Raw genomic sequence first — 57046 nt, forward strand, 5'->3', positions numbered from 1 at the left:
GGCTGCGCCGGCTCTGTAGTATTAGCCGCTTCAGAGCCTGTAATCAAGCAAAAGCATACGAATATTATACTACTGCACAGCTACTTATGTGCCACTCAGCCAGCCCGCGCAGCGGGCGTATCCGTTAAATCCTAAAAATCCGTTTCAATCTGCGGTCTATCTTTGCCCCTATGCCGCCGCGCCGCAAAAAGAAACTTGGCTCCTACCCTACCCCGCTGGTAGTGTTCAGCATCACGCTCGCGCTGGTGGTTATTGGCTTGTTTGGGCTGCTGCTGCTGCACGCGCACAAGCTGAGCGAGCGGGTGCGCGAAAACCTGGAAGTGCAGGTGTACCTCGACCGCGACCTGCCCGAAACCGAACTGCTACGCCTCCAGCAAGACCTGGAGCACCAGCCCTACGTGGCCGAAAAGAATGGCCTGCGCTTCGTGAGCAAAGAAGAAGGCGCCCGGCAACTGCTGGAAAATACCGGAGAGGACTTCCGCACCTTCTTGGACGACAATCCCTTGCGCGACGCCTACACCGTCCGTATCCGGCCCGAATACACCGATACTATGCACCTGCGGCAGCTGAGCCGCAGCCTGAGCAGCCAGCGCGGCGTGTTTGAGGTGCAGTACCCCAAGAGCCTGTTCGACAGCATCAACCAGAACCTGACCAAAGTAAGCCTGCTGCTACTGAGCTTCGCGGCAGTGCTGGTGGTAGTGGTCGTCATTCTGATTAACAATACCATCAAGCTGGCTTTGTTTTCGCAGCGGTTTTTGATTCGCTCGATGCAACTGGTGGGCGCGACGCGGTTCTTTATCCAGCAACCGTTTTTGCGGCGCGCTACCTGGCAGGGTTTTGCCAGCGGCGGGCTGGCGGCGCTGGTGCTGACGGCCCTGCTCCAATACGCCTACCTCGAAGTGGAGCAGCTCAAGCTGCTGCGCGACGACCGCCTCACGGCGCTGCTGCTGCTGGCCGTGGTGGGGCTGGGCACCGTTATTGGCTTTTTGAGCTCGTACCGCGCTGTCAATAAATACATTGGCGTTTCGCTTGATGAACTGTATTAATTAGTGCATAGTGCTCAGTTGTTAGTACATAGGCTTAAAAGCAAAACACCAATAACTAAGCACTAAGCACCAACAACTAAGCACTAAAAACATGCAACCAACTACTCCGGCTCCGCGCTTCGCATTTGGGCCTCGCAATTTCCGGCTGATGTGGCTGGGCCTGGCTGTACTGGCGGCCGGATTCATCACGATGACGCTCGACGGGGCCGACTACGGCGAAGGCTTTCTGGGCCTCACGCTGGGGCCGATTTTGCTGTTTGTGGGCTTCGTGATTGAGTTTTTCGCCATCATGGTGCGTAGTAACCCCGGCGAGGTAGCGCCCGTGGCCCCTGCCCACCCCGGCGTAGCCGCGCCGGTAGCGGCTCCCGTGGCAGCGGCCCCGGTAGTGCCCGCGCCCGCCCCGGCCAAGCCCGCCTACAAGCGGCTGTAATAGTGTAGCGTAAGCTTTAGCTTGCGCGCGTCTGGGCTCGATATTACGGCCCGAACGTGCGCAAGCTAAAACTTACGGTACACTACTCTTTTTGCAACCAACCAACTAGAAATGACTTACTGGCAGGCGCTGCTGCTGGCCATCGTGGAAGGACTCACCGAGTTCCTCCCCGTGTCCAGCACCGGCCACATGATTATCGCATCCCAGCTATTAGGCGTCGCCATGACGCCCTTTGCCAAGCTCTTTTTGGTGGTTATTCAGCTCGGGGCCATCCTGTCGGTGCTGGTGGTGTACTGGAAGCGCTTTTTCCAAAGCATCGACTTCTACCTTAAGCTGTTGGTGGCGTTTTTACCCATCATTGTAGTGGGCCTGCTGCTCAAAAAACACATCGACGCGCTACTCGAATCGGTGACTACCGTGGCCGTGATGCTACTACTCGGCGGCGTGGTGCTGCTCTTTATCGACAAGTGGTTTCCGCAGGAAGACCCACAGGCGGGCGGCCACCCCGTGACCACGCCCAGCTTCAAGGAAGCCCTGGTTATCGGCTTGTTTCAGTGCCTGGCTGTGGTGCCGGGCGTGAGCCGCTCGGCGGCCACCATCATCGGCGGCCTCTCGCAGAAGCTGACGCGCAAGGCGGCGGCTGAGTTTGCCTTCTTCCTGGCCATGCCTACGATGGCCGCGGCGGCGGCGAAAGACATTTACGATTACTACAAAGAGCTTCACGCTCAAGGCATTGAAATCAGCCAGCTGTTTTCGGGCGAGGAAATCAAGCTGCTGATACTCGGCAACGTGGTGGCCTTTGTGGTGGCGCTGCTGGCCATCCGGCTGTTTGTGGGTTTCGTGGCCAAGTATGGCTTCCGGGCCTTTGGTATCTACCGCATCATCGTGGGCGGGCTGCTGCTGCTGTTGCTGGGCCTGGAGGTAAATTTGCAGCTCGTATAGATTTTTAGCGGTTAGCTAATGGCTGCTGGCTATTAGCTTTTCCATACTACCATTTACATGCAAGAAGCTAACAGCCAAGGGCCGACTGAAAGGCCCCCGCTATCCGCTAAAAGCCTGGAAGCTGGCGTGGTATTGCTGCTCGATAAGCCGCTGACCTGGACTTCCTTCGACGTGGTGCGCAAGGTGAAGAACACGCTGCGCCCGCCCAAAATCGGCCACGCCGGCACCCTCGACCCGCTGGCTACCGGCCTGCTCATCCTGTGCACCGGCAAGAAAACCAAGGAGATAGACCAGATTCAGGCGCAGGAGAAAGAGTACGAAGGCACCTTCCGCCTGGGCCAGACCACGCCGAGCTTCGACCTCGAAACGCCCGTGGACGCGGAACAACCTTACGAGCACCTCACCGAAGCCGATATTCAGGCGGCCGTAGCCACGTTTTTGGGCAAGATTGAGCAGATACCGCCCGTTTTTTCGGCGGTGAAGGTCGAGGGCAAGCGCGCCTACGAGCTGGCCCGCCAGGGCGAGGAAGCCGTAATCAAGGCTAAAACCGTTGAAATCAAAGCGTTTGAACTGACGCGCATTGCGCTGCCCGAGATAGATTTTCGGGTGGTGTGCTCGAAGGGCACCTACATCCGCAGCCTGGCCCGCGACCTGGGCGTGGCCCTAGGCTGCGGCGCGCACCTCACGCGACTGGTCCGCACCCGCATCGGCCAGTACAAGCTCGAAGATGCCTGGACGATAGCCGCCCTCGAAGCCCAGCGCCCGCCGCGCCCCGAGGGCACAGCCGAACGGCCGCCCCGCGAGCGGCGCGAGCGCATCCGGCCGGCCCGCGCGGGCCTTGATTTCTACGCCGCGCAGCACGCGGCCCCGCCCACCGCCAGCGGCCCCGACCTGCCGCTGCATCCCGAGGGTACGCCTTCCGCGTAAGCGGCTGCATCCGCCAATTTTGCGATTTATGCACATTATCCGCGACCCCGCCGACTTTCCGCCCCTGGCCAACGCCGTCGTCACGAGCGGCACGTTTGACGGGGTGCACTGGGGGCACCAGCGCATTCTGGCCCGGCTGCGGCAGGTGGCCGACGCGGTGGGCGGGCCGGCGGTAGTCATCACCTACTGGCCGCACCCGCGCCTGGTGCTGGGGCCGCCGCCCTCGCACTCCGAACTGCTGGAATTGCAACTGCTCAACACCTTGGATGAGCGCATTGCCCGGCTGGCGGCGGCCGGCGTCGATTACCTGCTGGTGATGCCCTTCACCCGCGAGTTCGCGCAGTGGACCTCTGAGGAATATATTCAGGAGTTATTGCTGAAGACCGTAGGCACCAAGCACCTGGTCATCGGCTACGACCACCGCTTTGGCAAAAACCGGGAGGGCGGCTTCGACTACCTCAGCCAGCACGCCGAGCGCTATGGCTTCACGGTAGAGGAGATTCCGCGCCAGGACGTGGACGCCGTGGGCGTGAGCAGCACGCGCATCCGGCGGGCGCTGCGCGCCGGCGACGTGGCCACGGCCGCCCGCTACCTCGGCTACCCCTACCCGCTCACGGGCACCGTGGTGCACGGCCAGAAACTGGGCCGCACCATTGGCTACCCCACTGCCAACCTGGCCCCTACCGAGCCGCTGAAGCTGGTGCCCGCGCAGGGCATCTACGCGGTGTGGGCCACTACGGCGGCGGGCACCCGGCACCCGGCCATGCTCAGCATCGGCGTGCGGCCTACCATCGGGGCCGGCCTGGCGCAGACGATTGAGGTGAATCTACTCGATTTCAGCGGCGACTTGTACGACCAATTGCTGACGCTGGAATTTGTGGCGTGGCTGCGCGGCGAAGAAAAATATGACGGGCTGGACGCGCTAACGGCGCAATTGGCGTTGGATGCAGAGGCCACGCGCGCGGCGTTGGCGTAGTGTTTGCGTAGCCGCAGAGCGACTACAAAATGTCCGTCATGCTGAGCGGAACGCAGCGCAGTCGAAGCATCTCTACCAATAAACTAACTCCTGACGCTGGCAACGAAGCGGCAGAGATGCTTCGACTGCGCTGCGCTCCGCTCAGCATGACAAACAACAACTACCCGCTTATGAGATTTTTGCGCTTATCCTTACTGACACTCACTTGGCTGGGCTTTGCCCTCGCCGCCCACGCCCAGGCCGGCCGCATCACGGGCGTGGTGCAAGACTCGGTGACGCACGAGCCGCTGCCGTTTTCGAGCGTATTTCTGGCCAATACTACGCTGGGCGCTACCACGAATGAGAACGGCCAGTTTGTGCTCGACCGCGTGCCGAAGGGCACTTACGACATCGTGGGCTCTTACGTGGGCTACCGCCTGAGCAAGCAAAGCATCACGGTAGCGGCGGGCGCTACGGCCCCGGCCGTGACGTTGCGGCTGGCTTCGTCGGGGCCGCAGTTGGGTGAGGTAGTAGTAAAAGCCGATGCCAACCAGGAAGCTAATTACCATAAGTTCACCGACTTATTTGTGGGGCGCACGTCGTTTTCCAAGCAGTGCCGCATCACCAACCCCGGCGATGTGGACATTGAATTTAACGACACCACCAAAACCCTGACGGCCACTACCGACAGCTACGTGCAGGTCGAAAACAAAGCTTTGGGCTACCGCCTCAAATACTTTGGAATGCGCTTTCAGTACAACGAAACCAGCGAGGCCGTGAGCTATGAAGGCCAGACCGTGTTTGAGGAAATGAAGCCCAAAGACGAAGCCCAGCGCCGGCAGTGGGCCGCCAACCGCCTGGCCGCCTACAACGGCTCGCAAACGCACTTCCTGAAAAGTGTGTATGACAACCAGCTGAAGGAGAATAACTTTTTGGCGCAGCAGGTGCGCCTCGTGATACCGCCGCGTGCCGCCCGGGCCGAGGCAGCGCTGCGCAAAAAGAAAACGCCCTTCACGCCCGCCGACGCGGACTCGCTACGCGCTTGGGCGGCGCTGCCGCCCATCGCGCAGCTCAACCCGGTGGCCCGGCCCATCGACAGCCTGCGCCGCGTGGCGCCCGACGGACGCGTGTTTCTGCGCTTCAGCGACGAGCTCCAGGTAGTGTATTTTGGCGAAGCGCCCGACCCGGCCTACACCGCGCCCATGTCGCCCATCGGGCCGGTCGATAAGACGATGTCGAGCAAGCGGCAGGTATCGCGCCTGACGCTGCTGGTACCCGAAACGGAGATTAACACCAACGGCACGTTGGTGAACCCGTTCGACGTGGTGCCCGGCGAATACTGGGGCTTCCAGCGCATCGGCGAGCTGCTGCCGCTCGACTACGAACCGCCGGTGAAAGCCGCGCCCAAGCCCAAGGCGGCGGCCGTGGCCACACCCTGATGCTGTATTTTCGCCGGCCGGCGCGCCCTTAGCGCGCCGGCCATTTTATGCGCTTTGGCCTGGCTTTTTTGCTACTGCTACTGCCCCTGCTGGCGGCGGCTCAAAGTAGCCTCAGCGGCACCGTGCGCGACTCCGTGACGCAGAAGCCGCTGCCGTTTGCCAGCGTGTTTCTGGCCAACACCACGCTGGGCGCGACGACTACCGAGCAGGGCACGTTCACGTTTGAGCGAGTGCCGGCCGGCAGCTACGACGTAGTGGCGTCTTACGTAGGCTACCGGCTGGCCAAGCAGACCATTACGGTAAAGCAAACGCCTCAAAAACTGACGCTTGCTCTCGCCCCGACGGGCGCGCAGCTGGGCGAAGTGGTGGTGCGGCCGCGCCTCAACAACCCCAGCGATTACCAAAAATTTACGGAGCTATTCCTGGGCCGCACCACGTTTTCGCAGCAGTGCCGCATTGGCAACCCCGACGATGTGCTCATCGACTTCGACCCCCAAACCACTGAGCTGACGGCCGTAGCCCGTAAGTTCGTGCAGGTTGATAACCAGGCCCTGGGCTACCGCGTGAAATACTACGGGCTACGTTTCAGCTGCAATTTCAGCCAGCAGGTCGTCACCTTCTACGGCCAGCCGGTATTCGAGGAAATGACGCCGCGCGGCGCCAGACAGCGTCGGCAGTGGGACGCCAACCGGGCGCAGGCCTACCGGGGCTCGCTCGTGCATTTTTTTCGCAGTCTGCGCGACAGCCAGCTTACGGCACAGGGCTTCGTGGCCCGGCGGCTGCGCATCGTACCCAACACGCGTTTTGCCCGCGCCGACAGCTTACTCCGGGCGCTGCGGCGGCAGCGCCGTGCCTACTCAATGGCCGAGCAAGACTCGCTGGGGCGCTGGGCCGGCGTGCCGCCCAGCTTTAGCTTGCTCTACATGAGGCCCTTGCACGTGGATAGCCTGCGCCGCGTGTCGGCCGATGGGCGGCGCGTGTTTCTGCGCTTCCGCGACCGCCTGCAAGTAACCTACCTGCTGGCCGGCCCCGATGCCAACTACCACCCGCAGCCTTCGCGCTACGCGCGCGGCCCGGCCCCGCCCCTACCCCAGGACCACCAAGTGTCGCAGCTGGTGCTGATGCAGCCTGAAGTGGAGATTGAGGCCAACGGCCAATTGGCAAATCCGCTGGCCGTATTCACCGACGAGTACTGGGGTTTCGAAAAAATGGGTGAATTTTTGCCCCTCAATTACTTGCCCCCCGGCTACCCTTCCCACCCATGATAAACAAAGTAGTACCCGATGCTCAGGCCGCGCTGGCCGGCCTCGCCGATGGCATGACCCTGATGCTGGGCGGCTTCGGCCTCTGCGGCATCCCCGAAAACGCCATTGCCGAGCTGCTGCGCCTGGGCGTGCGCAACCTCACGTGCATCTCCAACAACGCGGGCGTCGATGACTTCGGCATTGGCAAGCTCTTGCAAACCAAGCAGGTGCGCAAGATGATTTCGAGCTACGTGGGCGAAAACGCCGAGTTTGAGCGCCAGCTGCTGAGCGGCGAGCTGGAGGTAGAATTGATTCCGCAGGGCACGCTGGCCGAGCGCTGCCGGGCCGGCGGGGCGGGCATTCCGGCCTTTTACACGCCGGCCGGCTACGGCACCGAGGTCGGCGAAGGCAAGGAAAGCCGCGAGTTCAACGGCAAGATGTACTTGCTCGAAACCGCTCTGCGCGCCGATTTTGCCCTGGTAAAGGCCTGGCGCGGCGACACGGCCGGCAACCTCATCTACAAAGGCACGGCCCGCAATTTCAACCCCATGATGGCCACGGCCGGCGTCATCACCGTGGCCGAGGTCGAGGAGCTGGTGCCCGCCGGCGAGCTCGACCCCAACCAGATTCACACGCCGGGGATATTCGTGCAGCGCATTTTTCAGGGTAAGGACTACGAAAAGCGTATCGAGCAGCGCACGGTGCGGGCGTAGCTTGTCATTTTCTGTGCCCCGTCCGTCATGCTGAGCGCAGCGCAGTGGAGTCGAAGCATCTCTTTAGCAGAGTAACTTCTTGCGTCAGCAATGAAGCGGCAGAGATGCTTCGACTCCGCTTCGACTCCGCTGCGCTCCGCTCAGCATGACAAACGTACCCTACCTATTTCCATGAAACCGCTCCTCCTTTCCTCTTTCCTCCTGCTCACCGCGCCCGCCGCCTTCGCCCAGCTGGCCAAGCCGGCCACGCTGCGCGAGGCCGCGCCCGCCACGGCCGATGTCAGCCCCGAGGGCTTGCAGCGCATCGACCAGCTTTTGCAGGAAGTAACCGGCGACGGCCGCGTGCCCGGCGCTATCGCCCTGGTGGCCCGCGATGGCAAAGTGGTATACCGCAAAGCCTTCGGCTACAGCGACGTGGCCACCAAAACGCCGCTCCGACCCGACGCCATCGAGCGCATTGCCTCGCAAACCAAAGCCATTACCAGCATCGGGCTGATGCTGCTGTATGACGAGGGTAAATTCCAGCTTGACGACCCCATTTCCAAGTACCTACCCACCTTCCGCAACCCCAAGGTGCTGGCGACTTTCAACGAGAAGGACACAACGTACACTACCGTGCCGGCGCGCGGCGAGGTCACGATTCGGCAGCTGTTTACGCACACCTCGGGCCTGGGCTACCCGGTTATCGGCTCGAAGGAGGCGCGGGCCATTTATGCGAAGGCGCGCATTCCGAGCGGCATCGGCTCGCCGGATGGCACGCTGGCCCCGGCCATCGACCGGCTGGGCACGCTGCCGCTGCTGCACCAGCCCGGCGAGCGCTTTACCTACGGCATCAGCATCGACGTGCTGGGCCGGCTGATTGAGGTGCTCAGCAAGCAGCCGCTCGACCAGTACCTGCGCACGCGGCTCTTCGAGCCGCTGGGGATGCGCGATACCTACTTCTACCTGCCGGCCGCCAAGCAGGCGCGGCTCGTGCCGCTTTACACCGAGTACCAGGGCAAAACGGTGCCCATGCCAGCCAGCGGGATGCTGGGCTTGCGGCCCGACTACCCCAACCGGCCGGGCACGTACTTCTCGGGCGGCGCGGGGCTCTCGTCGACTATTGACGACTACGCGGCCTTCCTGCAAATGCTGCTGAACGGCGGCACCTACAACGGCCACCGCCTGCTGAAGCCCGAAACCGTGCAGCTCATCACCCAAAACCAGATGGGCGACGTGAACCAGGGCCTTAACAAATTCGGCCTGGGCTTCAGCATCGTGACGCCCCGGGGCGCGGCCCAGACCGGCCAAACGGCCGGCTCCTACGAGTGGGGCGGCATTTTTGGCACCGATTACTGGGTCGACTCGACTGAGAAATTGGTGGTGCTGCTTTACACCCAGAAATACCCGCACTCGAATACGCCCGATATGGTGCCGCGCTTCCGCAAGCTCGTGTACGGCGCGCTGAACAAGCGGCAGGCTAAGTAACGCCAAGCTCCCGCTTGGCAGCGAGCGTAGCGAGCAACGGCGCAAGCGAACGTTGGTGGACGTAGCTGCTCACTTCGCTCGCTCGCCAAGCAGGAGCTTGGCGTTACAATCTACTTCATTCCCACCCTCTTTTATATGCCTTTAGATAAACACGGCATCGCCCGGCGCATCGCGCAGGAAGTGCAAGACGGCTCCTACGTCAACCTTGGCATTGGCATTCCCACGCTGGTAGCCAACTACATCCCGGCCGGCATCAACGTCGAGCTGCAAAGCGAAAACGGCCTGCTGGGCATGGGCCCCGTCCCCACCGAAGCTGAGGTAGACCCCGACCTCATCAACGCCGGCAAGCAGACGGTGACGACCTTGCCCGGCTCCAGCATTTTCTCGTCGGCCGACTCGTTTGGCATGATACGCGGCGAGCACGTGGACCTTACCATCCTGGGGGCGATGGAGGTGAGCGAGCGCGGCGACATCGCCAACTGGAAAATCCCCGGCAAGATGGTGAAAGGCATGGGCGGCGCGATGGACCTCGTGGCCTCGGCCAAAAACATCATCGTGGCCATGCAGCACGTGGCCCGCGACGGCTCATCGAAGCTGCTGGCCGACTGCACGCTGCCCATCACGGGCCTGCGCTGCGTGAAGAAAATCGTAACCGAGCTGGCCGTGCTCGACGTCACGCCCGATGGCTTTGTGCTGCGCGAGCGCGCGCCCGGCGTAAGTGTGGCCCAGATACGGGCCGCCACGGCGGGCCGGCTGCTGGTGCCAGGCGGCGACGAGACCGTGCCCGAAATGACGGGCGTATAGGCTAAAGCGGTATCGATTCAGGCTGGCAGCCTTATTTTTAGGAGCGCAACCCGTGGGGGTTGCGCTCTTGCTTTTTCAACGGTTTTCCCACCCTTCTTTCAGCTGATGCAAAAACCTTTACTCTTTAGTTTAGGCTTGCTTTGTGGTGCCACCGCCGCGCAGGCCCAGACGTCGCCCAGCATCACCTCGTCCGACATGCCGGCCGTGGGCGACTCGCTGCGCCTAAGCCAGGCCGCGCCCGTGCTGCCCGCCGGCGCGCCCGCCCTCACCCTCAACGGGGCCAATAAAACCTGGAACTATGCTGGGCTGGTAGCCACCGCGCAGCGCGTGGCGCGCTACAACAACGTGAGCTCGGCCACGGGCTTTGCGTTGCAATTCACGTTCAATAACGCCTTTCTGAGCCCCGACACCAAGGCCTCGGTGGTGGCTCCGGAAAACACGCCGCTGCCCGCCGGCGTGGGTATTCCGATTTCTGACCCACTGGCTTTTTATAACACCACCAGCGCCGACTTCCGCTCGGTGGGCTACGCCGCTACCTACTTGGGCACGGGCGTGCCGGTTACGTATGCTACTAAGGCCAGGCAGGATATCATTTACCGGCTGCCCGTGGCCTACGGCAACGCGCCCGACGTCAGCAACTCGCTCATCAGCACGCCGGCGGCGCTGGCGAGCACGGGCTTTTTCAGCCAGCAGCGCCAGCGCACCAACCAGATTGATGCCTGGGGCACGCTCACCACGCCCTTTGGCACGTTTCAGACGGTACGGGTCGTGAGCAAGCTCATCGACCACGACAGCCTCGCCATCGGCGGCACGGCGGGCCAGGGCCTCACGCTGCCCACGCGCCGCGAGTACAAGTGGCTGGCCAAAACCATCCACGTGCCGGTGCTCGCCATTATCACCACCGAGGTAGCGGGCCAGGAAGTGATTACCAGCGTCGAATACCGCGACATCTACCGCCGCTTCGTGCCGCTGGCCGGCCGCGACGCGGCCACCCAAGCCACCCTCAGCGCCTTCCCCAACCCCTCGGCCCTGGGCGAGGCCGTGCGCCTCACGGTGCCTGCCGGCAGTGGCCCGCTCACGGTAGCGGCTACCGACTTGCTGGGGCGGCAGGTATTCAGCCGCAGCTTTGGCGCGGGCGGCGTGCTCACGCTGGAGGCGGCGGCCTTCGGTAATTTTCGGGGCGTACTGCTACTGACGGTGACGACAGCCCAAGGCACGGCCACCCGGCGCGTGGTGCGCGAGTAGCGGCTTCTGCAATCGGCTATGGCAAAATAGCCGCGAAGCGGCGGCATATTGGTAGTTAAAGCCGTTTTTTGAAGGATTGAGCCGCAAAGCGGCGGCACCAACCGATAGGGTACCGCCGCTTTGCGGCTCATTTTGTTTTGCCTTCTGTATGCAGCTACCAACATGCCGCCGCTTCGCGGCTACTTCGCCAGTTGCGTTGGCTAGCAAAACTTTATAGGGTGTAGCTCACCGAGAGCCGCCCATTCACGCCCGCCTGCGGAATCCAGTAATAAAGCCCGTTGCGCAGCCAGGGCGTGGCGATGAGGTTGTGATTCAATATATTATTAACCAGCAGATTCACTTTGAGGTGCGTATTCTGCCAGCCCACGCCGCCGTCGAGGCGGAAGTAGTCGGGGATGCCGTAGGGCACGGCCACGGCGTAGCGCCCGCCCCGGCCGGCCTGGTACTGGTAGCCGAGCGAAAAGCTGAGGCCCCGCGCCACGCGGGCCGGTAGCTCGTAGTTGAGCCAGGTATTTTGCACGTGCTTGACGTAGAGCGGCGTGCGGGCACCCACCAGCGCGGGGTTGGTGTCGCCGTCGATTTTGGCATCGGTGTAGGCGTAGTTCACTACCACGTTGAGGCCGCGCACCAGCTGGCCCACCACATCGAGCTCCACGCCTTGCGCGTGATTTTCGCCTACCTGCACGCGGTAGAGGCTGTTGGCGGGGTCTACGGCCGCGATGCTGGAGCGCGTGAGGTAGTACAAGGCCAGGGTCGAAGTCCAGCGGCCATCAAGCCAGTTTTTCTTCAATCCGACTTCGTGGTTGCTGCCGCGCAGCGGGTCCAGCGGCGTGCCGGCGCTCGTGATGCCGCCCTGCGGCACCAGCGTGCGGTCGTAGAGGCCATACACCGATAAGCTCGGCAAGAGGCTGTAGCTCAATCCAAAGCGCGGCGTCACCACGCGGTCGCGGGAGCTACTACTCAGGCCCAGCACCTGGTTGCGGCTTTGCACGGCGGTGTAGCGCAGGCCGGGCGTGAGGCGCAGCTTATTATCGAACAGGGCCAGCTCGTCGAGTGCGTACACCGAGTAGTAGTCGATGGTTTGCTCGGTATTGCGGCCGGCGAGGCCGTTGGGCGAGGTGTAGCCCGGTATTTCGGCCCCGTGCGCGGGGTTGGTCACGTCGAGCGGGTAGTACACGAGCTGGCCGGCCGGGGTCGTGTTATACGCAAGGTAATCGACGGCCAGAAATTTCTTCTGGTTGATATCGACCCCGACCAGCAGCTGGTGGCGCAGTTGGCCGGTGCTGAATTTACCATTCACAAAGGCCTGCTGCGACGTTACTTGCGTGCGGTCGAGGTCGTACTTGGGGTTGCGTAGCAGCACGTTGGGGTTGGCCGCGTTCACGCTCGTAACCCAGAGGTAGCGGCCCTCGCTGTTTTCCAGCAAAAACGCGCCCCGCGCCGTGAGCTGCCAATTGGGGCTGAACTGGTGCGTGAAGGTGAGAAAGCCCGACTGGTTGCGCGCCCGAATGGGCCCCACGCTGGGCTCCGAGATGGTGAAGTCGCGCGGCAGCGAACCAAAGCCGTTGGGCGTCATCACGATGGGGCTATACAGGCCGTACTTAAACGCCTGAAACGTGTACTCGGCCGTGAGGGCGGTGCGGGCGCTGAGCTGGTACTTGAGCACCGGCGACACGAGCAGGCGCTTGTTATAGTCGCCGGGCACGAAAGAATTGGTGCTCATCGCCATCGCGTTGAAGCGGTAGAGCAACTTGCCCGACTTCAGGAGCTTGCCGTCGAGGTCGGCGGCGAGGCGGTAAAAATCGTAGCTGCCCAGCATGGCCGTAGCCGCGTAGCGCGGCGTGCCCGTGGGCTGCTTGGTCACGATGTTGAACGAGCCGGCCGGGTCGCCGATGTTGTTCATAAACAGCGACGGCCCTTTCACAAACTCGATGCGGTCGATGAGGGCCGCGTCGTCGGGCACCGGGCCGCGGTAGTAGGGCGTGAGGTCTACGCCGTTGCGCAGGGGCGCAATCTGGCCGCCGCGCATGTAGAGGTTGGGGCCGAGGTTGTTGGAAATCTCGTTGCGCACCACGCCGCTCACGTTGCGCGTCACGCTTTCGGTGGTGTTGAAGCTGCCTTGGTCAAACAGCACCTCGGGCGTGACGACCTGCACGTGCTGCGAAAGTTGGAGCAGCGGCGTTTGCAGCCGCAGGGCGCTCGAAATCGTCTGGGTGCCGTACTGCCGGTAGTATTTCGAGGTCACCACGGCCTCGCCCAGCGTGGTGGCCCCGTCGCTGGTGAGGCCAATGGTCAATGGCTCGCCGCCGCTCACGCGCACCGTTTGGGGCAGGTAGCCCAGGTGGTTGACGGTGAGCGTCGTAATGGTCGCCCGCCCACGCAGCTCGAAGCGGCCGGCGCTGTCGGTAGTGGCTGTTTGGCTAGCCTGTGGGCTGCTGACGGTGGCCCCGCTGAGGGGCCGGCCGGGGTGCGGGCCATCGGTTTGGCGCACGGTGCCGCGCACGGTAGTTTGGGCCAGGGCGGGCGCGGCGAGGATGGCTAGGGTGAGGGTAATTAGGGGTTTCATAAGTAATTAGTTGACAGACATTTAAATGCGTGCTCGCCGCTTGGGGAACCTCACCCCCTAGCCCCCTCTCCAAAAAAGAGGGGGAACCGGATGAGTTAAGAGTTTTGAGTGTTGAGTTAAGAGTTATCCAACAACTCAAAACTCCTAACTCAGAACTCTCAACTCGTCTAGTCCCCCCTCTTTTTTGGAGAGGGGGCTAGGGGGTGAGGTTCACGTGAGGTTTCACGTAAGGCTCAAGCCCGCCCAGCGCCCGCCCGCCGCCGGTACCACAGCGCGAAGCCCGTGAGCGCCAGCAGCCCCGGCGTGAAACCCACCACCACGTAGAGCACCCGCACGGGCCAGCCGCCGAAGGTGCCGAAATGCAGCGGGCCCATCAGGGCCTCCCACTGCGCGGGCCAGGCGGCCTGCCAGGCCCGGCGCACGGCCAGCACCCGGCCGGTGGTGGGGTCGACCTGCACCGCCGCACCCGGCCCCCAGGGCAGCGCGTGGCCGGGCACTACCCCATCGATTTCGAAGGGCGTGCCCGGGTGGGTGGGTAGCCGGATGCGGGTGGGCACCAGCTCGGGGTAGGCCGCGCGGGCCGTGGCCAGCAGCGCATCGACCGGCCGGGCCATGAGCTGGTTGGGCGGGGCCGGCTGGCACTGCGCCCGCCAGGCGTCGGGGTCAAAGCCGAAGAGGTTCATCCAGAAGCCGGTGAAGCAGATGAGGGCATTGAGCAGCAGCGCCCAGGTGCCCACGTAGCGGTGCAGGTCGGAGGCCAGCAGCCGCCAGCTGTGCGTGCGCAGCGGGGCGCGCAGCCGCAGCACCTTGCCCAGCTGCTTGCGGTACACCACCGCGCCCGTGGCCACCGAGGCCAGCAGCGCCAGCCCCAGCAAGGCCGTGAGCAACACCCCGCCCATGCCCAACTGAAAGCAGAAGTGAAACTGCAACAGCCAGTTGAGCGCGCCGCCCGCCAGGCCGGTATTTGGCCCTTCCTGCACCACGCGGCCCGCGTAGGGGTCGGCCCACACGCTGGCCAAATCGTAGGTATTCGGGTTGCCATCGTTGCCATAAATGCGAAACTCGTAGCACTCGCCCGGCTTTTGCGGAAAGCCTACGATGGCCATTTTCTTGATAGCCGGGTAGCGGTGGCCCACCATTCGGTACAGCGAGTCGAGGGGCACGGGCGCGCGGCCGGCGGGCGGCGAAGCCACGCGCGGCGCTAGCCAGTGGTCGAGTTCGGGCTTGAAAACCAGCACCGAGCCGCTCAGGCCCAGCAGCAGCAGCGGCACGCCCGTGAGCAGCCCCAGCCAGCTGTGCCAACGGAAAATCCGCCGCAGCCAGGTGTTTTTTAAAGAACCCATAAAGAAGTAGGCGAAAACAAAAAACAGGCTTTGCGCAATATACTTGCGGCAGTGGTCAATTTCAGCTACTTATCACCCTACTTCCGGCGGTGCAGCAAGTACTTGGTTTGCTTGAAGCTGTAGCCCACGGCCAGCACCAGGCGGCCGGCGCTGGCGGGGTGGTCGGTGGGCATGGTGTACACGGGCAGCTGCACGCTGGCATTCACCGAGAAATTCTGGTAGTACACGTCGAGGCCGGGGCCGAGCAGGGCGTTGTGCATGGCGTGCTCGCCGGTGAGGTGGCCTTCGAGGGTTTCGCCGTTGGTTTTTTCGTAGAAAAGCTGCGCCGACGGGTACACCTGCCATTTATCCCCGAGCGGCACGCGGTAAAACAGGCTGCCGTACACGGCCGTGCTCGGGGCCAGGCTGTTGCGGTAAGCGTTTTCGCTGGCCACGCGGAAGCTGCCGTTCACGCTCAGCCCCAGGCCCCGGTAGCTGCCGATGTAGTTGGCGTACACGAAGCCGTCGGTGGTGCCGGTGCCCACCTGGTTGAGTAGCGGGTAGCGGCGGCCCTGCTCGTTCACGCGCCGAAAGTCGCCAGTGGGCAGCTTTACGCCGCCGCCCACGATGAGGCGGCTTTGCACGCCCGCCGTTTCGATGGCCCGGATGAGGTGGTAGCCCGCAAACACCGTCACGTCGCCCAGCCCCGAGGAGTTGAGCTGCAAACCGTTGATTTGCGAGGTATTCATCACGTAGGGCACGAAGGCGTTCAGCTCCACGCGCTGGCTCAGGAAGTATTTACCCCGTAGCTCCACCACCCGAAACGCCTCAAAATCGGTGGGGTCGCCGCGGTGCGAGTGCGCGTAGCCCTCATCCGAATTGAGCGCCGACGGCGCGAAAACGCGCGCCCCGCTGGGCCTGAACTGCGCCGGCTGCCCCAGCAGCGGGTAGCCGTTGAAAATGCGGTAGCGGTGCATCAGCGCAAAGCCGCTCTGGTTGTCGTAGGGCGTGATGCCCATAAAGCAGCCGCAGATATCGCAGGCCCGGGCGGCGGGCCCGCTAAGTAGAATCAGGAAGAGTAAGAGCTTATTTTTCATTGGGATAAGATTAACTAGCTGTCATGCAGAGCGCAGCGAAGCATCTCGCGTGGTGCAGTATTCTCAACGTCATTCATTACTGCGCCATGCGAGATGCTTCGCTGCGCTCTGCATGACAATCAGCATGACGGTGCATTTTCTATTGTAAAACAATCAGTTACGGCTGCTCGCTCAGGCGGGCATCGTGCAGAAAGTCATCGTCAGTCAGCGTATTCAGAAACGCGAGCAGGTCATCCTGCTCCTGCGCGCTGAGGGCGATGCCCAGCGTGCCGCCCACCGGCCGCAGGGCGGCATCGAGGGTAGCCGAGGGCTGCACGCCGTGGGCGTAGTGGGCCAGCACATCGGGCAGGGTGCGGAAGCGGCCATCGTGCATGTAGGGCGCGGTGAGGGCCACGTTGCGCAAACTCGGCACCTTGAAGCGGCCCACGTCGGCGGCGCGCCCGGTGATGTGCGCCCGCCCCGAGTCGGCCCCGAACGAGCGGTCGAGGCCGTTGTTGCGGTACGTCTCGTCGGTGAACAGGTCGGTGGCGTGGCAGCTGCTGCATTTGGCTTGCAGCAGCGCCTGCCCGCGCAGCTCGGCGGCCGTGAGCGTGCCGCCCGGCTCGTGGCGCACGTACTTGTCGTAGCGCGAGTTGGCCGAGGTGAGCGCGGCCGTAAACTGCGCCAGCGCCCGCAGCAGCTGGTACGAGTCTATCGGCCCCGCGCCGCCAAACACCTGCGCAAAGCGCCGCCGGTAGTCGGCATCGGCGTTGAGCTTGCGCAGCACATTGGGCAGGGTTTCGTCCATCTCCACGGGGTTGGTGAGCGGGGCCAGCGGCATGGTTTCGAGGTTGCTGGCCCCGCCATCCCAGAGCAGCGTGCGGCTCCAGCGCAGGTTTTGCAGGGCCGGCGCATTGCGCGTACCCAGCAGGTTATCAACGCCGTGGCTGAGGCGGTGCCCGGCGTGGGCAAACGCCACGAACTGCTGGTGGCACGAGCCACACGACACCTGCCCGTCGCGCGACAAGCGCACATCGTAGAACAAGCTGCGGCCCAGCGCAAACGCCGCCGCGCTCGGCGGGTTGGCCTCTAGCCCGTACACCGGGGCCGGAAAATTGGTGGGCAGCGCCGTGCCCGGCACCGGGGCGGCGGGCGCGGGGCCATCGGCGGCGCAGCCGCCGAGTATCAGCCCGGCCAGCCCCAGGGCCAGCCGGGCCGCTAGCTTGCGTAGCATCAGCTTGGGCACGGCCTAGTTGGCGTGAATGTGCTCGACCGCGAACATGCCCTGGGCGTAGTTATTGGCCACCAGCACCGAGCTGGCCCCGCCCATCGTGGTCGAGAGCGTGCCAAAGCGAATGGTATTCGGCCCGGTAAACATGCGCAGCACGTCCACATTGTAGTGGATTTCGGGCGAGTGGTCGGCGCGCACCAGCAGCTTGATGCCGGTGGGGAAGGCGGGCGACACGGTGCGAATCGTGTTGTTGGGCGATTTGAAGCCGCCGATGTGGAACATCAGCATATTCGATGCCGACTGCGACTGCGGCGAGGTGCCCTCCAGCTTGGCAAATACGTAGCCCGAATTCCAGCTCCAGAACATAGCGTTGCTGGGGTCGAGCGCGCCGGTTTGCGCCCCCGACACATTGCGGGCGCTGTCCACTCCGATGGTGAACGTCAGCGCCTTATAGTCGCCCACCGGCACGTTTTTGAGGGCCAGGTGCTGCGTGGCGCTCGCGGCCGAGTTCACCAGGTAGTAGCTTTCGGGCACCGCGTACTCGGTGCCGTCGGTGCGGGTCAGCTTGAGGTTGGAAACGTAGTACTTGAAAGCGCTGACCGTGAACTGGTCGCCGGCCGGGGTAGTGTAGGTGCGGCTGTTGAGCGTGAGCGGGGCCGTGCCCACCGTGTGCTCAAATTCTACGTCCAGCTCGCCGGTCTGGCTGTCGGGCGTGGTTTCGTCTTTTTTGCAGCCAGCCAGCGAGAAAACGGCGAATGCCAGCGCGGCGAAGAAAGTCGGTAGTTGCGAAAATTTCATAAAATATGCTAAAAGAAAATGCCTGCGAATGCGCCCGCCGCCCGCCCTGCGGGCAGCCACTACGCCTTGAAAAAGAAACCCTTACTATGAATTGAACGCCACGCCGCCCACCACCAGGCGGCAGCTTAAAGCAGTCTTCCAGAAACCTTGGAGCGGAGTAGCGACGCGCTAATTGGAGCCTGCCGCTGCTCAGCAGCGTAGCCTAATAGTAGCCCCAACTTAGTGCGTCTCTGTCCTATTGCCCAGCCGGCCGGAAGTTAGGAAAAGGCCCGCGTCAGCCTGCGCCCGACCTCAGCCGCGCACACCGACCCAAACGGGCGTAGTTTTCCCCCGAACGGCTGAATTATACCCTCGGCGGATGAAAAATGCCGTAGGCGGCATTGGCCGGCACGGCGGCCGGGCGGTGGGGGCCGTAGCCCACGGGTGCGCTCGCCCAGCGGCGCGGCGCGGCGGGCACCAGGCTTTGAAAGGCCACGGGCAGCATTTCCAACTGCTCTTTGAGCGGGTTGGGAGCCTTGTTTTCGCGGTCCTCCTGCTGCTTCAGCTTTTTGGCGAAGTAGCACTGGCCATCGCAGTGCAGCTGCGGGCGGGCTTTGTTCACGCAGAAGCGCGCCGTGATTGTGGCCCGGTTGAGGGTAAAATCCACCACCAACACTTCGCGGCTGAACGTTTGCAGCAGCACGAGCGAAATGAGCAGGTAGGAGAAAAAGGTCTTCACCGGGCGAGGGCTGAGGTATCGCAAAGATAGGCCGGCGCGCCCCCATTTCGCCCCAAACATCGGGTAGCGCCGTGGGTTACTGCGGTGTTTCGGGCGAAACTGCTGCCGCGCAACCCGGCGCACCTATCGGCCCGTTTAGGTGTTGCAGCCGCTGGCCGGCAGCGGCCAGCGAGGCCGCTGCGGGTAATTTTGGCTGCTGTTCGGCCTACCTATTTCGATTTTTCTTTTTGTATAATGGCTATTTCTTCTGACCCCAACGGCAAGGCCGCGCCCGGCGGCACGCACCACAAAAAAGGTAACAAGCTCGGCCCCGCCACGGCGGCCTTCGATGAGCGCCTGACGCCCACTGCCGTGCCGGCCCACAAGTTGGTGCTGCGCCAGCTGCGCCGCGCCGATTTCAAGGCCATCCACGGCATCATGGAAAAGGTGTACTCCAACATGGAGGGCGCGTGGTCGCAGGACGAGTACAACGCCCTGCTCAAGAAATTCCCCGAAGGCCAGATTTGCATCGAGGACAACGGCCAGGTTATCGCTGCCGCGCTGGCTATTATCGTGGATTACAGTAAGTTTGGCGACAAACACACCTACGCCAAAATCACGGGTAACGGTAAGTTTGACACCCACGACGCGGACGGCGACACGCTCTACGGCGTTGATGTATTCGTGGACCCCGAGTACCGCAACCTGCGCCTGGGCCGCCGCCTCTACGACGCCCGCAAAGAGCTGTGCGAGAGCCTGAACCTGCGCGCCATGGTGGCCGGCGGGCGCATCCCCGGCTACGCCGCCTACGCGGGCGAGATGACGCCCGCCAAGTACGTAGAGATGGTGCGCAACAAGGAGCTGACCGACCCGATTCTGACCTTCCAGCTGGCCAACGAGTTTTACGTGCGTAAAATCATCCGCGGCTACCTGCCTTACGACTCGGAGTCAAAGGCTTATGCCACGCTGCTGGAGTGGATTAACGTGTACTACGACGAGGAGTTTGACAAGCTCATCGGCAACCCCAAGTCCAACGTGCGCATCGGCATCGTGCAGTGGCAGATGCGGGCCACCAAGAGCCTGGAGGATTTCTTCCAGCAAATCGAATTCTTCGTGGATACCGTGAGCGGTTACAAGGCTGACTGCGTGCTGTTTCCCGAGTTTTTCAACGCGCCCATGATGGCCCTCACCGGCGAAACGGCGGCTTCGGCGGCCATTCGGGGCATGGCGGCCTTCACCGAGCCCATCAAGGTGCGGATGATGGAGCTGGCCGTCAGCTACAACATCAACGTAATCGCGGGCTCGATGCCGGTGTACGAAGACGGTAAGCTCTACAACGTGAGCTACTTGTGCCGCCGCGACGGCACCGTGGACGAGCAGTACAAGCTGCACGTAACGCCCGACGAGGCCAGCTACTGGGGCATGCGCGGCGGCGACAAAATCAAGTGCTTCGACACCGATTTTGGCAAAATCGGCATCCTGGTGTGCTACGACGTGGAGTTCCCCGAGCTCTCGCGCATTCTCAGCGACGAGGGTATGAAAATCCTGTTCGTGCCCTTCTGGACCGACACCAAAAACGCCTACCAGCGCGTGCGCATCTGCGCGCAGGCCCGCGCCATCGAGAATGAGTGCTACGTGGCCATTACGGGCTCGGTGGGCAATTTGCCGCGCGTCGAAAACATGGACATTCAGTACTCGCAGTCGGCCGTGTTCAGCCCTTCGGACTTCGCCTTTCCGCACGATGCCATCGTGGCCGAGGCCACGCCCAACACCGAGATGACGCTCATCGCTGACCTCGACCTTGACCTGCTCAAAGACCTGAATACCAGCGGTGCGGTGCGCAACCTGCGCGACCGCCGCAAAGACCTCTACGGCGTGAGCTGGCTGGTGAAGAAGACCGAGCGCGACGACGAGCTACTGGCCCAGGGCGAGGAGCGCCAGGCGGCCGCCAAGCCCAGCCGCCGCAAGACCGTGGCGGCGGGGTAGCCCCGGCAGCAACCACCAAAAAAGCCCGGCCGGCCGCGCACCTCGCGCAGCCGGCCGGGCTTTTTAATAAGCCAATAAGTAGGGGCTAGCTGGCTACCAGGTGGGCGTGGTCGCGCAGCACGGTGCGCAAAAACACCTCGTCTTCGAGCTCGCTTTGCACGTCGAGCAGGCTTTTCACCTTGAGGGCCGTGTCGTGCAGCAGCAGGTAGTTTTGGCGGCGCAGGCTGCGGCCGATGAGTTGGCGCAGCAGGCTGATGTCGTGGTCGGAAAGCTGGCCGGCTTGCGGAAACACCGGCTCATAGTCGGTGGGCACAGCCGCGCTTACTACCTCGGCGAGCGGGCTGGCCTGGGGGCGCAGACTGACCACGGTAGTGCCCGCCGCGAGGTCGCCGAGGCGCTGCCCCCGGCCGTTGAGGGCGATGGTGATGATGGCGATAGCGCCGGCCGTGAGGTCGATATCGATGATGCGCAGCAGCCAGCGCAGCAGAAAATCGCCGAGGCGCGGGGCCGTGCCGTCGAGGCGCACCACGCGCAGGTGGCGGGCTTTTTTGCCCACCGTCTGGCCATTGAGCAGCACCTCGCAGGCCAGGTCGTAGAAGCCCACCGGCACGCCGATAACGACCCAGGCCACCCACTGGCGCACTTCGTAGTCGGTGGGCAGCAGCTGGCGCAGCAGCCAGCCCACGCCTATCATCCAGGCCACCAGGATGGCAATGTCAATCAGCGCCGCCACGATGCGGTCGCCGATGCTGGCGGCCTCGTAGGCGAGGCTCACGTTTTGGGTGGTGTAAATCCGAACGGTAGGCATGGAGCAGGAAGCTGAAATTTGGCTGAAAAATACGCGGCGGGCCGCCACTCGCCCACTACCTTTAGGCGCTACTTTTTAGCTGTCTTATGCGCGAGGCCAATTTTCTGCGTCAAAACCAGGCTCGCTGGCAAGCCTACGAGGATACACCCGCCGCCAGCCCCGACGAGCTGGCCGCGCGCTTCGTGAGTTTGACCGACGACCTGGCCTACGCCCAGACCTTCTACCCCAGCTCGCCCACCACGGCCTACCTCAACCAGCTGGCCGGGCGCCTGCACCAGTCGCTGTACCAAAACAAGCCCGAGCAGCAGCACCGGCTGGGCTACTTCTGGGCGGTGGAGGTGCCGCTGGTGGTGGCCCGGCACCAGCAGGCGCTGGCCTGGGCGGTGGGGCTGTTTTTGCTGTTCACGGCCGTGGGCATGCTGTCGGCGGCCTACGACCTCAATTTCGTGCGGCTAGTGCTGGGCGACGGCTACGTGAACATGACGCTCGAAAACATCCGGCACGGCGACCCCATGGCCGTGTACAAGCTCGACGGCCGGGCCGAGTCGTTTCTGCGCATTGCCCAAAACAACCTGGGCGTGGCCCTCAAAACCTTCGCCGCCGGCATGACGCTGGGCTTGGGCACGCTCTACATTTTGTTTTCTAACGGCGTGATGCTGGGCGCGTTTCAGTACTTCTTTTACCAGCACCACGTGCTGAAAGCCTCGCTGCTGAGCATCTGGATACACGGTACGCTCGAAATTCCGAGCATCGTGCTGGCGGGCATGGCGGGCTTCATTCTGGCGGGCGGCCTGCTGTTTCCGGGCACCTACTCGCGCAAGGAAGCCCTGGCCCTGGCCGCCCGCGACGCCCTGAAGCTGGCCCTGGGGCTGGTGCCCATCATCGTGGCGGCGGCTTTCCTGGAAGGCTTCGTGACGCGCCTCACCGACATGCCCGTGGCGCTGAGCCTGCTTATCATCGGCGGGTCGGCGGCGTTCATCATCTGGTATTTTGGCCTGTACCCGCACCGGGTGCAGCGGCGGGTGCGGGCGGCGGCCGGGCCGGCACCCGCGGCCTACCAGGCGGCCCCGGCCACCGAGCTGGCTTCTTCATCTACTTTATAAACAAACTTTTATGCAGCAGCGCTACGCGCAGGCCACCGACTTCTGGAAGGAGCGGGACTTTGGGGACAAAATTTCGGCGGCGTTCGAGTTTCTGGGCGCGCACTGGCGCCCGCTGGGCAGGTGCTTGGTGTACTTCGTGCTGCCGGCTACCATGCTGTTCGGCATCGGCCTGGGCATCTTCACCACCCGGCTCATGGCCTACAGCGGCCTCAACTCGGCGGCCCGGCGCATGGGCGGCTACGGCAGCTACTCGCCGACCGATGCCTTCAGCTTTGTGGGCCTGGGTTTGGCCATGCTCGGCGCGCTGGTGGCCGTGGTGATGCTGAGCGCCACCGTGTATGGCTACCTGCGCACGCGCCTCTACCTGCCGCCCGGCCAGGCCGTGACGCCGCAGCTGGTGTGGCGCGCCATCAGGGCGCGGCTGGGCTGGGTGCTGCTGGCGGTGGTGGTGCTGGGCATCGGCTCCTTCATTGGCACGTTTATGCTCATGGGTATCATTGGGATGGGGCTGGCGGCCATTGGCTTGGGCGTGTGGGGCTCGCTGCTGTCGGTGGTACTGGTAATGGCCCCGATAGCCTACGTAGCCGTAGTGCTGAGCTTGTATTTCCCGGTGCTGTGGCTCGAAAGCCAAGGCATTTTTGCTTCCATCGGGCGCTGCTTTCAGCTGATAAAAGGCCAGTGGTGGGCCACGTTTGGGCTGGTAGTGGTGGTCGCGTTTCTGCAAGGCGCGCTGGGGTTTATGTTCCTCATTCCGCAGTACGCCGTGCTTTTTGGCAAAGCCCTGCACGTGCCATTTTTCGATTCCGAAATTCTGGGCATCATCACGCAGTGCATCTACGCGTTGGGCATCGTCTTCACGTATTCGGTGCCGATGCTGGTGCTGGCCTTTCAGTATTTCAACCTGGTAGAGCAACACGAGGCCGTGGGCTCGCTGCTGCTGCTGAGCCAACTGGGCCAGGAGCCCGCCCCCGCGCCCGCCCTGGCTGCCGACCACTACCGCCCCCACGATGAAGGTGAGTACTAAGCTGCGCCGCCTGGCGCTGGCCGCCCTGCTGCTGGGCAGCGCCCTGCCCGGCAGCCGCGCCCAAAGTCCGGCGCGGCCGGTATCGCCGCCGGGTACCCGCCGGCCCATCGTGGTGCGCCCCCACCCCGCTACCCCCGCCACTGCCGACGAGGACGAGGACGACGAGAAGCGCCCCGTAGCCGTGGCCCCACTGCCGGGGCCGGCGCAGCCGCGCCCAGCCGTGCGCTACCCCGCCCGCCGCCTGCGCGAGCTGCGCGCCGACCCCGACCTGCGCTACGCCGAAGAAGGCGCGCCCGAGGAAGAAGGCCTGCTCACCCGCTTTTTGCGCTGGCTGAGCCGGTGGATTTCCGAAATTCGCAGCACCAAGGGCGGGCGCGTGGCCTGGGATACGTTTTTCTACGTGCTGGCCGGTGCGGCGCTCGTGTTCGCGGTGCTCAAGCTTTTGCAGGTCGATTTTGCGAAAGTGTTTGGCCGGGCCAGCCGGGCCGCGCAGCCGCTCGACTACGAGGCCGGCCCCGAGAACATTCACGAGCTGAATTTCGGCGAGGCCATAGCCCAGGCCGAGGCGGCTGGCAACCTGCGCCTGGCCCTGCGCCTGGGCTACCTGCAGGTGCTCAAGCAGCTGTCTGACCATGACCTCATCGACTGGCAGCCCGACAAAACCAACCAAACCTACCTGCGCGAGCTGGCTGCCGGCCGCCCCGCCCTGCGCCCCGCCTTCGCCGAGCTCACGCGGCAGTTCGAGTACGTGTGGTATGGCGAGTGGCCCCTGCGGCCGGCCGGTTACGGCCAGCTGCGCGAAACCCAGCTACAGCTGGGGCGGCAACTGGCGGGGGCCAAAGTCGGGCAGCCGGGATGAGTTCGACTTCTTACTTCTTACGAGCCATCGCCAGCCCAGCTGACTTGTCAGCTTTCACCGCTCGTTGGGGGCCGCAACTGCTGAAGCAGGCCGGCTACTTATAGGCTACCTATTTGCGCAATAGCTTCTTTCCCCACCCATTCTTTCATTCTGTTTTCGATGAGGCAATTTGTACCTATTCGGTGTAACCGGGCCAGTAGCTGGCTGCTGCCGGGCCTGCTGCTGCTGCCGCTGGCTGGCCGCGCCCAGGTGGCCGTGACGCGGGCGGGCCTGGCCCCGGCCGCCAATGCCCGCGCGGCCAACCGCAGCACCTCGGTGGTGATACCTTTTTCGCAGGCCATTGCCCCCGCCACGTCCGCCAACATCCGGGTATTCAGCGCGCAGTACCGGGGGCGGCGCGGGGCCACAGCCAGCGTGAGCGGCAGCACCGTGACACTCAGCCCCACCGCGGCGGCGGGCTCTGCCGCCTTCCGGCCCGGCGAAACGGTGCAGGTGACGGTGCCCGCCACGGTGCAAAGCACGGGCGGCGCGGCAGCGGCGCCCTACGTGTACCAGTTTACGGCGGCGGCCACGGGCGGTAGCGGCGTCTTTGGTGGCGGGGCCGACCTGAGCGTGTTTGGCCAGCCCTACGGCGCGGCCGTGGGCGACGTGGATGGCGATGGCGACCTCGACCTGCTCACCACTAGCTCTGGGAGCGCCAGCGTGAGCGTGCGCCTTAATGACGGCAACGGCACCTTTAGCAGCGCCCCCAGCGTAGCCGTCACCAGCGGGGCGGGTGGTGGCCTGCCTCGCGGCATGGCGGTGGGCGACCTCGACGGCGATGGCGACCTCGACCTGATAACGGCCAACGATGCCTACATCGGCAGCGTGAGCGTGCGCTTCAACAATGGCAACGGCACCTTCGGCGGGGGTGCCGAGCTACTCAACTACTACCAGCCCCGCAGCGTGGCGCTGGGCGACGTAGATGGCGACGGCGACCTCGACCTGCTCGTGACCAACTACGGAGACACTACCGTAGACGTCCGGCTCAACAACGGCAACGGCACCTTCGGCACCGGCTCGTACCCCGTGGTCGGCAGCAAGCCCGACAACTTGGCGCTGGGCGACGTAGATGGCGACGGCGACCTCGACCTAGTAGTGGCCAACAATCCCATAGCTGGCATTGGCACCGTGCGGGTGCGCCTCAACAATGGCAGCGGCACCTTCAGCGGGGGCTCCGACGTGGCCGTGGGCAGCCAGGCCTCTAGCCTGGCACTGGGCGACGTAGATGGCGATGGCACGCTGGACATCGTAGTATCCAACAACACCATGAGCACTGTAAGCGTGCGCCTCAACAACGGCAGTGGCACCTTCGGCGGTGGCTCCGACCTAGCCGGCTTTTCTCAGCCCCGCACCGTGGTGCTGGGCGATGTGGACGGTGACGGTGACCTCGACCTGGTAGTGGCCAACGGCGGCGGGGGCAGCACGCTGGCGGTTCGCCTCAATAATGGCAGCGGCACGTTTACTAACGGCTCTAGCCTGGGCACCCTCTTTTCCTTTCAGGATTTGGTGCTGGGCGATTTGGACGGCGATGGCGACCTCGACGTATTTGCCACCAACCCCAACATCAACTCGGTGGTAGTGCGCCTCAACGGTGCCGGCACGCTGCCCACCCGGCCGGCCGCAAGCTCCGCTACGCTTAATATTTACCCCAACCCCGGCCGGGGCAAGGTGCAGGTAAGCGGCCTCGGGGCCGGGGCGGCGGTGGCCGTGGCCGATGTGCTGGGCCGCCCCGTAGCCACTGCCACGGCCGATGCCAGTGGTGCGGCCCGCCTGCACCTGCCGCCAGGCCTGGCTGCGGGCGTGTACCTGGTGCAAAGCGCCGGCCGCAGCCAGCGACTGGCCGTGGAGTAACGCCTGCCCTCACCCTACCCCTGACTATGTCGCTTCCCCGCATCCTGCTGGACTGTGAGCCGCTGAAAGACCGCAATAGCGGCTTCAGCCACTTTGTGGTGCCCTTGGCCCACGAGCTCATTCGCCAAAACCAGCGCTACCAGCTGTACTGCTACGTGCCGCCCGCCGAGGTGGGCGGGCTGGGCGGCGCGGGCGTGCGCTACCTCACGCAGCGCAGCTTTCACAAGTATTTCAACCCGCCCAGCTACGGCTTTCGCCTGTGGCACGCTACTTCGCAGCTGAGCTGGTACGTGCCCACCAGCCCCTTTACCAAGGTAGTGCTGACGGTGCACGACCTCAATTTTTTGCACGAAAACCCCGATGCGCACACCTACACCCGGCAGTTGGCCATGGTGCGCCGCAACATCCGGCGGGCCGATTATTTGGTGACCATCTCCGACTACGTGCGCCAGGACATCTTGCGCCACGCCGACCTGCTGGGCTACCGGCCCACCCAGCCGCTGCGCTACGTGCGGCGCGGCGTCGAGCAGCTGGCGGCCGTGCCAGCCGGCCACGCGCCAGCCTACGCACCGCGCCGGCCGTTTCTGTTCGGGCTGGGCACCATCAATGCCAAGAAAAACTGGCACGTGCTGCCGGCGCTGCTGCAAGGCAGTGACTACGAGCTGGTCATTGCCGGCAGCTTTGCCGAAAGCGACTATGTAAAAACCATTGAGGCGGCAGCTACTGCCGCCGGCGTGGCCGACCGCGTGCGCCTGCTCACGCGCATCAGCGAGGCCGACAAGAGCTGGTATTTAACGCATTGCGTAGCTTACTTGCAGCCCTCGCTGGCCGAGGGCTTTGGCCTGCCGGTGGTGGAGGCCATGCAGCTTGGCAAGCCGGTGTTTTTGAGCCGCTTGACTTCGCTGCCCGAGGTTGGCGGCGCGGCGGCGTATTACTTCGACAATTTTGAGCCGGCGCACCTGCGGCAGGCGCTGGCCGAGGGGCTGGCCCGCCACTCGCCGGCCCGGGCCGAGGCGGCCCGCGCCCACGCCGGGCAGTACAGCTGGGCGCAGGCCGCCGCCGACTACCTGGCCGTGTATGAGGAGCTACTAGCTACTTGAAAACGACTGCCGCCTCCCGCTTCCTCTCTGGCTCTCACCGCTAATTTTCTGCTCCTTTGACAACGTTTCGCTCCTATCTGGCTGGGCTGCTGCTGCTGTTCGGGGCCTACGTGGCCTACGAGTACTACAAGCCCAAGCCGCTCGACTGGTCGCCCACGCTCAGCAGCGAGGACAAGATTCCGTACGGCACCTACGCCCTGTACGAGGTGCTGCCGCACGTGCTGGGCACCGACTCGGTGCGCAGCGTGCGCCAGCCCATTTTCAACCAACTACTGGGCAACGACGAGCCCGATTTTGATGGCGACTCGGCCCACCACGTGGCCGACAGCCTGGCCCGCCGCCGCGCCGAGGCCCTGCCGCTGGTGCGCACGGCCGGCACCTACGTATTCGTGAACCGCAGCTTTAACAGCAGCGAATTAGAAACCAACGCCTTGCTGCGCTTTATCGGGCGGGGCAACAACGTCTTTATCGCGGCCCACCACTTTTGGGGCGGCGACCGGTCCATTGCCGACTCGCTGGGTTTCGGCACGGTAGAAGCCGATTCGACGCTGGCTTACACGCTGGGCGGGCGGCTGGCCAGCAAAGACTCGGTTACCATCCAGCTGCTGGGGCCGGCGGGCGGGACGGCTACCACTTTCCGCTTTACCAAGCCCGTGACCAACTACCGGCTGGCGCTCTACGACAACCACCCGCACCGCGGGGCCACGCTGGCCGCCGACGCGCAGGGCCGCCCCGTGCTGGTGCGCCTCGACGTGGGCCGGGGCCACCTCTACGTGTGCTCCATTCCGCTGGCGCTGGGCAACTACTGGGTGCTGCGCCCGCAGCAGGGCAATTTTGCTTTCGCGGCGCTGTCGTGGCTGCCTGCCGGCCAGCCCGTGTGGTGGGATGAGTACCAGAAGCAGGGCCGGGCCGGCGAGCAGTCGCTGCTGCGCGTGCTGCTCGGCAATGCCGGCCTGCGCCAAGCTTACTACCTAGTGCTGGGGCTGGGCGTGTTGCTCATTTTTGGGGCGGCGCGGCGGCGGCAGCGCATCATCCCGACGCTGCGGCCGCTGCCCAATACCACGCTGCTTTTCACGCGCACCGTGGCGGGGCTCTACCGCCAGGGCCGCAACCATAGCCAGATTGCCGAGAAAAAAACGGCGCTCTTCCTCGACTACCTGCGCCTGCGCTTCCAGGAAAACGCGCCCGACCTAGGCAGCGCCGCCTTCCGCGAGCGCCTCAGCCAGAAATCGGGCGTGCCCCTGCCCCGCGTGGAAGCGCTGCTGCGCCGCGTCAATTTTGCCCGCACGGCCCCGGTCGTCACCGACCGCGAGCTACTCAGCCTGAGCCAGGCCATTCACGATTTTAAACGTGAAGCGCGGTAGTCTACCTTTTTTGCATTCAGCTATAAAATTGGCTTTTTCCGTTTTATAACTATTCCAATTTCATGCTTTCAATAGGGCTTGAAGCAGTTTTTTCCCCTCAAAATCGAGCCTACTAATACCAGCTGAATAGCATTATCAGAAGCATGTTTTTTTCTACTTCAATTTTCCTAAAGCGAAGCTACGCTTAGCTGCTCATTCGCCTACTTATGCAACCCCAGCTTTTCGACGAAAACAACCAGCCCGCCACTACCGGCCCGCAGCCCGCTGCTGAGAACGCGGATTTCAGCTCGGGTTTGGCCGACGACTTTGGCGCCACGCCAGCCGCCAGCGCGCAGCCAGTGGCAGCCCGCAGCCTGGCCGACGCCGACGCCGACGTGACTACGGCCTTCGCCCCGCGCGTCGACCTCTCGACCCTCACGGCCCGCACCGACGCTGTGCGCCAGCAGATAGCCCAGGTGATAGTGGGCCAGCAAGACCTGCTGGAGCTGCTGCTGGTGGCCCTGCTCGCCGATGGCCACGTGCTGCTGGAAGGCGTGCCGGGCGTGGCCAAAACCCTCACCGCCAAACTCCTGGCCCGCACGCTCGACGTGCCGTTCAGCCGCATCCAGTTCACGCCCGACCTGATGCCGGCCGACGTGCTGGGCACCAGCATTTTCCGGCCCGCGCAGGGCGACTTCGAGTTTCGGCCCGGCCCCATCTTCGCCAGCGTAGTCTTGATTGACGAAATCAACCGCGCCCCGGCCAAGACGCAGTCGGCCTTGTTTGAGGTGATGGAGGAGCGCACCGTGACCCAGGACGGCACGCCGCACTACATGACCTCGCCCTTCGTGGTGCTGGCCACCCAAAACCCAGTGGAGCAAGAAGGTACCTACCGCCTGCCCGAGGCCCAGCTCGACCGCTTCCTCTTTAAGCTGAACGTGGGCTACCCCACCCTGGCCGAGGAGGTGCAGATACTGCAAGGCCACCACAGCGGTTTCGGCGGCACGCCGCTGGAGCGGGTGCAGGCCGTGCTCTCGGCCCCCGACCTGGCCGCTTTGCGGAAGCAGGTGGGCGCGCAGCGTGTAGAAGCCAATGTGCTGGAATACATTGCCAAAATCGTGGGTCAGACGCGGGCACACAAGGCGCTGTACCTGGGCGCGTCGCCTCGCGCCAGCCTGGCTTTATTAAACGGGGCCAAGGCCCTGGCCGCCCTGCGCGGCCGCGACTTCGTGACGCCCGAAGACGTGCAGACGCTGGCCGCGCCGGTGCTGCGCCACCGCATCATGCTCACGCCCGAGCGCGAGATGGAAGGCGGCACGCCCGACGAGGTGGTGAAGGCGATAGTGCAGAGCGTGGAGGTGCCGCGGTAATGGCTGATACACCTGTCATGCTGAGCTTGCGAAGCATCTCGCGTGTGCAGTAATCTCAACATTAAAAGTTAGTGCGCCACGCGAGATGCTTCGCAAGCTCAGCATGACGGACGCGTCTACTTAATTATGCCCTATTCTCTCCCCTGGCTCCTTGACCAGCCGCCTGCCGCCCTCAAGTACCTCTTCTTCTGGGGCCACACGCCCAAGCAAAAGGACATGGTCGATAAAAGCTGTTTCAGCCAATGGTTTCCGGCGACTTTTGAAGTAGCCGGCGATACCTACGCCACGGCCGAGCACTGGATGATGGCCGAGAAAGCCCGGCTTTTTGGCAACGACGAGGTGCGCCGGCGCATCATCGCGGCGCGGCACCCGGACGAGGCCAAGAAGCTGGGCCGCCAGGTCACGGGATTTGACCCGGGGGTGTGGGACGCGCAGAAATACGAGCTGGTGGTAACGGGCAACTACCACAAATTCAGCCAGCACCCGGCACTGCGCGACTACCTGCTCACGACCGGCGAGCGGGTGCTGGTGGAGGCCAGCCCGGTCGATGCCATTTGGGGCATTGGGCTGGCGGCCAGCCACCCCGATGCCTCGCAGCCGGCCCGGTGGGCGGGCAAAAATTTACTGGGCTTCGCCCTGATGGAAGTCCGCGACCAGCTACGCCGCTTATGAGCTTTTTCTTACCTCTGCGTTTTTTTTACTTGTTTGCGGCGCTCGTCGTGGGCTTCGTGGTGGCGTTTTTTCTGCCGTGGCTGCTGGGGCCGATGCAGGTACTGCTGGCAGCGGCCGGGCTGCTGGTGGCGCTCGACGCGCTGCTGCTGTATGCCCCGAGCAAAAGCGGGCCGCCGCTGTTTGGGCGGCGGGCGCTGGGCAGCAAGCTCTCGAACGGCGACGACAACCCGGTGCAGCTGTATCTGGAAAGCCGCTACCGCTTTGGCGTGCGGGTGGAGGTGATTGACGAGATTCCGCACCAGTTTCAGCGGCGCGACGTGCTGTTCAAAACCAGCATCCAGCCGGGCCAGACGCAGGTAATCACCTACCAGCTGCGGCCCACCAAGCGCGGCGAGTACGAGTTTGGGGCCCTGAACGTGTACGCGGCCTCGCCGCTGGGGCTGGTGCGGCGGCGCTTCCGCTTCGACCAAAACCGGGCGGTGCCGGTATACCCGTCGTTTTTGCAGATGCGGCAATACGAGCTGCTGGCCATCCACAACCGCCTCACGGAGGTGGGCGTGAAGCGCATCCGGCGGGTGGGCCAGAGCATGGAATTTGAGCAAACGCGGCCCTACACCAGCGGCGACGACCCGCGCAACATCAACTGGAAGGCCAGCGCCCGCCGCAGCACGGGCGGCCCCGCCGATACGCTCATCGTCAACCACTTCCAGGACGAGCGGGCGCAGCAGGTGTACTGCCTCATCGACAAGGGCCGTGTGATGCGGATGCCCTTCGCGGGCCTCAGCCTGCTCGACTACGCCATCAACGCTACGCTGGTACTGAGCAACATCGCGCTGATAAAGCACGACAAAGCGGGGCTGATTACCTTCTCCAACAAGCCCGGCAACACGATAGCCGCCGAGCGCCGGCCGGGCCACCTGCGCACCATCCTGGAAGTGCTGTACCGGCAGAAGACCCAGTACCTCGAAACCGACTACGAGCTGCTCTACGCCACGGTACGCGCCAAGGTAAAGCAGCGCAGCCTGCTAATTTTGTTTACGAATTTTGAGACGTTGCAGGGAATGGAACGGCAATTGCCGTATTTGCGGGGCTTGAGCAAGTCGCATCTGCTGCTGGTGGTTTTCTTCGAAAACACCGAGCTGCGCACCTACCTCGACGCGCCGGCCGCCACCACGGCCGACGTGTACAACCAAACCATCGCCGAGAAATTTCAGCAGGAAAAGCGGCAGATAGTGCTGGAGCTGCAACGCTACGGCATTCAGGCCCTACTGACGCCACCGCAGCTGCTGACGGTGAACACAATAAATAAATACCTGGAATTCAAGGCCAGGGGATTGATATGACGTATTTCGCGCAGTGTTTCGCAGTGTTGACCGCAGTGTTTCGCGGTGCTTTCAAACCCCAACACTGCGAAACACTGCGGTTTAACACTGCGAAACACTGCGCGAAATTATTCTTACTGCTGGTCGCCTTCGCGGCCCACGCCCAGCGCCCGCTGATGCCGCTGCCCGTGCAGGCCGAGTGGCAGCCCGGCTACTACCGCTTTGCCACGGCCCCGCTGCCGGCCCTGCGCAAGCAAGTGACCGGCCCGGCCAACTCGACCGATGAGAGCTACCACCTGCGCGTGACGGCGGCCGGGGCCAGCCTCACGGCGGTGAGTCCGCTGGGTATTCAGCGCGGTATCGCCACGTTTCGGCAGGTGCTGGAGCGCACGCCGCGCGGCTGGCGGGCGCAGCTCTGCGACATCCGCGACTGGCCGCGCTTCAAGTGGCGCGGGCTGCTGATTGATGCGGCGCGGCACTTTTTGCCGGTGCCCGTTATCAAGCGCAACATCGACGGGATGGCGGCCGTGAAGCTCAACGTATTGCACTGGCACCTGAGCGACGACCAGGCGTTTCGGGTGGAAAGCCGCTGGTTTCCGCGCCTCAACCAGGCCAGCACCGACAAGCAGTTTTATACCCGCGCCCAGGTGCGCGAAGTGCTAACCTACGCGGCGGCGCGGGGCATCCGGGTGGTGCCCGAGTTCGACATGCCCAGCCACACCACCAGCTGGATAGTGGCCTACCCGCGCTTGGCATCGGTGGACTCGGCCTACGCGCCCTACACGCTGTGGCGCACCACCAACGTGGCCATCGACCCCACCCGGCGCAGCACTTATGCCTTCGTCGATTCGCTGCTGACCGAGATGACGGCGCTCTTCCCCGACCCGTATTTTCATGCCGGGGGTGACGAGAACGACGGCCGGCAGTGGCGGCGCACGCCGCGCATCGTGGCCTTTATGCGGGCGCACAAGCAGGTGAAGGCCGACGGCGTAACGCCCGACAAGCACTTACTTCAGCTGTATTTCAGCCAGAAAATCGACTCGCTGGTGCGCCGCCACGGCAAGATTATGATGGGCTGGGACGAGATACTCGGCCCCGGCCTGCCCCGCGACGTGGTGGTGCAAAGCTGGCGCGGCCCCAAAACCGTGCTGCAAACCGTGCAAAAGGGCAACCCGGCGCTGCTCTCGGCCGGCTACTACCTCGACCTGAACCTAACCGCTGCCAGCGCCTACGCCGCCGACTCGCACACCGGCGTGCCCGACTCGCTGCGCGCCCGCGTGCTGGGCGGCGAGGCGGCCATGTGGGGCGAATTTGCCGACAGCGTGGTGTACGAAAGCCGGGTGTGGCCGCGCGCCGCCGCCGTGGCCGAGCGCCTCTGGAGCCCCGCCGCCCTTACCCAAAACGTGCCCGACATGTACCGCCGCTTGGCCGTGGTGAGCGACGAGCTCGACGCCCTGGGTTTGCGCCACCGCCGCGCCCCGGCCGCCCTGCTGCGCCAACTAGCCGCCCCCTACCCCGTGGCCCTGCCCGCCCTGCAAACCCTGGCCGCCGTGCTGGAGCCCGTGAAGGAGTATAAGCGCCATTTTCAGGGCTTTACCTACACCACCGCTACGCCCTTTAACCGCCTGGTCGATGCCGCGCCGGCCGAGTCGGAGGTGGCCCGGCGCTTCGCGGCTACGGTCGATAGCCTGATGGCGGGGCAGCCGGCGCTCGCGGCGCTGGTGCCCACGGTAGCGCCCATGCCGCTCACGCCCGTGGCGCAGGGCCAGCTGGCACGACTGCAAAAACAAGTGCAGCAGTGGCAGTCGGTAAGCCAGGTGCTCACGCCGCTCTTTGTGGTGGCCCCGGCGCTGGCCGAGTACGCGCCGCTGGCCACCCAGCTGTCGGCCGTTGCCGGGCTGCTGCAACAGCGCCTCGCGCAGCTGGCGAGCGGCCAGCCCCTGCTACCCGCCGGCCAGGCCGATGCCAAAGCCCAGCTCGACGCCGCCCAAAAGCCGGTGGGGCAGGCCGAGCTGGCCATTGCCAAGGCGGCGCGGCGACTGCTGGGGTTGTAGCTTCAAATCGGTGTAAAGACGCACCCTTGCGTCTCGTCGTTATTGCGGCTCGCCTGGCGTGAGACGCCAATAGGCGTCTCTGCACGCGCCCTAAACGAGATATGAAAATAACTTAATACTTAAGCTCACCAGCAACCACTTACCAGTGCCCGGCGTAAGATTCTACCAGCAGGCGAAACGCTTCGCCGCTTAGTTTTTTTCGCAATGTCACTTTTTGGAACCGATAAATTGAAAGGTAAGCGCGTGGCCATTATCGCCACCGATGGCTTTGAGCAGGTAGAACTGACCGAGCCGCAGAAATTTCTCAAAAACGAAGGTGCCGAGGTTGAGGTGGTATCGCTGAAAAGCGGCAGCATCAAGGGCTGGGACATGACGGACTGGGGCGACAAGGTGGACGTAGACAAAACCATCGACCAAGTGAAGGTGGAAGACTATGACGCGCTGGTGCTGCCCGGCGGCCAGATTAACCCCGACAAGCTGCGCCTGGAACCCAGCGTGGTGGACTTCGTGCGCGAATTTGCCCACAGTGGCAAGCCGCTGGCCGCCATTTGCCACGGCCCCTGGCTGCTGGTGGAGGCCGACGTAGTGCGCGGCAAGCACCTCACCAGCTGGCCCAGCCTCAAAACCGACCTGCGCAACGCCGGTGCCGAGTGGCAGGACTCAGAAGTAGTGGCCGATGGCAACCTCATCACCAGCCGCAAGCCCGATGACCTCAACGCCTTCAACCAGAAGATTGAAGAACTGCTGACTGCACCGCGCTAGTCGGGTTTTGGCTTCAACAAAACGCCCGCCCCGGCCCGTACTGACGGCCGGGGCGGGCGTTTTGCTTAGCGCGCCGGCGCTAGTACTCGGTGCGTCCTTCGTGCGCTTCCCAAGCCTTAAAGCCGGCCGAGGCTTCTTCGGGTAGCAGCTGCTGCATGGGGATGCTGCGCTCGCTGAGCGGCTTCTCAATTTCATCGTAGATGAAATGGTCGTCGAAACCCACGGCCGCCGCGTCCTGCTTGGTATTGCCGTAGAACACCCGCGCCGGGCGCGCCCAGTAGATGGCCCCGAGGCACATCGGGCACGGCTCGCAGCTGGTGTAGAGGTCGCAGCCGTCGAGTTGAAACATGCCCAGCGCCTGGCAGGCTTTGCGGATGGCATCGACCTCGGCGTGGCAGGTAGGGTCGTGGGTAGAGGTGACCTGGTTGAAGCCACGGGCGATGATTTCGCCGTCTTTCACCACCACCGCGCCGAAGGGGCCGCCGAGGCCGGCTTGCATTTTCTCGATGGATAGGCGAATGGCTTCGCGCATGAAGTCGGGGTTGGGAGGAGTCATAGTTTCTGGTTTTTAATGGGCTGTCATGCTGAGCGCAGCGGAGTCGAAGCATCTCTACCGCTCCGTTGATTACGAAAGAAGTTAGTTCACCGGTAGAGATGCTTCGACTCCGCTGCGCTGCGCTCAGCATGACGAGCGACAAACAACGGACAATTCGCTAAAACAGCACCGCCACCTGCATGCGCCCGGTATGCACCACGTTGAGGGTGCTCGACTTGCGCCCGTCATACGCCACCGTGATGTTGAGGCCGTTGGTGAGGCGCTGCTCCAGGTTAAGATTCCAGGTGAAGTTGGAGCCGGGGCGCAGGGCTTGCAGCACTTCGAGGCCAACTACGGAGGCTATTTCGCCCTCAAAGCCGACGCGCGTGAAGTGGGTAGCGGCCGTGAGCGTGCGCTTGCCTACCTGGCTGAGGCGGGTTTCGAGCCCCAGGTCGTCGAAGGTGCCGCGCGTGTTGTTGGCCACGCCGGGCTGGCCGTCGCGGTTGAGGAGGTCGCGCTTCTGCACGTGCTGCAAGGTGCCCGTGAAGCGCAACGACGCATTGGGCTGGTAGCTGATTTCGGGCTGGATGGTGTAGTTGAGCAGCCGGAAATTGCGGGCGCTCAGAAACAGGCTTTTGTCGCTGTAGGTGCTCTGGGCCTCGCGCACGTCGCGGGCCACGGTGAGGCGGCCCGTGAACGACTGCGCCAGCGTGCGGCGCAGCAGTAGGCTTTGGGTGGTAAGGTTGCGCAAATCGAAGCCCTGGGCGAGCAGCGTTTTTTGCTGGGTTTGCTGGGCCGTAAGCTCGGCCCCGAAGGTCGGGTTGGCGCGGTTGAGGTACACGGTCTGCCGCACCAGCTGGCTGAACGCCAATAAGCTGGCATCTTCCTTCTCGAAGCTGAACGGGCTCAGGCGTGCGCCTAGCGCCGTGCTGCTGGTGCGCCGGTCCACCGTCACGCTCGTGATGCTGCTGAGCCGCGCCGCCGCCGCCCGCCAGCCGCCGGCCTCGCGCCAGCCGCGCGGCGCATTCACCGACAAGCGGTAACTAAGGCGGTTTTGGTAGGCAGTGAGATAGTCGGTGGTGGGCAGATAGACCTTGATGTAGGTGCGGTACTGCGCATCGGGCGTCTGCGCTTCCAGAAACTCGTCGCGGTCCTGGATACCGTTACGGTTGAGGTCGCCGGCGTAGTAGTGCGTGCCCTGGCCGGCGGGCACGCCTAGGAAGGAAAAGTCGCGGCGCAGCTCGCGGCCGGTTTGCACGCTGTAGCTCAGCTCCGAGCGAATCTGGTTTTGGAGCAGCGTCACGTTGTAATCAAGCTTGCCGAGCGCGTTGCGCTGGCGGGCGCTGTCGGGAAACTCCACGCGCTGCACGTCGCGGTAGGTGGCCAGCACGCGCAAATCCTGGGTTTTGCCGAGGCGGGTGGTTATGTTGCCCTGCCAGGTCTGGGCGATGTTGCGCACGCGCAGCGTCGTTTGCTCGGCGGTGGGCGTCTGGTCCTGGCGGTAGCTGTAGTCGAAGCGGTAGCGGGTGCGCCCGGTGTCGGGGCTTTGCAGAAAAAACGTGTGCTCGTCGAAGTAATTCGCCGAGCGCACCGAGTCGCGGTTGGGCGAGCGCACCTGGTTTTTATCGAACTTGTAGCTGTAGCCCGGTATCAGCCGCCCGCCGCCGTAGCGCACGCTGGCCTCGCCCCGCGCCCAGCTCGACTGGTAGCGCCCGGCCTGCGACTGAAGCACGAACAGCGCCCCGCGCAGCTCCACGCGGCCCACCTGCTGTGCCACATCGAGCCAGTGCTGCACGCCGCTCACCTCGCCCGGCCGGTAGCGTCGGCTGAGGCGGTAGTTGACGGCGTGGGTGGCATCGCGGGTGAGGCCCACGGCGAAATTGAGGATATTATCCTCGCGTGGCACTGTGGTGGTGGCGTTGGCGGTGCTGCTGGTGCTCCAGTTGCGGTCAAACTCGATATCGCGGTAGCGGTCGATGGGCGCGAATTTGGGCGCGGTGTACTCGTAGTCGAGCGCCGAGCTGAGGCGGTAATTGCGCAGCGCGGCGGGTACCCACTGGGGCAGCGCGCGGTTTTGCACGCTGTAGCCCAGGCGCATGGCCCCGCCCTTGTCTTCGGTACCCACGGCAAAGCGGTTGCGCTGGAGCTGCGAGGTAGCCAAATCGACAAACACCGCCGCCGTGGGGTCGAGTTGGAAGGTGGCTCCGGCCGTGGCCATCTGCTTGAGCAGCGGCGTGGGCAGCAGGCGCACGGCGCGGTAGTCGCCCCGGCCGGGGCCCACGTACTTGTACACGCGGCCATTGGTGTTGGAGTAGGCGGCATCGAGCGCGTAGTCGCCCTGCCCCAGGCCCACGTTCGTGAAGCGCACATTGTACACGGCCTTGGTCGAATCGGGCGGGTAGGTATAGGTAACCAGCTGCTGGCCAGTAGTGGGGTTGGTGGTGAGGGCGCGGTTGTACTGTACCTGGTTGCGGCTGTAGGCGGCCAGCGTGTCGCCGCGGGTTTGCACCACGGCTACGTTGCCGGCGGTGCGCAGGGCCTGCTGGTCGGTGGCCGAGAGTGAGAGGTTGGCGGTGCTGTTGGGGTCGTCAGCCTCCTGGTAAAAATTGCCGCGCACCTGCAAGCGGCCGACCTGCTGGTAGTGGCTCAGGGTATAGAGCGAGCGCGAGTAGTTGAGGTCAGAGTACTCAAAATCGACCTTGAGTCGCGAGTTCTTAGTGATGAGGTGGCGGGGCGAAAACGTGATTTCGGCCAGGTTATAGTCAATGGTATAGTCGTAGTCGAAGCCCCGCGTCTGCAAGCGCCCGTCGAGGTACACGCGCTCGGAACCTGCCAGCACGATAATATACTGCTCACCATTGGGCCCACTGAGACGGTACGGCCCCTGCACGTTTTCGAGGGGCGTGAGGTCGAGACTGGCAAACTTGCCCTTGGCCACGCCGCCCGCTACCAGCGTCGAGGAGCGGATTTCACCCAGCTTGTTGCGCACGGTTACTTCGCCGGTACCGCTGGGGCCGGCCGGGCCGGTGCCGGGTGGCGTTTGCAGCGTCTGGTTGGGCGGCACCACGGTGGCGGGTGGCGTCAGGGTTTGCGTGCTGTTGCCAGTGGGCGCGGCGCTATTGTTCGTTACGCCGTTGGTGTAAGGCGTAAACGACGAGGGCGGCGCGTTGCTCACACTGTTGTTGCTGACGCCGGCCTGCAAGGGCTCCGGCGCGGGCGCGCCGAGGTTGGCCTCGATAGCCGCGCCCTGGATGTTTTTGTAGTAGCGCAAAAAGTAGTCGGGCTTGTTGCGCAGCACCACGTCGCCGGCCGTCAGGTTCCACTGCGGGCCGGTGAGGGTGATGTAGATTTTGTCGAACTGCTGGAGCGTCTGGGTATTGCCCTCAGGCTGAAACGGCACGTTCTGGTCGGAAATCGCGGCCGTGAGGCGGATTTTTTCCGTCAGCTTGCCCTCCAGTTGCAGGTTCAGGGCCGAGTTCACAAACACGTTCTGGGTATTGCCAAACGAGATACCCCGCGCCAGATTGCCCGTTTTGCTGATGCCGGGCGTGCTCAGTATCTGCTCCTGCTGCGAAAAGTCTTCGAGCCGCATCATCTTGCGGTCCCTGAACTCCACGCTGTCCATGAGGCGGGGCGGGCGGCGGTAGCGCTGGGTTAGCAGCTGCACCGGCAGCACCCGGTAGCAGAGGTACACCGAGTCGGGGCGGCCAGCAGCCGGGGCGGGCCGCACGTAGCGGTAGCGGTTGCGGCGGGCGTCGTAGGCTACTGGCCGGCCGTTGGCCGCCACGGTGCTAGGCACGATGGTGAGCGTATCGGCGAGAGCAAACTCCGTGGTATCGCGGCCCGGCGCGAGGCGCAGCCAGCGGCAGCGCTGGCTGGTGGGCGGCCCAGGGGCGGCTTTTTGGGGCTGCTGCGCCCAGGCCGCCGGCCCCAGCAGCCACGCCACCGCCACGAGCAGGCCCACCAGGGCAAAGCGCAAGCGGTAGCGTTGGGTCATAAAGTAAAGTTCGGCACTGGCGCGGGCACAACGCCCGCAGGGGGCGGGTTGGTGCCCGAGGCGGCAAGTGCGGCCCGCTTTACTTTTCCCATTCCACAAAAACGTGGTCTTCACCCGCCAGCTCTTCGTCAATAATGGCCGTAATCTTAGCCCAGTCGCCTTTCGCCAGCCCCGCCCTAATGGCTGGGTAGCCAATGCGCTTACCGGCACAGGTCTGCTTTACTTGCCGAAATACCTGCTTGATGGCCTCGTAATCGACTAGGAAGCCCGCGCCGCGCCACTGGTATTGGGTGTAAGCATTCACAATAATCAGCGGCTTGCCGCCCGCTTCTACCGTGGCCGCCGAGTAGCTACCGAGCTTGGTTTTGTCGCCCGCCACGGTGGCCAGGTCGGCCTGGTAAGCGGCGGGAAACACTTGCTTGATGGTTTTGGCAATGCCCGCACCCATCGTGCAAAAGCAGTTGCAGCCGTGTACTATCACGTCGAATTCGCCGGCGCGGGCTTTTTGAATAAGGTCGCCTTTTTCTACTTGCATGATAGTTGCTGAGAAGACCCGAAAATAGAATACACCTGCTCTAATTGTCCATACTATATGCACCGACAGTATTGCTGGATTGCCGCGCTGCTGCTTCTAACCGGGCAATTGTACTTCGTAGAATATGCCCCAGAAAGCCACGTATGGAACAATGACCCCATCTTACTCCAACAGATTACCCCGCCCTTGCGCAAAGTTTTCGCGCTGCACCTGCTGGTGCTGGGTGGCATCGGCCTCGTGGGGCTGCGGCTGCTGGCCCGGCCCTGGCGCGGGCAAACGTGGGTAGCCTTGCTGCTACTCGGCGGCGGGTTACTGACCAGCCAGCTACTACCGTACTGCTTAGCAACGGACTACTACACCATCTGGAAATACGAGCTCAAGACCGAGGAGTACAGCGAGCTCGCGCCGCCCGTGCTCAGCGCGCGGGTAGTATCCTGCGCACTACAGGACTTGAATAACCCTGCTGAGCCAGCACGAATGCGGAGCAGGCTCGCACTCATGCTGGGCGAGGCGCGTGTTCAGGCGGCCTACCCGGCCCTCGTCGCCCTTGCCAGCAATCCGCAACAAAATCCCTACTTACGGTTTCACTGCCTGAAATCGGTACGTCGATTACGTCCTCAGCAGTTTGCCATTGTCTTGCGCACAGTGCCAAACAATTCGGCCGTCGCGCTTTACCGGCAATATCAGTAGCGCGAACCCCTACCCCGCCAGCGGCAGTTCGATAAAAAAGGTCGTGCCCTCCCCCACCACCGTTTCAAACCAGATGCTACCGCCGGCGCTCTCGATGCCGCGCTTGGCCACGGCCAGCCCGATGCCCGAGCCGGTGGCCTTGGTGGTGAAATTGGGGCGAAAAACCTTGTCCTGCACGTCGTCGGCGATGCCGCTGCCGTTGTCGGCGATGGCGATGAGGGCTTTTTTGGCTTCGCAGCGCAGCGTAACCTGCTGGCGGGGTACGCGGCCGGGCGGCACCGCCTGCCGGGCATTCAGCAAGAGGTTATTGAAGGTGCGGACCAACAGGCTTTCATCGGCGAAGACCACGCACGCGCCGGGCGGTAGCTCCAGGTACAATTCGCCCAGCTCATCGCCATCCTGCTGCCGGAAGAGGTCGGTGCAGTGTTGCAGCACCGCGCCCACGTCGAGGCGCTCGGGGCGCATGGTGGGCAGGTTGGTGAAGGTGCTGAACGAGGTAGCGATGTCCGAGAGCACGTCGATTTGGGTGATGAGCGTCTGGGAGATGCGGCCGATTAAATCCTCCATATTGGGCCGCCGCTCGTTGATGGCCTTCTGCAAGTATTGCAAACTCAACTTCATGGGCGTGAGCGGGTTCTTGATTTCGTGGGCTACCTGGCGGGCCATTTCGCGCCAGGCGGCTTCTTTTTCCTGGGCGGCCAGCTCGCGCTTGCTGGCTTCGAGCTTTTCGAGCATGGCGTTGTACTCGCGCACCAGCAGGCCGATTTCATCGTCGGAGCTTTGGTAAGCCAGCACCTCGTTCTGGCCCGTGAGGGTGGTGCGGCGCAGGCGCTCGGTAAGCAGCTTGAGCGGGGCCGTGAGCTGGCGCGTGGCCACGAAGGCCAAGCCCAGAAACAGCAGCCCCATGATGGTGAAGATGTTAAGAATAGTCGTAAACAGCTCCGTCAGCTTGATATCAAGCTCTTTCTGCGAGTCGAAAAACGGGATACCCACGTAGCCCAGCAGCGGCCCGGCCGCCGCGCCACTGGTGCCGGGTAGCCGCACTGGCAGGTAGAGCGCGCTAAACGCGAGCGAGCCCGCCTGCTCGGTAAGAAGCACGCGGCTGAGGCCACGCTCGCGCAGCTCGGCCACGGCCTGCGGATTGAGCAGCGGCCCCAGCAGCCCCGCCTCAAAAATGAGCGGCTGCGAGCTCACCAGCAGCTGCCCCCGGGCGTCGTAGAGGTTGAGGTCGGTTTCGGTGAGGGTGGCCACGTTGCGCACCAGCCCGGCCAGGGCGGGGTCGTAGCTGGCCGGCTGGCCGGCCGAGTCGGCCAGCAGGTCGCGGCGGCGCAGCAGGCTTTCGAGCGCAATGCGGCCCCGGCGCTCGTAGTTGCGGTGCAGGTCGCGGCGGTAGCCCGAGATAACCTGGCTGGCGGTGGCCACGCTCACCACTACCAGCGAAAGCAAAATGCCGACATTGAGCAGCACCTGGATGCGGGCGCTGAAGTTGAACTGCACCCGGCGGTGGTCGCGCCGCCGCAGCAGGTACACGCCGCCGCCTACCAGCCACAGCAGCCCGTTTATGAGCAGCTGAAACGAAAAATTGGACAGCCCATCGGCCAGCGAGTAGGTAGCGGTGGTCACGACCACGGTGCGGCCGTCGGGGCTGCGCACGGCCAAGTGGTGAAAGCCGCCCAGCACCAAGCCTGTCTGGTCGATGCGCGCATCGGTCAGGTAGCTGACCGGCAGCTGGTTGGCATAGTCAAAGTCGCCTTCGCTGTACACCAGCCGCCCGCCGGCGTAGCCCGCGTAGCTGATATTGGTAGCCAGGCCGGGCTGAAAAAACTTCTGGTCGACCAGCAGTTCGGGCAGCACGCTGTAGCTCGACAATTTGCGCAGGCTGAGCGTGAGGACGATGGTACCGGCCGGCGCGGGCGGCCCAATGCCTACCTGCGGCGGCGACACCAGCGGCACCACCGCCGCGTAGCGCCGCGAGCTAAACGAGTTGGCCGATTTGAGCAGGTACACATTGCGCTGGTCGGTAGCCGTGGCCGTGCGCGAAAGCAGCTCGCGGGTTTGCCCAAAGGTCAGGGTGTCGCCATATTCGGTGCTAATTGGCTGGCCCGCCGCATCAAACAGCCGGATATCCGCCTCGTACTTATCGAAATAATCGCGTAGGTACTGCCGGCTGATGCGGCGGCGCAGCGCCTCCACGCGCACGGGCCGGGCGCTCAGCAGCTGCGCAATGCTGGGGTCGGCCGCCAGCTCCCGAATGCGGCCGCCCAGCAAGAACTCGCCTTTCAGGTCATTGTCTTCCAATAAGTTGCTGGCCAGTCGCTGCTTATCAGACAGCACTTGCTGGTTGAATTGCTCGTACAGCGCCAGCGCCCCGGTGGCCGCGCTCAGGGCCAGCAGCAGCAGTAGCTGGTAGGGCCGCCCCAGCGGGGCCGGGCCGGCGGCCCGCACCAGGGCCAGGTAGCACACGCTCAAGGCTACTACGCCAGGCAGGGGCCAGCCCAGCAGCAAACTCACGAGCACTACCAGCAGGGCGGTGGCGGCCACGGCGGCGGCCGTTACGCGGCTGCGCGCCAGCCGCCGGCCTGGCCCCAGCAGCTGCGTTATCAGCAGCAGCAGCACTATAAAAGCGGCCGTATGCAGCACTACCGCCAGCCCAAGCACAAACCGAAAACTAGTTACCTGGATGCTCTGGGTAATATCTAGGCTGAGCTGGCCGCTGCTGAATGCCACGCAATAGTAGCTGTGCAGGCCCAGCACCAGCAGGCCAAAAACCAGCCCCAGGCCAATGCCCCAGGTGCGCCGGTAGCCGGCCTGGGCGCGGGTAGCCCAGCGGTAGCGCTTGCTCAGCAGCCACACGGCCCCGGCCAGCACCAGCGCCAGCAGCGCATTCAAAAGCAAGTCGCCCAAAGACGGGGCCCAGCTAGCCACGGCATACACGCGCGGGTCGAATAGTGGGAGCTCCAGCACGGCATAGGGCAGGTCTAGCCGCAGCAGGGCCAGCCGCAGCGCTACCAGCGGCCCCAGTAGCGCCAGCGCTCCTACCAGCGTGCGCCCGGCCCGCCACCAGCGGCGCGCCAGCACCAGCCAGCCACCCAGATACAGCAGCACCCCCAGCGAGAGCAGCAGCAGGGGCCAGTAATGGCCCGCGCCGGAGCTACCAGGCAGCCACTCTACCGCAAACAGCGGCGTGCCATCGGCTTCGCTAATGGTGAAGGCCGGAGTTGATTTTTGGCTTAGCGGCTGCACCTGCGCGCCCAGCCCTTGCAGCAGCGCCTGGCCAGCGCCCGCCCGCAGGTAGCGGTTGCTGATGCCGTATTGCTGGGTGAGGGGCACGTACACTAACGCTACTCGGGTGGCAGCAGCCCGGCGCACTACCACAAAGTCGCCCCAGCTGGTATGCGCCAAGTGCTCGGGCCGTAGGTCGCTCAGTTCGGTGGCAGTAGGCAGGGGGCCGGCCGACGACCATTGGCGCAATTGTCCCGCCTCGTACAAAAAGGTTGGGTAGGTGCTTTGCTCAAGCAAATGCCCGAAGCTCAGCGCTTGCGGCGGCTGGCTGGCCGCCAGCAGCTGTTCGGCCTCGCGGCGGGCCGTGGCCGTGGCCTGCTGCACCAAGTGTTGCACCTGCGCGGCACCGGGCGGCGAGGCAGCCCCGCTCACCGGCTCGAAGTAGCTGGAAAGAATGCCAATCTCGAAGCACAGCAGCCCGCTTACTACGAGAAACCAAGCTCCAAAAAAATCTATTCCGCGCCGCTTGACAGCGTTCAAAAGCCCCATATACTGCTATCAAAAAGCCCTGGCCGACTGCCGGCGCAAGGATGCCGCACAGCCAGCCAGGGCTGGGTCAGGAGCACATAACCGCGTCCTTTGCAAAAATCGAGCAAATACGACCCGCCTAGCGCGCCGTATTTTTTTCCAGATACCGTTTGTCGAAGCGGATACCGCCGAAGGCGTATAGCATCACCGCGCGGGCATAGCGAAACGAAGGCGGCGTGAGCAGCAGCATAATAACTGACACACTCAGCACGTAAACCCACGTATCAGGGTCGCCGAAAAGCCAGTAGAGGGCGGCCCCCGTCAGCAGCACGATGGGCACAGCAAAGGCGAAGCTGATGTACATGGCCCCCCAGTAAAAACCAGGCTCCGGCTCGTAGTGCTGCCCGCATACCGGGCAGCTTTCGGGCATGTCGGTGAGGTGCGGCAGGTTGTAAGTGCTATGGTTGAAGAGCGGCCCCGTGTGGCAGCGTGGGCAGCGCTGCGCTAGCAGCGCCAGCCACCACGCCCGAATGGGCCTCACGCGACCGTGGTACGCTTCGGATGCGTCCGCCGGTACCAGAAGTAGCCTACCGCCCCCATCAGGATGTACGGCACTATCATCATGTACACGATGCCTTTATTGAGGCCGGCCACGTCGTAGTCGTCCTTCTCGGCGCGCGCAGCTTCCACCTGCGACTTGCACATTACGCACTGCGCCTGGGCGGGTGCGCTAGTCAGCAATTGGCCCAGCAGCAAGAAGCTCAGGGCTAGCGCGAAAATCAGCTTTTTCATAGTTTAAAACCCTCGTTATAAAGCAAAAGTTATTGTTGAGTCAGCGATTTCAGGCCGCCGGGTAGTAGGGCGCAATCATAAAGTACACGATTACGCCCGTCACCGATACGTAGAGCCACACCGGGAACGTCCACCGGGCAATGGCGCGGTGCTTGGTGTATTGCCCGGTCAGAGCAAAATATAGCGTAAACAGTACCAGCGCTACCGTCACCACTGCCAGGCTAATGTGCGTCAGCAGCAAGAAGAAATACACCAGTTTAATAGTGCCCGCGCCGCCGAAGCGCGTGCTGGGTACCTGCGAGTGGTACGCCACGTAGGACAGCAAAAACAGCGCACCCAGGCTAAATGCCGTGAGCATAGCCGCCCGGTGCGCCAGCACGTTTTTTTGGCGAATAAAGTAGAAACCGGCCACGAGCGCTACCGCCGTGAGCGAATTCAGGCCCGCGTTCAGGGCCGGCAGCCAGCGCAAGTGAGCTTCCGCACCCTCTATTTTGAAGATGCCTTTGAAGTAGAACAGCACCGCCACCAGCACGGGTACTACCACGCCGAGGCCACCCAGGATAATCTTGTATTTAGTGTAGTCGCCTGGCTCCAGCACGGGCGGGTGTAACTGCTCAGCGGCGGTGGTCATAGGTATAAAGCAAAACGTTAATCTCGGTCATCAACCGGTCAGTTTCGTGCGGGTCGGTGCCGTCGTAGATGCCGCGCACGTGTTGCGCGTCGTCAATCAGCAACAAGCGCCCGGCGGGCAAAGTTGCTGGCTCGGTAGCCGGCCGAAAGGGCAGGCGTTGCGGCTGAAGCGCCGTCAAACCCAATTCATACTGGGCTAGGTGCCGGATGGTATCGAGCGGCGCACCCAGCATAAACCACTTGCCGCTGATGGTGCCATACTGCTCGCTCAGCTTTTGCAGTTGGCTGGCCGTGGCGGCTTGGTCGGCCCCGGCGGCAGGCACCAGCGTGGCCAGCCGCACGCGGGGCTCGCGGTGAAACTTCTCCTGCACGCGCATCATCAAGCGCGCGGCATGGGCATCTGCGGGGCTGGCCGGCTCGTTGGCTACTACCTGCATCAGGTACAGGCCTTGGCCCAGCACGGCGCTCGACACGTAGCGCCCGCCAGCGCCCAGCAGCCGAAACGGCCGCACCCGGTGATAAACAGTATCGCGCTGCCACCCTCCGCCGGCGGTGCGGACGGAGTCCGCCCGCTCGGGCAAGTAGGTTGGCAGCGCGTAATGATTGGAACCGAAGCCGTACAGGAACAAAAAGGCCAGTACTGGCACCAGCAGCAGGAGCCCCAGCAAGATGGTTTGGCGGGGCCGCATCGGCTAGATGCTGAACATGTGCGACAGGGTTTCGCCGATAAACGAACCTTCCGTTACGAGGGCTACTACGAGCCACACCAGCAACGCCGTCGGGATGAGGATAGTCCAGATGAGGCTTTTTACCTCGTGCTTCAAGTGCATAAACTCACCCACGATGAAGAAAGCCTTCAGAATCGTGAGCACAATGAAGATGCTGTTGCGGAACGTGCGCCAGTCGGGCGAAGTCAGAGCAAAGGCAATCGCAAATTCTAGAGCAGTAATTGCTACCAGCACCCAGAAGGTTTTCCAAATCCAGCCCGTATTGGGCTTTGCAATTTCGCCCGGAACGTAGGCGTGTTCGGTAGTAGCGTGAGCAGCCATTTTCTTTATTTTTTAAGCTTTGAATGGAAACTGCTGAATGCCTAAAAAAGACATTCAGCAGTCGGTTTATTTTTCAAAACTTCAATTACACCAAGTAGAAGAACGTAAATACAAACACCCACACGAGGTCAACGAAGTGCCAGTAGAGACCAATTTTCTCGACCATCTCGTAGTGCCCGCGCTTCTCAAACGTGCCGTTGGTGGTGGCAATGAAGCACCACACCAGCAGGCAAACGCCCGAAAACACGTGCGTGCCGTGGAAGCCGGTGATGAAGAAGAACAGGTCGGCGAACAGCGGCGGGCCGTACTGATTCACGGCCAGGTTAGCCCCGTGCATCACCGAGCCATCGGCCATGCGCAAGCCAGCCTCAGTGCCGCCGATGAAGTGACTCCACTCCCAAGCCTGCGAGCTCAGGAACATCGCGCCGAACAGGATGGTCCACAACAGCCATTTCTGTACGTCGCCTTTGTCCATACGGTGGCCAGCTTCTACGGCCAGTACCATCGTTACGGAGCTGAAGATGAGAATCATCGTCATCAACGCCACGAACGCCAGCGGCAAATCCATGCCATGCAAACCGGGGAAGGCGTTGAATACCTTCTCTGGAATGGGCCAGTGGGCGGTGCTGAAGAAGAACTTGTCGGCCGTGCCGGTAAATACGCCGTGCTTGTGGCGAATCATGCCGTAGGCCGTCAGGAAAGCTCCGAAGGTGAAAGCATCCGACAGCAGGAAGAACCACATCATCAGCTTGCCGTAGCTCGCTTTAAAGGGTTCGTTGCCCCCATCCCAGGTGCCGGTGCGCGGGGCATCGGCGTAGATGGTGGGGGTAGGCTCTAGAGTGGTCGAGTGGGCCATAGCAGGCGGCAAAATGGACAGAATTACCTTACGGCAACTCGCGGATTAGTGGTTCAAAAGTAGGAACAAATACAGGTACAACCAAAGGCCGCCTAGGAAGTGCCAGTAAAGCGTGGCGTTGCCAATCGAAAGCATTGCCCGCGAATGCACTTGATAATTAAGGCTTCGCTTGAGCACGACGGCCACGAAAATAAGCCCCGTAACCAAGTGAAAAGCGTGGACACCCATGAGCACGTATACGAACGAGCCGGACGGATTGGCGTCGGCCCCGCCAAAGAATGTGCGGCCCGCTACTAGGTCGCTCCACGAGTGCAGCTGCCCCAGCAGGAAGATAACCCCGAAAATCAGCGTCAGCAACAAGCCTAGCTGCGTGCGCTTTACCTCGTCGGCTTTGGCTGAGGCCTGGGCCCACTGCATAGTGGCACTGCTAAGGGCAATGGCAATGGTATTAAACAGCAAGCTCAGGGGCAGGTCAAACTCGCGCCAGTTGCCTTCGTCGCGCCGCACGATGTAGCCGCTCGTGAAGGCAGCGAACATCATGATAATACTGAAAATGAGCAAGATGAGCACCAGGCGCTTGGGGTGGGTGCCCGTGCCCTCTTGCTTGGTGGCCAACAGTTCGGTGGAATTCATAAAATGGATTTTTAGTTGCTCGCAGCTGGCCTTTAATAATTGCCTACCACGGTTATTTCAGCAACAAACTACTAGGCAATAAAACTCAAACTTTATCTAAAACCAACGCAATCTGCACTATCGGCAAATACAGAAACGAGGCAAACATGATGCTGAGCGCAGCCTTGCGGTCCTGAGTCCGCATAAGCTGCACGGTCATCAGCAGGAATAGCACGCCGCACACCAGCGCTACCCCAGCCGACACGCGGCCCGAAATACCCAGCACCAGCGGCAGCAGCGACACTGGAATAAGCAGCACCGTGTACGTCATTATCTGGAAGGCGGTGCGCAGGTCGCGCTCGCCCGGCGAGGGCAGCATCTTGAAGCCTGCCCGCTTGTAGTCTTCGTCGGCCACCCAGGCAATAGCCCAGAAGTGCGGAAACTGCCACATAAACTGAATGCCAAACAGCACCCAGGCGGCCTCACCCACGTAGCCCGTGGCCGCTACCCAGCCAATGAGCGGCGGCAGCCCGCCCGGAATGGCTCCTACGGCCACGCAAATCGGCGACACCGTTTTAAGCGGCGTGTAAATAAACCCGTATAGGATAAGCGACAGTAGAGACAGTGCGGCGGTGAGCGGATTGAAGTAGTACGCCAGCAGACCCAACCCTGCTACTCCCAGCACCACACAAAACACCCAGGCCTCGTTGGGAGAAATGCGCCCGGTAGGCAGCGGCCGGCCCTCAGTGCGCCGCATCAGTTTGTCGAGGTCTTTTTCGAAAACCTGATTGATGATATTGGCTGAGCCCGTTACAAGCAAACCGCCCAACATAACCAGCAGCGTGCGGCTCCAGCTTATTTCACGCGCTCCCAGCAGGTAGCCGATGGCGCTGGAAAACGCCACGGTAAACGAGAGCCGGAACTTCAGGAGTTGAAAATAGGCGCGGGCCTTGGTCATTCAGCTAGAAAGGATTCGTGCTTTAGCGCAGCTTGAATCCAGAGTGCAAAGTTACGCATGAGCCGGCCGTAGCGGTGCCTTTTGCAACGCACTTACCGCACGATGATAAGCTAACAAGGTCAGAAACTGCCCGCCAAACAGCAGCGTCGCCAGCGTAAGATGCACCGGCTGCACCACGGCGGGCAGCGCCAGGTAGCTCAGCGTGATGCCCACTACTACCTCGGCCCCCAGTACCGCCAGCACCGCTTGCACCAAGCGGCGCAAACGCCCGCCCAATGGCCACAGCTGATACGCCACGTAGCCATTCAGCAAAACCAGCAAAATGGAAAGCGAGCGATGCACCTTGAATACCGCGCCAAGTTGGTCGACCCAGGTGTCACGCCGCAGGTAGTCGGCGGCGGCCGAAATATGGTCTATTTGCTCGCGCACCTGTGTGCCGAGCACTATCTGCACGAACGTTGCCAGCAAAGCCAGCCACAGCAGCGTATACAGGCCATTAGTGCTCGCAGCGGGCGACGCAGTACTAGCCCAATCTTCCGTTGTGAGTGCCGTTGCGGCAGGCTGAGCCTGGGCGCGGTCGGCGGCATACAGCAACATAGCCACGATGAGCAGCGCCAAACCCATGTGAATAGTCACCATAATGGGTAGCAGATTAGTAGAGACCACCAGCGAACCCAGCCAGCCCTGCACGCCCGTCAAAAGCCACCCGCCTACTGCCAGCCAAAACACTGGGCGGTCGCGCCGCCAATAGGGTATGGCCACTACCGCTGTGATGAAAACGAAAATACCAATCAAGACGCCTACTAGCCGGTTGACATACTCAATCCAAGTTTTGGTAGCGTTGAAGTCCGTCTCAACATACTGGGTAGGATGCGCGAAAATCTCGCCTGCTACCTGCTTAAAGCCCATACTGGCCAGCGTGCGGGCTAGCTTCTGGTTTTTCTTGACGCGCTGCGCCAAATACACCTGCTTATAGTCAGCTGGCAGTTGGTTGATATTGGTTGGCGGCACCCATTGCCCAAAGCATTTGGGCCAGTCGGGGCAGCCCATGCCCGAGCCAGTCGCCCGCACAACGCCCCCAACCAAGATGAGCAGGTAGATACTTATCACCGTCAGCACGCTCCAAAAGCGGAAGCGGCGCACAAAACCAACTGGCTGCATACTCTCAGAAGCAAGCGAAACTCTCGCTTGGCGCTTAGTAAACAAAAAGAAACGGGCCGCCGTTGCGCGGCGGCCCGTTCAGGCAAAACTTATTCTACGATTAGTCTTCCAGCTCGCGCTCGTAGGGCATGTTGGAAGATGCCGTTTGCGAGTAAGGCACGTTCTGCGGAATGAAGTCCGTTTCTGCGCCTGGCTTGCTGTAGTCGTAAGGCCAGCGATACACGGCCGGAATCTCGCCGGGCCAGTTGCCATGGCCGGGCTCGATAGGCGTCGTCCACTCCAGCGTCGTCGAGTTCCACGGGTTTTGCGTAGCGCGGCGGCCACGGAAAATGCTGTAGAAGAAGTTGAAGATGAAGACGAACTGCGCGAAGAAAGCCAGAATAGCCGCTGCCGAGATAAACTTGTTGAGGTCAGCAAACTGGCTGAAGGCGTCGAAGCCAGTCCAGGCGTAGTAGCGACGGGGAAAACCAGCGATACCCACGTAGTGCATCGGCATGAACACGAGGTAAACCCCGATGAACGTCAACCAGAAGTGGATGTAGCCCAGCTTCTCGTCCATCATGCGGCCAAACATCTTGGGGAACCAGTGATACACACCAGCGAACAACCCGAAGAAAGCCGAGGAACCCATTACCAAATGGAAGTGAGCTACCACGAAGTACGTGTTGTGCATCTGGATATCAAGGGTAGCATTACCTAGGATGATACCCGTCAGACCACCCGAAACAAACAGCGATACGAAACCAATGGAGAACAGCATAGCGGCCGTGAACCGGATATTACCGCGCCACAGTGTAGCCAGCCAGTTGAACACCTTAACGCCCGAGGGCACCGCGATAATCAGCGTCAGGAACATGAATACCGAGCCGAGGAAGGGGTTCATGCCGGTTACGAACATGTGGTGAGCCCAAACCACGAACGACAGCAGCGAAATGCCAATCAGCGAGCCAATCATGGCGCGGTAGCCGAAGATGGGCTTACGGGCATTGGTAGCCAGAATTTCCGACACCATACCCATAGCAGGCATAATTACAATGTACACCTCGGGGTGACCCAGGAACCAGAACAAATGCTGGAACAATACCGGTGAACCACCTTGGTTGTGCAGCGCCTGCCCGGCAATGTAGATATCTGACAGGAAGAACGACGTGCCGAACGAGCGGTCAAACACCAGCAATAAGGCTGCCGATAGCAGAACTGGGAAAGACAGGATACCGAGGATAGCCGTGAGGAAGAACGCCCAGATGGTGAGCGGCAACTTGCTCATGCTCAAGCCACGGGTACGCAGGTTGATGACGGTGGTAACGTAGTTAACCCCACCGAGCAGCTGCGACACAATGAAGAACACCATCGACACCAGCCACATCGTCATCCCCATGCCCGAGCCCGGGATTGCCTGCGGCAGGGCCGACAGCGGGGGGTAGATAGTCCAGCCAGCAGCAGCCGGGCCCGTTTCGAGAAACAGCGAAGCAAACATGATGATGCTCGACAGGAAGAAGAACCAGTACGAGAGCATATTCATGAAGCCGGAAGCCATGTCACGGGCTCCTACTTGCAACGGAATCAAGAAGTTAGAGAAAGTGCCTGACAAGCCAGCCGTGAGCACGAAGAACACCATGATGGTGCCGTGCATGGTCACCAGCGACAGGTAGAACTCGGGATTCAGCTTTCCGCCTTCAATCCATTTGCCGAGTAGCGGTTGCAACCACTCCAGCGTGGCTTCGGGCCAGCCAAGTTGCAGGCGGAACAAGCTCGACAGCGTACCGCCCACGATGGCCCAGAAGATACCCGTGATTAGGAACTGACGGGCAATCATTTTGTGGTCCTGGCTGAACACGTACTTCCACAGCCAGTGCTGGTCGTGGTGGTCGTCGTGCCCGTGCAGGTGGTCGTCGTGCTCGGTATGTGGTACCGGGGCAGTGCCGATATCACCATGCGCAGAGGCCGAAGCGGGGATATTAGTAGCCATATAAAAAACTATTACCAGTAAAAAACAACTTACATCGAAGCCTGTGCCGAAAGTGGCATGGCTTGCGTCTCACCCGTTTCGCTGATGGCAGCTTCCTGCGCACCTTTTGTGCCGCCTTTGCCCAAGCCAGCTTTCTCGCTAGTCTGCTTATAAGAAGCCATCATATCAGCATTAGCCGAGTTAGGGCTCTGCTTGGCGTACCAGGCTTGATAGTCGTCTGGCTCGTCAACAACAACCGTAGCCTTCATTGCATAGTGGCTCTTACCGCAAATCTGGTTACAAGCCAACTCATACTTAAAGTTGGGATTACCCAAGTGAGCTCGCATCTCGTCAGTCGTCATGGTCGGCGTAAACCAGAAGCGGGTAGGCATACCCGGTACGGCGTACATCTGCACGCGGAAGTGCGGCATGTAAACGGCGTGCAATACGTCACGCGAGCGGATTTTAATCAATACCGGGTGGCCTTTCGGCACGTGAATCTCGGTGCTGGTGAAGTCGTCCAGCGCCGCTTTGTCGCTCAAATCAAAACCGAAGTCGTTGGAAGCATCAATCAGGCGATAGTTAACTACCCCCAGTTTCATGTCGCGGCCGGGGTAGCGCACCAGCCAGTTGAACTGCTTACCCATTACCTCTACTACAACAGCATCTTTAGGAGCCGGGCCGGTGATGCGCGTCCAAGCTTTCCAGCCCGCGAAAATCAGCGAAGCCATTACGATAGCCGGGATGATAGTCCAAACCACCTCGATGGTATTGTTGTGCGCGAAGAAGTAAGCACGGCGATTTTCTTTATGCTGATACTTATACGAGTAAACAAACAGCAAAACTTGTGTCAGTACAAAGGCAGCACCGATAACCGACATGGTAATCCAGAACATGCGCTCCATCACGTGGCCGTGAATAGAGGCGATAGGCGGATTCATCTTGTTAAAGTTCTCCGAGAACGACCAGAAAAAAGCCGCACCGCCTACTACCATGAACACCAGCATCAGCACTGCGTTAACGCGGTTGCTCATGCCAATTTCCCGCACGTAAGACCCGGAGAAGATGGACGTCAGAATCTGGAGCCGGAACAGCAGGCCGAACACGACCAACAACAAGACCAGTACCAGTAAAATAGTTAAAGCAGTCATTGTATAGAGCTTAGAGAGCAGAGCTTAGAGCTTAGAATTTGCTACCTGCCAAGTGGCAACGCGCTAAGTCCTAAGCTCAGTTTTCTCAGTGCTAATGATTAGGTCGTGTGGTGAACGCTTTCTTCAACGAAGGGGTGATTGACGGGTACTAGCGAGGCAGCGGCCAGACGGCGGGTAACCAAGATGAGGAAAGCCCCCAGCAAAATCAAGGCTACGCCGATTTCAATCAAGAACCCATTCTCGCCCTTCATAGTGCCCGGCATGAACATCAAATAGAAGTCCGACCAGTGGCCTATAAGTATAGCGATGCAAACGATTTTCAGCATAATCATCTGGCGCTTTGCGTCGCGCGTCATCAGAGCCAAAAAAGGGAAGACAAAGTTGATGAGTAGATTTCCGTAGAACATCCACGTGTAGCGACCATCGAAGCCACCCAGGCGCTGGTTGAAATAAACCGACTCCTCGGGCAGGTTGGCGTACCATATCAGCATGAACTGCGAAAACCATACGTAGGTCCAGAAGATACTGAAGCCAAACATGAGCTTACCTAGGTCGTGGAAGTGGTTCGAGTTCAGCATCCGCAGGTAGCCAGCTTGCTTGAGGAAAATGGCAATCAGGGTAGTAGCTGCGATGCCGGATACCCACCAGGAAGCGAACACGTACCAGCCGAACATGGTGCTAAACCAATGCACGTCTACCGACATTACCCAGTCCCAAGCCGACATGGAGGAAGTAACGGCGAAAAGCACTAGAAACAGCGCAGCTGCCACGATGCTTTTGTGGAAGTAGTAGGTACCGCCATTTTGGTCTTCCTGCAAAGACAGCTGGCGTAGTTTCCAGCTGAATACTGCCCAGATAACCAAGTAGCTTATCATGCGGATGAGATAGAAGGGGATGCTCAGGAAGCCGCCCTTGCCAGCTACAATCTTGTCGTAGTTTGCGCTGTTTTCATCCATGATGCCCGGTACCGTCCAGTGGAACAGGTCGTGGTTTACTAGGCTCAGGCCAAAAACTACTACCAACAGCACGCCGCCCGGCACCAGCCAAGCGCTAAGTGCTTCGTTGATACGCTTTACCACTACCGACCAGCCGGCGTAGGCTACGTATTGGATGGCCATAAATACCGTGCCTACTACCGAAATACCTATCAGGTATACGTTGCTATGCCAGAGGCTAACCAGCAGGCGTTTGAGCCACAGTGGGCTGCCGGCATGTTCGGCGTGGCCAGCTGCGGCCGCCGCGTGCGCAGCGCCTTCGTGGTGGCCAGCACCCCAGCCCATGAAAGCGGCCAGGAGACCAAGAGCCAGCACAACTACGCCGGCTACAATAATAGTTACGAACGTGCGCTGCAGCCCGGGATGCTCCTGTAGGTGCTCGGCTACAACGGGTTCGTGATGATGCGTCAGGGTTGCCATAGTCTATACGAAATTACATAGAGCCGTTACGGGCCTTGTCGCCCTGGCCGGGCGTTTCAGAGCCGGTATGAGCCTGGGCTTCGCCTTCGGCTTTCTGATTTGTTCCGTCGGTTTGTTGCGAAGCATTGCCCGACTCGGCGCTTGTAGTAGGCGCAGGCGCGTTTACCTTAACCAGTTTGGGCAAGTCAGCAGCGTCGTTATTGAGCTGCAATACGTGCACGTACATGGCAATTTTCCAGCGCTCCTCCGGGTTCACCTGCGAGCCGTGCGGCATCATACGGTTACGACCCCACTGGATGACGTGGTAGACATGCCCGTCGTTCATGGTTTTGTAAGCACCCGTCGAGTAGTTGGGCACCCCTTTGAACTTCTGCCCTACTGGGCCCTGGCCATCACCTTTCTCACCGTGGCAGTGCTGGCAATTGCGCGTGTACAGCACCTGGCCTTCCTCTAGGTTAGCCTTGGTGTAAGGGTAAGGGTTGGTAAGCGTCCGCTCAGCTATCCGCACGCTGTCCTTAGGGATATGCGTGTAGTAGTTGAGTTTGCCGCGCGGTACCGTACCGTTGGCCGGGGTGCGCTCGTTGATACCAAAAGGGTTAATGGTATTGAAGCTGGTCTGGCGCAGCGGCTCGTAAGGAATTGACTCGTACATCTCCGGCGCGTATTCTACGCCGGGGTCGTTGGGGTCTGTCGAGCAGGCTCCTAGGCCAGCGCTAAGCAGCAAGGCGGCCGCGTACAGCCCATGTTTAGTGGAGAGCGACATCATTAGAAGTTAGTCATTTCCTTTTGATTGACTTCGCTGGCGCCGTTTTCACGGAGCAATTGGGTCAATTGTGGCAGTTGCGAGCTATTGGCGTCCAGTTCAATCGCCATCACGAACTTGTCGTCGGTGGAGCGAACGTCTAGCACTGGCGTTTTGAAGCGCGGGTACAGCTTAGAAATCGTGTAGAAGGTGATTACCATGCCGTGGCAGGTAAAGAATACCGTCAACTCGAAGCTTACCGGAATGAAGGCCGGTAGCGCGATGTTAGGCTTACCGCCGATAATCATCGGCCAGTCGAAGCCCAGCATATAAATCTGCATCCACAGTGCGAACGACAAGCCGCACAGGCCATAGAAGAAGGCGGCAATCGGCAGGCGCGAGCGCTCAATGCCTAGTGCGTCGTCGATACCGTGAACCGGGTAGGGCGAGAAAACTTCGTAAATCTTAACCCCGGCCGCACGCACGTTATCGATAGCGTGCAACAGAACGTCTTCGTCTTCAAAAATGCCCAGCGCAAAGCGCTTGGTAGAGCTATGGGTGGCTGGAGCGGCAGCGACCGGAGCAGCAGTGATAGCAGGACTAGTCATTTTGCTTGTCGTAATTAACAGGTGCCGAAGCCGGAACGCCGGGCGTAGAGTAGGGATTAGGCGAAGCGTGGCGGCGAGCCGACTGCGAACCATTGTTAGGACCGCCGTAAGTCGGGCCGTTGTCTACGCCGTATTTCAGGACGGACTTCACTTCGGCCATGTTAATAACCGGGAAGAACTTGGCGAACAGCAGGAACAGCGTGAAGAACAGGCCAATAGTACCTACGTACACGCCAACGTCGATGATAGTCGGCGAGAACATCGCCCACGACGAAGGCAGGTAATCGCGGTGCAGCGACGACACAATAATTACGAAGCGCTCGAACCACATCCCAATGTTCACAATGATAGACAAGATGAAGGTCATCGTGATGCTGTAGCGAATGCGGCGGAACCACACCATTTGAGGCGAAATCACG

51 protein-coding genes (1 of these 51 cut by a window edge) are annotated in these 57046 nt (G+C 62.2%); 25 read left to right on the forward strand and 26 right to left on the reverse strand.

All coding sequences use genetic code 11. The annotated features are described in order from the left end of the window. The first annotated feature begins 170 nt into the window (after positions 1-170). The 11 genes from VFO93_RS04705 to VFO93_RS04755 all read left to right on the forward strand — a co-directional run bounded on the left by VFO93_RS04705 (position 171) and on the right by VFO93_RS04755 (position 11212). On the forward strand, positions 171-1046 hold the full coding sequence (locus VFO93_RS04705) for a cell division protein FtsX (RefSeq protein WP_325133172.1): 876 nt from the start codon (positions 171-173) through the stop codon (positions 1044-1046). 91 nt (positions 1047-1137) lie between these two features. Next, a complete protein-coding gene (locus tag VFO93_RS04710) occupies positions 1138-1476 on the forward strand; it encodes a DUF3098 domain-containing protein (protein ID WP_325133173.1) in 339 nt (112 codons plus the stop codon). Positions 1477-1587: 111 nt separating this feature from the next. Continuing rightward, positions 1588-2418, forward strand: coding sequence for an undecaprenyl-diphosphate phosphatase (locus VFO93_RS04715; RefSeq protein ID WP_325133174.1), 831 nt, complete (start codon positions 1588-1590; stop codon positions 2416-2418). A 57-nt stretch (positions 2419-2475) separates the two neighbouring features. Continuing rightward, a complete protein-coding gene (truB, locus tag VFO93_RS04720) occupies positions 2476-3345 on the forward strand; it encodes a tRNA pseudouridine(55) synthase TruB (protein ID WP_325133175.1) in 870 nt (289 codons plus the stop codon). A 28-nt stretch (positions 3346-3373) separates the two neighbouring features. After that, positions 3374-4321, forward strand: a complete 948-nt coding sequence (locus tag VFO93_RS04725; protein ID WP_325133176.1) for a bifunctional riboflavin kinase/FAD synthetase — start codon at positions 3374-3376, stop codon at positions 4319-4321. Between the two features lie 170 nt (positions 4322-4491). Next, on the forward strand, positions 4492-5739 hold the full coding sequence (locus VFO93_RS04730; protein ID WP_325133177.1) for a carboxypeptidase-like regulatory domain-containing protein: 1248 nt from the start codon (positions 4492-4494) through the stop codon (positions 5737-5739). A 47-nt stretch (positions 5740-5786) separates the two neighbouring features. Further along, positions 5787-7004, forward strand: coding sequence for a carboxypeptidase-like regulatory domain-containing protein (locus tag VFO93_RS04735; RefSeq protein ID WP_325133178.1), 1218 nt, complete (start codon positions 5787-5789; stop codon positions 7002-7004). After that, positions 7001-7696 carry a CoA transferase subunit A gene (locus tag VFO93_RS04740; RefSeq protein ID WP_325133179.1) on the forward strand — a complete coding sequence of 232 codons (696 nt, stop codon included), beginning with the start codon at positions 7001-7003 and terminating at the stop codon, positions 7694-7696. The genes VFO93_RS04735 and VFO93_RS04740 overlap by 4 nt, the downstream gene beginning before the upstream one ends. 171 nt (positions 7697-7867) lie before the next feature. After that, complete coding sequence (locus tag VFO93_RS04745) at positions 7868-9163, forward strand: serine hydrolase domain-containing protein (protein ID WP_325133180.1); 1296 nt, start codon at positions 7868-7870, stop codon at positions 9161-9163. A gap of 135 nt (positions 9164-9298) precedes the next feature. Then, positions 9299-9967 carry a 3-oxoacid CoA-transferase subunit B gene (locus VFO93_RS04750; protein WP_325133181.1) on the forward strand — a complete coding sequence of 223 codons (669 nt, stop codon included), beginning with the start codon at positions 9299-9301 and terminating at the stop codon, positions 9965-9967. A gap of 105 nt (positions 9968-10072) precedes the next feature. After that, entirely contained in the window at positions 10073-11212 is a 1140-nt protein-coding gene (locus VFO93_RS04755) for a T9SS type A sorting domain-containing protein (RefSeq protein ID WP_325133182.1), read from the forward strand. A 211-nt stretch (positions 11213-11423) separates the two neighbouring features. On the opposite strand, the gene VFO93_RS04760 is transcribed toward VFO93_RS04755, so the two are convergent. From VFO93_RS04760 to VFO93_RS04785, 6 genes are all read right to left on the reverse strand, one after another. Then, complete coding sequence (locus VFO93_RS04760; RefSeq protein WP_325133183.1) at positions 11424-13778, reverse strand: TonB-dependent siderophore receptor; 2355 nt, start codon at positions 13776-13778, stop codon at positions 11424-11426. A 233-nt stretch (positions 13779-14011) separates the two neighbouring features. Then, positions 14012-15121, reverse strand: a complete 1110-nt coding sequence (locus VFO93_RS04765) for a PepSY-associated TM helix domain-containing protein (protein ID WP_325133184.1) — start codon at positions 15119-15121, stop codon at positions 14012-14014. A gap of 77 nt (positions 15122-15198) precedes the next feature. After that, positions 15199-16197 (reverse strand): hypothetical protein, encoded by a 999-nt coding sequence (locus tag VFO93_RS04770; protein WP_325133185.1) that lies wholly within the window; start codon positions 16195-16197, stop codon positions 15199-15201. A 157-nt stretch (positions 16198-16354) separates the two neighbouring features. Further along, a complete protein-coding gene (locus VFO93_RS04775) occupies positions 16355-17410 on the reverse strand; it encodes a cytochrome-c peroxidase (protein ID WP_325133186.1) in 1056 nt (351 codons plus the stop codon). A 15-nt stretch (positions 17411-17425) separates the two neighbouring features. Then, positions 17426-18205: an MbnP family protein gene (locus VFO93_RS04780; RefSeq protein ID WP_325133187.1), complete on the reverse strand. Its 780-nt coding sequence runs from the start codon at positions 18203-18205 to the stop codon at positions 17426-17428. A 343-nt stretch (positions 18206-18548) separates the two neighbouring features. Then, positions 18549-18923, reverse strand: coding sequence for a hypothetical protein (locus VFO93_RS04785; protein ID WP_325133188.1), 375 nt, complete (start codon positions 18921-18923; stop codon positions 18549-18551). A gap of 417 nt (positions 18924-19340) precedes the next feature. Here VFO93_RS04785 and VFO93_RS04790 point away from each other — a divergent pair, with 417 nt between their 5' ends. Then, entirely contained in the window at positions 19341-20888 is a 1548-nt protein-coding gene (locus VFO93_RS04790; RefSeq protein WP_325133233.1) for a bifunctional GNAT family N-acetyltransferase/carbon-nitrogen hydrolase family protein, read from the forward strand. A gap of 85 nt (positions 20889-20973) precedes the next feature. Here the strand turns inward: VFO93_RS04790 and VFO93_RS04795 are convergent, their stop codons facing one another. Then, positions 20974-21696, reverse strand: coding sequence for an RDD family protein (locus tag VFO93_RS04795; protein WP_325133189.1), 723 nt, complete (start codon positions 21694-21696; stop codon positions 20974-20976). A gap of 86 nt (positions 21697-21782) precedes the next feature. On the opposite strand from VFO93_RS04795, the gene VFO93_RS04800 reads away from it, so the two are divergent. From VFO93_RS04800 to VFO93_RS04850, 11 genes are all read left to right on the forward strand, one after another. Further along, positions 21783-22799 carry a stage II sporulation protein M gene (locus tag VFO93_RS04800; protein WP_325133190.1) on the forward strand — a complete coding sequence of 339 codons (1017 nt, stop codon included), beginning with the start codon at positions 21783-21785 and terminating at the stop codon, positions 22797-22799. 10 nt (positions 22800-22809) lie between these two features. After that, a complete protein-coding gene (locus VFO93_RS04805; RefSeq protein WP_325133192.1) occupies positions 22810-23823 on the forward strand; it encodes a hypothetical protein in 1014 nt (337 codons plus the stop codon). Next, positions 23807-24682, forward strand: a complete 876-nt coding sequence (locus VFO93_RS04810; RefSeq protein WP_325133193.1) for a DUF4129 domain-containing protein — start codon at positions 23807-23809, stop codon at positions 24680-24682. Before VFO93_RS04805 ends, VFO93_RS04810 begins: the two co-directional genes overlap by 17 nt. A gap of 159 nt (positions 24683-24841) precedes the next feature. Further along, positions 24842-26575 carry an FG-GAP-like repeat-containing protein gene (locus VFO93_RS04815; RefSeq protein WP_325133194.1) on the forward strand — a complete coding sequence of 578 codons (1734 nt, stop codon included), beginning with the start codon at positions 24842-24844 and terminating at the stop codon, positions 26573-26575. Between the two features lie 26 nt (positions 26576-26601). Continuing rightward, on the forward strand, positions 26602-27675 hold the full coding sequence (locus VFO93_RS04820; RefSeq protein ID WP_325133195.1) for a glycosyltransferase: 1074 nt from the start codon (positions 26602-26604) through the stop codon (positions 27673-27675). Positions 27676-27731: 56 nt separating this feature from the next. Then, the gene (locus VFO93_RS04825) at positions 27732-29039 is read left to right on the forward strand and encodes a DUF4350 domain-containing protein (RefSeq protein ID WP_325133196.1); all 1308 of its coding nucleotides are present in this window, start codon (positions 27732-27734) and stop codon (positions 29037-29039) included. Positions 29040-29245: 206 nt separating this feature from the next. Beyond that, positions 29246-30388 carry a MoxR family ATPase gene (locus tag VFO93_RS04830; RefSeq protein WP_325133197.1) on the forward strand — a complete coding sequence of 381 codons (1143 nt, stop codon included), beginning with the start codon at positions 29246-29248 and terminating at the stop codon, positions 30386-30388. A gap of 126 nt (positions 30389-30514) precedes the next feature. Continuing rightward, positions 30515-31060: an NADAR family protein gene (locus VFO93_RS04835; RefSeq protein WP_325133198.1), complete on the forward strand. Its 546-nt coding sequence runs from the start codon at positions 30515-30517 to the stop codon at positions 31058-31060. Next, positions 31057-32403, forward strand: a complete 1347-nt coding sequence (locus tag VFO93_RS04840) for a DUF58 domain-containing protein (protein WP_325133199.1) — start codon at positions 31057-31059, stop codon at positions 32401-32403. The genes VFO93_RS04835 and VFO93_RS04840 overlap by 4 nt, the downstream gene beginning before the upstream one ends. A gap of 155 nt (positions 32404-32558) precedes the next feature. Continuing rightward, complete coding sequence (locus VFO93_RS04845) at positions 32559-34436, forward strand: family 20 glycosylhydrolase (RefSeq protein WP_325133200.1); 1878 nt, start codon at positions 32559-32561, stop codon at positions 34434-34436. 204 nt (positions 34437-34640) lie between these two features. After that, entirely contained in the window at positions 34641-35198 is a 558-nt protein-coding gene (locus tag VFO93_RS04850) for a type 1 glutamine amidotransferase domain-containing protein (protein WP_325133201.1), read from the forward strand. A gap of 79 nt (positions 35199-35277) precedes the next feature. On the opposite strand, the gene VFO93_RS04855 is transcribed toward VFO93_RS04850, so the two are convergent. The 3 genes from VFO93_RS04855 to VFO93_RS04865 all read right to left on the reverse strand — a co-directional run bounded on the left by VFO93_RS04855 (position 35278) and on the right by VFO93_RS04865 (position 40265). Beyond that, a complete protein-coding gene (locus VFO93_RS04855; RefSeq protein WP_325133202.1) occupies positions 35278-35754 on the reverse strand; it encodes a nucleoside deaminase in 477 nt (158 codons plus the stop codon). A gap of 157 nt (positions 35755-35911) precedes the next feature. After that, a complete protein-coding gene (locus tag VFO93_RS04860) occupies positions 35912-39730 on the reverse strand; it encodes a hypothetical protein (protein WP_325133203.1) in 3819 nt (1272 codons plus the stop codon). A gap of 79 nt (positions 39731-39809) precedes the next feature. Continuing rightward, positions 39810-40265: a macro domain-containing protein gene (locus VFO93_RS04865; protein ID WP_325133204.1), complete on the reverse strand. Its 456-nt coding sequence runs from the start codon at positions 40263-40265 to the stop codon at positions 39810-39812. A 57-nt stretch (positions 40266-40322) separates the two neighbouring features. On the opposite strand from VFO93_RS04865, the gene VFO93_RS04870 reads away from it, so the two are divergent. Then, positions 40323-40955, forward strand: a complete 633-nt coding sequence (locus VFO93_RS04870; RefSeq protein ID WP_325133205.1) for a hypothetical protein — start codon at positions 40323-40325, stop codon at positions 40953-40955. 9 nt (positions 40956-40964) lie between these two features. Here VFO93_RS04870 and VFO93_RS04875 read toward each other — a convergent pair whose 3' ends face one another. From VFO93_RS04875 to VFO93_RS04935, 13 genes are all read right to left on the reverse strand, one after another. Beyond that, positions 40965-44717 carry a HAMP domain-containing sensor histidine kinase gene (locus VFO93_RS04875; RefSeq protein ID WP_325133206.1) on the reverse strand — a complete coding sequence of 1251 codons (3753 nt, stop codon included), beginning with the start codon at positions 44715-44717 and terminating at the stop codon, positions 40965-40967. A 127-nt stretch (positions 44718-44844) separates the two neighbouring features. Then, the gene (locus VFO93_RS04880) at positions 44845-45246 is read right to left on the reverse strand and encodes a DUF983 domain-containing protein (protein WP_325133207.1); all 402 of its coding nucleotides are present in this window, start codon (positions 45244-45246) and stop codon (positions 44845-44847) included. After that, entirely contained in the window at positions 45243-45497 is a 255-nt protein-coding gene (locus VFO93_RS04885; protein WP_325133208.1) for a hypothetical protein, read from the reverse strand. The genes VFO93_RS04880 and VFO93_RS04885 overlap by 4 nt, the downstream gene beginning before the upstream one ends. A gap of 49 nt (positions 45498-45546) precedes the next feature. Next, complete coding sequence (locus VFO93_RS04890) at positions 45547-46128, reverse strand: DUF420 domain-containing protein (RefSeq protein WP_325133209.1); 582 nt, start codon at positions 46126-46128, stop codon at positions 45547-45549. Beyond that, positions 46112-46816, reverse strand: a complete 705-nt coding sequence (locus VFO93_RS04895; protein ID WP_325133210.1) for a hypothetical protein — start codon at positions 46814-46816, stop codon at positions 46112-46114. Before VFO93_RS04895 ends, VFO93_RS04890 begins: the two co-directional genes overlap by 17 nt. A 3-nt stretch (positions 46817-46819) precedes the next feature. Beyond that, positions 46820-47176, reverse strand: coding sequence for a cytochrome C oxidase subunit IV family protein (locus VFO93_RS04900; RefSeq protein ID WP_325133211.1), 357 nt, complete (start codon positions 47174-47176; stop codon positions 46820-46822). An 85-nt stretch (positions 47177-47261) separates the two neighbouring features. Beyond that, positions 47262-48032: a cytochrome c oxidase subunit 3 gene (locus VFO93_RS04905; protein ID WP_325133212.1), complete on the reverse strand. Its 771-nt coding sequence runs from the start codon at positions 48030-48032 to the stop codon at positions 47262-47264. A 45-nt stretch (positions 48033-48077) separates the two neighbouring features. After that, positions 48078-48665, reverse strand: coding sequence for a cytochrome c oxidase subunit 3 (locus VFO93_RS04910; protein ID WP_325133213.1), 588 nt, complete (start codon positions 48663-48665; stop codon positions 48078-48080). Positions 48666-48750: 85 nt separating this feature from the next. Continuing rightward, on the reverse strand, positions 48751-49602 hold the full coding sequence (cyoE, locus tag VFO93_RS04915) for a heme o synthase (protein WP_325133214.1): 852 nt from the start codon (positions 49600-49602) through the stop codon (positions 48751-48753). A 51-nt stretch (positions 49603-49653) separates the two neighbouring features. Continuing rightward, positions 49654-50763 (reverse strand): COX15/CtaA family protein, encoded by a 1110-nt coding sequence (locus VFO93_RS04920; protein WP_325133215.1) that lies wholly within the window; start codon positions 50761-50763, stop codon positions 49654-49656. A 100-nt stretch (positions 50764-50863) separates the two neighbouring features. Beyond that, entirely contained in the window at positions 50864-52732 is a 1869-nt protein-coding gene (locus VFO93_RS04925; protein WP_325133216.1) for a cytochrome c oxidase subunit I, read from the reverse strand. A gap of 29 nt (positions 52733-52761) precedes the next feature. Further along, a complete protein-coding gene (locus tag VFO93_RS04930; protein WP_325133217.1) occupies positions 52762-53862 on the reverse strand; it encodes a cytochrome c oxidase subunit II in 1101 nt (366 codons plus the stop codon). A gap of 98 nt (positions 53863-53960) precedes the next feature. Next, positions 53961-54980, reverse strand: a complete 1020-nt coding sequence (locus VFO93_RS04935) for a quinol:cytochrome C oxidoreductase (protein ID WP_325133218.1) — start codon at positions 54978-54980, stop codon at positions 53961-53963. Between the two features lie 45 nt (positions 54981-55025). Here VFO93_RS04935 and VFO93_RS04940 point away from each other — a divergent pair, with 45 nt between their 5' ends. Then, entirely contained in the window at positions 55026-55232 is a 207-nt protein-coding gene (locus VFO93_RS04940) for a hypothetical protein (RefSeq protein ID WP_325133219.1), read from the forward strand. Between the two features lie 58 nt (positions 55233-55290). Here the strand turns inward: VFO93_RS04940 and VFO93_RS04945 are convergent, their stop codons facing one another. The 3 genes in view from VFO93_RS04945 to nrfD are tightly spaced (at most 2 nt apart) and all read right to left on the reverse strand, a layout consistent with a single transcriptional unit that may run on beyond the window. After that, positions 55291-56040, reverse strand: a complete 750-nt coding sequence (locus VFO93_RS04945) for a cytochrome c (protein ID WP_325133220.1) — start codon at positions 56038-56040, stop codon at positions 55291-55293. 2 nt (positions 56041-56042) lie between these two features. Next, positions 56043-56627, reverse strand: coding sequence for a DUF3341 domain-containing protein (locus tag VFO93_RS04950; RefSeq protein ID WP_325133221.1), 585 nt, complete (start codon positions 56625-56627; stop codon positions 56043-56045). After that, positions 56620-57046: the final stretch of an NrfD/PsrC family molybdoenzyme membrane anchor subunit gene (gene nrfD, locus VFO93_RS04955; RefSeq protein WP_325133222.1), read on the reverse strand. The gene runs 1052 nt beyond the window's last position; only the last 427 of its 1479 coding nucleotides appear in the window; the start codon falls outside the window, past its right edge; its stop codon occupies positions 56620-56622. The genes VFO93_RS04950 and nrfD overlap by 8 nt, the downstream gene beginning before the upstream one ends.

The organism is Hymenobacter sp. (assembly GCF_035709525.1).
Lineage (GTDB): Bacteria > Bacteroidota > Bacteroidia > Cytophagales > Hymenobacteraceae > Hymenobacter.

Bases quoted from the DNA above. Each gene is read 5' to 3' on its own strand.
- VFO93_RS04705 (WP_325133172.1), top strand. From the start codon at position 171: ATGCCGCCGCGCCGCAAAAAGAAACTTGGCTCCTACCCTACCCCGCTG.
- VFO93_RS04710 (WP_325133173.1), top strand. From the start codon at position 1,138: ATGCAACCAACTACTCCGGCTCCGCGCTTCGCATTTGGGCCTCGCAAT.
- VFO93_RS04715 (WP_325133174.1), top strand. From the start codon at position 1,588: ATGACTTACTGGCAGGCGCTGCTGCTGGCCATCGTGGAAGGACTCACC.
- truB (WP_325133175.1), top strand. From the start codon at position 2,476: ATGCAAGAAGCTAACAGCCAAGGGCCGACTGAAAGGCCCCCGCTATCC.
- VFO93_RS04725 (WP_325133176.1), top strand. From the start codon at position 3,374: ATGCACATTATCCGCGACCCCGCCGACTTTCCGCCCCTGGCCAACGCC.
- VFO93_RS04730 (WP_325133177.1), top strand. From the start codon at position 4,492: ATGAGATTTTTGCGCTTATCCTTACTGACACTCACTTGGCTGGGCTTT.
- VFO93_RS04735 (WP_325133178.1), top strand. From the start codon at position 5,787: ATGCGCTTTGGCCTGGCTTTTTTGCTACTGCTACTGCCCCTGCTGGCG.
- VFO93_RS04740 (WP_325133179.1), top strand. From the start codon at position 7,001: ATGATAAACAAAGTAGTACCCGATGCTCAGGCCGCGCTGGCCGGCCTC.
- VFO93_RS04745 (WP_325133180.1), top strand. From the start codon at position 7,868: ATGAAACCGCTCCTCCTTTCCTCTTTCCTCCTGCTCACCGCGCCCGCC.
- VFO93_RS04750 (WP_325133181.1), top strand. From the start codon at position 9,299: ATGCCTTTAGATAAACACGGCATCGCCCGGCGCATCGCGCAGGAAGTG.
- VFO93_RS04755 (WP_325133182.1), top strand. From the start codon at position 10,073: ATGCAAAAACCTTTACTCTTTAGTTTAGGCTTGCTTTGTGGTGCCACC.
- VFO93_RS04760 (WP_325133183.1), bottom strand. From the start codon at position 13,778: ATGAAACCCCTAATTACCCTCACCCTAGCCATCCTCGCCGCGCCCGCC.
- VFO93_RS04765 (WP_325133184.1), bottom strand. From the start codon at position 15,121: ATGGGTTCTTTAAAAAACACCTGGCTGCGGCGGATTTTCCGTTGGCAC.
- VFO93_RS04770 (WP_325133185.1), bottom strand. From the start codon at position 16,197: ATGAAAAATAAGCTCTTACTCTTCCTGATTCTACTTAGCGGGCCCGCC.
- VFO93_RS04775 (WP_325133186.1), bottom strand. From the start codon at position 17,410: ATGCTACGCAAGCTAGCGGCCCGGCTGGCCCTGGGGCTGGCCGGGCTG.
- VFO93_RS04780 (WP_325133187.1), bottom strand. From the start codon at position 18,205: ATGAAATTTTCGCAACTACCGACTTTCTTCGCCGCGCTGGCATTCGCC.
- VFO93_RS04790 (WP_325133233.1), top strand. From the start codon at position 19,341: ATGGAAAAGGTGTACTCCAACATGGAGGGCGCGTGGTCGCAGGACGAG.
- VFO93_RS04795 (WP_325133189.1), bottom strand. From the start codon at position 21,696: ATGCCTACCGTTCGGATTTACACCACCCAAAACGTGAGCCTCGCCTAC.
- VFO93_RS04800 (WP_325133190.1), top strand. From the start codon at position 21,783: ATGCGCGAGGCCAATTTTCTGCGTCAAAACCAGGCTCGCTGGCAAGCC.
- VFO93_RS04805 (WP_325133192.1), top strand. From the start codon at position 22,810: ATGCAGCAGCGCTACGCGCAGGCCACCGACTTCTGGAAGGAGCGGGAC.
- VFO93_RS04810 (WP_325133193.1), top strand. From the start codon at position 23,807: ATGAAGGTGAGTACTAAGCTGCGCCGCCTGGCGCTGGCCGCCCTGCTG.
- VFO93_RS04815 (WP_325133194.1), top strand. From the start codon at position 24,842: ATGAGGCAATTTGTACCTATTCGGTGTAACCGGGCCAGTAGCTGGCTG.
- VFO93_RS04820 (WP_325133195.1), top strand. From the start codon at position 26,602: ATGTCGCTTCCCCGCATCCTGCTGGACTGTGAGCCGCTGAAAGACCGC.
- VFO93_RS04830 (WP_325133197.1), top strand. From the start codon at position 29,246: ATGCAACCCCAGCTTTTCGACGAAAACAACCAGCCCGCCACTACCGGC.
- VFO93_RS04835 (WP_325133198.1), top strand. From the start codon at position 30,515: ATGCCCTATTCTCTCCCCTGGCTCCTTGACCAGCCGCCTGCCGCCCTC.
- VFO93_RS04840 (WP_325133199.1), top strand. From the start codon at position 31,057: ATGAGCTTTTTCTTACCTCTGCGTTTTTTTTACTTGTTTGCGGCGCTC.
- VFO93_RS04845 (WP_325133200.1), top strand. From the start codon at position 32,559: ATGCCGCTGCCCGTGCAGGCCGAGTGGCAGCCCGGCTACTACCGCTTT.
- VFO93_RS04850 (WP_325133201.1), top strand. From the start codon at position 34,641: ATGTCACTTTTTGGAACCGATAAATTGAAAGGTAAGCGCGTGGCCATT.
- VFO93_RS04855 (WP_325133202.1), bottom strand. From the start codon at position 35,754: ATGACTCCTCCCAACCCCGACTTCATGCGCGAAGCCATTCGCCTATCC.
- VFO93_RS04860 (WP_325133203.1), bottom strand. From the start codon at position 39,730: ATGACCCAACGCTACCGCTTGCGCTTTGCCCTGGTGGGCCTGCTCGTG.
- VFO93_RS04865 (WP_325133204.1), bottom strand. From the start codon at position 40,265: ATGCAAGTAGAAAAAGGCGACCTTATTCAAAAAGCCCGCGCCGGCGAA.
- VFO93_RS04870 (WP_325133205.1), top strand. From the start codon at position 40,323: ATGCACCGACAGTATTGCTGGATTGCCGCGCTGCTGCTTCTAACCGGG.
- VFO93_RS04885 (WP_325133208.1), bottom strand. From the start codon at position 45,497: ATGAAAAAGCTGATTTTCGCGCTAGCCCTGAGCTTCTTGCTGCTGGGC.
- VFO93_RS04890 (WP_325133209.1), bottom strand. From the start codon at position 46,128: ATGACCACCGCCGCTGAGCAGTTACACCCGCCCGTGCTGGAGCCAGGC.
- VFO93_RS04895 (WP_325133210.1), bottom strand. From the start codon at position 46,816: ATGCGGCCCCGCCAAACCATCTTGCTGGGGCTCCTGCTGCTGGTGCCA.
- VFO93_RS04900 (WP_325133211.1), bottom strand. From the start codon at position 47,176: ATGGCTGCTCACGCTACTACCGAACACGCCTACGTTCCGGGCGAAATT.
- VFO93_RS04905 (WP_325133212.1), bottom strand. From the start codon at position 48,032: ATGGCCCACTCGACCACTCTAGAGCCTACCCCCACCATCTACGCCGAT.
- VFO93_RS04910 (WP_325133213.1), bottom strand. From the start codon at position 48,665: ATGAATTCCACCGAACTGTTGGCCACCAAGCAAGAGGGCACGGGCACC.
- cyoE (WP_325133214.1), bottom strand. From the start codon at position 49,602: ATGACCAAGGCCCGCGCCTATTTTCAACTCCTGAAGTTCCGGCTCTCG.
- VFO93_RS04920 (WP_325133215.1), bottom strand. From the start codon at position 50,763: ATGCAGCCAGTTGGTTTTGTGCGCCGCTTCCGCTTTTGGAGCGTGCTG.
- VFO93_RS04925 (WP_325133216.1), bottom strand. From the start codon at position 52,732: ATGGCTACTAATATCCCCGCTTCGGCCTCTGCGCATGGTGATATCGGC.
- VFO93_RS04930 (WP_325133217.1), bottom strand. From the start codon at position 53,862: ATGACTGCTTTAACTATTTTACTGGTACTGGTCTTGTTGTTGGTCGTG.
- VFO93_RS04935 (WP_325133218.1), bottom strand. From the start codon at position 54,980: ATGGCCATCCAATACGTAGCCTACGCCGGCTGGTCGGTAGTGGTAAAG.
- VFO93_RS04940 (WP_325133219.1), top strand. From the start codon at position 55,026: ATGCCAGAGGCTAACCAGCAGGCGTTTGAGCCACAGTGGGCTGCCGGC.
- VFO93_RS04945 (WP_325133220.1), bottom strand. From the start codon at position 56,040: ATGTCGCTCTCCACTAAACATGGGCTGTACGCGGCCGCCTTGCTGCTT.
- VFO93_RS04950 (WP_325133221.1), bottom strand. From the start codon at position 56,627: ATGACTAGTCCTGCTATCACTGCTGCTCCGGTCGCTGCCGCTCCAGCC.